General features: G+C 26.6%; 52 protein-coding genes and 5 tRNA genes (2 of these 57 cut by a window edge). 2 read left to right on the forward strand and 55 right to left on the reverse strand.

Features of this window, described 5'->3' with window-relative positions:
- The 22 genes from dnaG to rpmG all read right to left on the reverse strand — a co-directional run.
- Positions 1-651: the beginning of a DNA primase gene (gene dnaG / locus SCULI_RS05540; protein ID WP_025363299.1), read on the reverse strand. It extends 1,302 nt beyond the left edge of the window; the window shows 651 of its 1,953 coding nt (coding positions 1-651); the start codon lies at positions 649-651; its stop codon lies off the left edge, out of view.
- A 19-nt stretch (positions 652-670) separates the two neighbouring features.
- Positions 671-2,038 carry a glycine--tRNA ligase gene (locus SCULI_RS03695; RefSeq protein ID WP_025363300.1) on the reverse strand — a complete coding sequence of 456 codons (1,368 nt, stop codon included), beginning with the start codon at positions 2,036-2,038 and terminating at the stop codon, positions 671-673.
- A gap of 113 nt (positions 2,039-2,151) precedes the next feature.
- Positions 2,152-2,934, reverse strand: a complete 783-nt coding sequence (gene recO / locus SCULI_RS03700) for a DNA repair protein RecO (protein WP_025363301.1) — start codon at positions 2,932-2,934, stop codon at positions 2,152-2,154.
- Between the two features lie 11 nt (positions 2,935-2,945).
- Positions 2,946-3,848 (reverse strand): GTPase Era, encoded by a 903-nt coding sequence (gene era / locus SCULI_RS03705; RefSeq protein ID WP_025363302.1) that lies wholly within the window; start codon positions 3,846-3,848, stop codon positions 2,946-2,948.
- Positions 3,849-3,863: 15 nt separating this feature from the next.
- Positions 3,864-5,021, reverse strand: coding sequence for a hypothetical protein (locus tag SCULI_RS03710; RefSeq protein ID WP_025363303.1), 1,158 nt, complete (start codon positions 5,019-5,021; stop codon positions 3,864-3,866).
- A gap of 12 nt (positions 5,022-5,033) precedes the next feature.
- Positions 5,034-5,708: a hypothetical protein gene (locus tag SCULI_RS03715; protein ID WP_025363304.1), complete on the reverse strand. Its 675-nt coding sequence runs from the start codon at positions 5,706-5,708 to the stop codon at positions 5,034-5,036.
- A gap of 148 nt (positions 5,709-5,856) precedes the next feature.
- A complete protein-coding gene (locus tag SCULI_RS03720) occupies positions 5,857-6,549 on the reverse strand; it encodes a hypothetical protein (protein WP_025363305.1) in 693 nt (230 codons plus the stop codon).
- A 24-nt stretch (positions 6,550-6,573) separates the two neighbouring features.
- A complete protein-coding gene (locus SCULI_RS03725; RefSeq protein WP_025363306.1) occupies positions 6,574-7,296 on the reverse strand; it encodes a hypothetical protein in 723 nt (240 codons plus the stop codon).
- A gap of 23 nt (positions 7,297-7,319) precedes the next feature.
- Complete coding sequence (cdd, locus tag SCULI_RS03730; protein WP_025363307.1) at positions 7,320-7,727, reverse strand: cytidine deaminase; 408 nt, start codon at positions 7,725-7,727, stop codon at positions 7,320-7,322.
- Between the two features lie 12 nt (positions 7,728-7,739).
- Positions 7,740-8,147: a diacylglycerol kinase family protein gene (locus SCULI_RS03735; protein WP_025363308.1), complete on the reverse strand. Its 408-nt coding sequence runs from the start codon at positions 8,145-8,147 to the stop codon at positions 7,740-7,742.
- Between the two features lie 20 nt (positions 8,148-8,167).
- Positions 8,168-8,638 carry an rRNA maturation RNase YbeY gene (gene ybeY / locus SCULI_RS03740; protein ID WP_025363309.1) on the reverse strand — a complete coding sequence of 157 codons (471 nt, stop codon included), beginning with the start codon at positions 8,636-8,638 and terminating at the stop codon, positions 8,168-8,170.
- 24 nt (positions 8,639-8,662) lie between these two features.
- On the reverse strand, positions 8,663-9,040 hold the full coding sequence (locus SCULI_RS03745) for a hypothetical protein (RefSeq protein ID WP_025363310.1): 378 nt from the start codon (positions 9,038-9,040) through the stop codon (positions 8,663-8,665).
- Between the two features lie 2 nt (positions 9,041-9,042).
- Positions 9,043-11,064 (reverse strand): ATP-binding cassette domain-containing protein, encoded by a 2,022-nt coding sequence (locus SCULI_RS03750; protein WP_025363311.1) that lies wholly within the window; start codon positions 11,062-11,064, stop codon positions 9,043-9,045.
- Positions 11,065-11,135: 71 nt separating this feature from the next.
- Positions 11,136-12,002 (reverse strand): hypothetical protein, encoded by an 867-nt coding sequence (locus tag SCULI_RS03755; protein ID WP_025363312.1) that lies wholly within the window; start codon positions 12,000-12,002, stop codon positions 11,136-11,138.
- A 62-nt stretch (positions 12,003-12,064) separates the two neighbouring features.
- Positions 12,065-12,556: a ribosome assembly cofactor RimP gene (locus tag SCULI_RS03760; protein ID WP_025363313.1), complete on the reverse strand. Its 492-nt coding sequence runs from the start codon at positions 12,554-12,556 to the stop codon at positions 12,065-12,067.
- A 63-nt stretch (positions 12,557-12,619) separates the two neighbouring features.
- Entirely contained in the window at positions 12,620-17,062 is a 4,443-nt protein-coding gene (locus tag SCULI_RS03765) for a PolC-type DNA polymerase III (RefSeq protein ID WP_025363314.1), read from the reverse strand.
- Positions 17,063-17,078: 16 nt separating this feature from the next.
- Positions 17,079-18,296, reverse strand: a complete 1,218-nt coding sequence (gene rseP / locus SCULI_RS03770; protein WP_025363315.1) for an RIP metalloprotease RseP — start codon at positions 18,294-18,296, stop codon at positions 17,079-17,081.
- Positions 18,297-19,430, reverse strand: a complete 1,134-nt coding sequence (gene dxr / locus SCULI_RS03775; protein WP_025363316.1) for a 1-deoxy-D-xylulose-5-phosphate reductoisomerase — start codon at positions 19,428-19,430, stop codon at positions 18,297-18,299.
- Positions 19,431-19,434: 4 nt separating this feature from the next.
- Entirely contained in the window at positions 19,435-20,508 is a 1,074-nt protein-coding gene (locus SCULI_RS05545) for a phosphatidate cytidylyltransferase (RefSeq protein ID WP_053230332.1), read from the reverse strand.
- A gap of 4 nt (positions 20,509-20,512) precedes the next feature.
- Positions 20,513-21,220, reverse strand: a complete 708-nt coding sequence (gene uppS / locus SCULI_RS03785) for a polyprenyl diphosphate synthase (protein ID WP_025363317.1) — start codon at positions 21,218-21,220, stop codon at positions 20,513-20,515.
- Positions 21,221-21,231: 11 nt separating this feature from the next.
- Entirely contained in the window at positions 21,232-22,296 is a 1,065-nt protein-coding gene (locus tag SCULI_RS03790) for an aminopeptidase P family protein (protein ID WP_053230333.1), read from the reverse strand.
- Between the two features lie 65 nt (positions 22,297-22,361).
- A complete protein-coding gene (gene rpmG, locus SCULI_RS03795; protein ID WP_025363319.1) occupies positions 22,362-22,505 on the reverse strand; it encodes a 50S ribosomal protein L33 in 144 nt (47 codons plus the stop codon).
- A 165-nt stretch (positions 22,506-22,670) separates the two neighbouring features.
- On the opposite strand from rpmG, the gene SCULI_RS03800 reads away from it, so the two are divergent.
- Positions 22,671-23,471, forward strand: a complete 801-nt coding sequence (locus tag SCULI_RS03800) for a lipoprotein (protein WP_025363320.1) — start codon at positions 22,671-22,673, stop codon at positions 23,469-23,471.
- An 83-nt stretch (positions 23,472-23,554) separates the two neighbouring features.
- Here the strand turns inward: SCULI_RS03800 and SCULI_RS03805 are convergent.
- The 16 genes from SCULI_RS03805 to SCULI_RS03880 all read right to left on the reverse strand — a co-directional run bounded on the left by SCULI_RS03805 (position 23,555) and on the right by SCULI_RS03880 (position 35,084).
- A tRNA-Leu gene (locus SCULI_RS03805) sits at positions 23,555-23,643 on the reverse strand.
- A gap of 13 nt (positions 23,644-23,656) precedes the next feature.
- Positions 23,657-23,732: transfer RNA gene (locus SCULI_RS03810), tRNA-Lys, on the reverse strand.
- Positions 23,733-23,741: 9 nt separating this feature from the next.
- Positions 23,742-23,816: transfer RNA gene (locus tag SCULI_RS03815), tRNA-Gln, on the reverse strand.
- A gap of 7 nt (positions 23,817-23,823) precedes the next feature.
- A tRNA-Tyr gene (locus SCULI_RS03820) sits at positions 23,824-23,907 on the reverse strand.
- Between the two features lie 11 nt (positions 23,908-23,918).
- Positions 23,919-23,994, reverse strand: a tRNA-Thr gene (locus SCULI_RS03825).
- A gap of 110 nt (positions 23,995-24,104) precedes the next feature.
- On the reverse strand, positions 24,105-25,991 hold the full coding sequence (locus SCULI_RS03830; protein WP_025363321.1) for an ABC transporter ATP-binding protein: 1,887 nt from the start codon (positions 25,989-25,991) through the stop codon (positions 24,105-24,107).
- Between the two features lie 153 nt (positions 25,992-26,144).
- Complete coding sequence (locus tag SCULI_RS03835; RefSeq protein ID WP_025363322.1) at positions 26,145-26,357, reverse strand: hypothetical protein; 213 nt, start codon at positions 26,355-26,357, stop codon at positions 26,145-26,147.
- A gap of 511 nt (positions 26,358-26,868) precedes the next feature.
- Positions 26,869-27,960, reverse strand: coding sequence for a hypothetical protein (locus SCULI_RS03840; RefSeq protein ID WP_025363323.1), 1,092 nt, complete (start codon positions 27,958-27,960; stop codon positions 26,869-26,871).
- Between the two features lie 37 nt (positions 27,961-27,997).
- Complete coding sequence (locus SCULI_RS03845; protein ID WP_025363324.1) at positions 27,998-29,137, reverse strand: lipoprotein; 1,140 nt, start codon at positions 29,135-29,137, stop codon at positions 27,998-28,000.
- A gap of 129 nt (positions 29,138-29,266) precedes the next feature.
- Positions 29,267-29,539 (reverse strand): hypothetical protein, encoded by a 273-nt coding sequence (locus tag SCULI_RS03850; RefSeq protein ID WP_025363325.1) that lies wholly within the window; start codon positions 29,537-29,539, stop codon positions 29,267-29,269.
- A 94-nt stretch (positions 29,540-29,633) separates the two neighbouring features.
- Positions 29,634-30,935 (reverse strand): thymidine phosphorylase, encoded by a 1,302-nt coding sequence (locus SCULI_RS03855; RefSeq protein ID WP_025363326.1) that lies wholly within the window; start codon positions 30,933-30,935, stop codon positions 29,634-29,636.
- Between the two features lie 27 nt (positions 30,936-30,962).
- The gene (locus SCULI_RS03860; protein ID WP_053230334.1) at positions 30,963-31,847 is read right to left on the reverse strand and encodes a lysophospholipid acyltransferase family protein; all 885 of its coding nucleotides are present in this window, start codon (positions 31,845-31,847) and stop codon (positions 30,963-30,965) included.
- Positions 31,848-31,851: 4 nt separating this feature from the next.
- The gene (locus tag SCULI_RS03865; protein WP_025363328.1) at positions 31,852-32,322 is read right to left on the reverse strand and encodes a dihydrofolate reductase; all 471 of its coding nucleotides are present in this window, start codon (positions 32,320-32,322) and stop codon (positions 31,852-31,854) included.
- A complete protein-coding gene (locus SCULI_RS03870; RefSeq protein ID WP_025363329.1) occupies positions 32,322-33,191 on the reverse strand; it encodes a thymidylate synthase in 870 nt (289 codons plus the stop codon). The genes SCULI_RS03865 and SCULI_RS03870 overlap by 1 nt, the downstream gene beginning before the upstream one ends.
- Positions 33,192-33,202: 11 nt before the next feature.
- Complete coding sequence (locus SCULI_RS03875; RefSeq protein ID WP_025363330.1) at positions 33,203-33,529, reverse strand: holo-ACP synthase; 327 nt, start codon at positions 33,527-33,529, stop codon at positions 33,203-33,205.
- Between the two features lie 4 nt (positions 33,530-33,533).
- Positions 33,534-35,084 (reverse strand): hypothetical protein, encoded by a 1,551-nt coding sequence (locus SCULI_RS03880; protein WP_025363331.1) that lies wholly within the window; start codon positions 35,082-35,084, stop codon positions 33,534-33,536.
- Between the two features lie 105 nt (positions 35,085-35,189).
- Here SCULI_RS03880 and rnhC point away from each other — a divergent pair, with 105 nt between their 5' ends.
- The gene (gene rnhC, locus SCULI_RS03885; protein WP_025363332.1) at positions 35,190-36,128 is read left to right on the forward strand and encodes a ribonuclease HIII; all 939 of its coding nucleotides are present in this window, start codon (positions 35,190-35,192) and stop codon (positions 36,126-36,128) included.
- 248 nt (positions 36,129-36,376) lie between these two features.
- Here the strand turns inward: rnhC and SCULI_RS03890 are convergent, their stop codons facing one another.
- The 17 genes from SCULI_RS03890 to oppB all read right to left on the reverse strand — a co-directional run.
- A complete protein-coding gene (locus tag SCULI_RS03890; protein ID WP_025363333.1) occupies positions 36,377-36,850 on the reverse strand; it encodes a deoxycytidylate deaminase in 474 nt (157 codons plus the stop codon).
- A gap of 22 nt (positions 36,851-36,872) precedes the next feature.
- Entirely contained in the window at positions 36,873-38,165 is a 1,293-nt protein-coding gene (locus tag SCULI_RS03895) for a rhomboid family intramembrane serine protease (protein WP_025363334.1), read from the reverse strand.
- A gap of 8 nt (positions 38,166-38,173) precedes the next feature.
- Positions 38,174-39,088, reverse strand: a complete 915-nt coding sequence (locus SCULI_RS03900) for an RluA family pseudouridine synthase (RefSeq protein WP_025363335.1) — start codon at positions 39,086-39,088, stop codon at positions 38,174-38,176.
- Between the two features lie 3 nt (positions 39,089-39,091).
- On the reverse strand, positions 39,092-39,859 hold the full coding sequence (locus SCULI_RS03905; protein ID WP_053230335.1) for a signal peptidase II: 768 nt from the start codon (positions 39,857-39,859) through the stop codon (positions 39,092-39,094).
- A gap of 14 nt (positions 39,860-39,873) precedes the next feature.
- Entirely contained in the window at positions 39,874-42,582 is a 2,709-nt protein-coding gene (gene ileS / locus SCULI_RS03910; protein WP_025363337.1) for an isoleucine--tRNA ligase, read from the reverse strand.
- Positions 42,583-42,838: 256 nt separating this feature from the next.
- Positions 42,839-44,413, reverse strand: a complete 1,575-nt coding sequence (locus SCULI_RS03915) for a hypothetical protein (protein WP_025363338.1) — start codon at positions 44,411-44,413, stop codon at positions 42,839-42,841.
- 46 nt (positions 44,414-44,459) lie between these two features.
- Positions 44,460-44,789, reverse strand: a complete 330-nt coding sequence (locus SCULI_RS03920) for a hypothetical protein (protein WP_025363339.1) — start codon at positions 44,787-44,789, stop codon at positions 44,460-44,462.
- Positions 44,789-45,643, reverse strand: a complete 855-nt coding sequence (locus tag SCULI_RS03925; protein WP_025363340.1) for a MurR/RpiR family transcriptional regulator — start codon at positions 45,641-45,643, stop codon at positions 44,789-44,791. Before SCULI_RS03925 ends, SCULI_RS03920 begins: the two co-directional genes overlap by 1 nt.
- Before the next feature lie 3 nt (positions 45,644-45,646).
- Positions 45,647-46,657: a hypothetical protein gene (locus SCULI_RS03930; protein ID WP_025363341.1), complete on the reverse strand. Its 1,011-nt coding sequence runs from the start codon at positions 46,655-46,657 to the stop codon at positions 45,647-45,649.
- A 21-nt stretch (positions 46,658-46,678) separates the two neighbouring features.
- A complete protein-coding gene (locus SCULI_RS03935) occupies positions 46,679-47,659 on the reverse strand; it encodes an ABC transporter permease (RefSeq protein WP_025363342.1) in 981 nt (326 codons plus the stop codon).
- Between the two features lie 33 nt (positions 47,660-47,692).
- The gene (locus tag SCULI_RS03940; protein WP_025363343.1) at positions 47,693-49,006 is read right to left on the reverse strand and encodes an ATP-binding cassette domain-containing protein; all 1,314 of its coding nucleotides are present in this window, start codon (positions 49,004-49,006) and stop codon (positions 47,693-47,695) included.
- Between the two features lie 21 nt (positions 49,007-49,027).
- The gene (locus tag SCULI_RS03945) at positions 49,028-49,945 is read right to left on the reverse strand and encodes an alpha/beta hydrolase (RefSeq protein ID WP_025363344.1); all 918 of its coding nucleotides are present in this window, start codon (positions 49,943-49,945) and stop codon (positions 49,028-49,030) included.
- A 77-nt stretch (positions 49,946-50,022) separates the two neighbouring features.
- A complete protein-coding gene (locus SCULI_RS03950; RefSeq protein WP_025363345.1) occupies positions 50,023-52,269 on the reverse strand; it encodes an ABC transporter substrate-binding protein in 2,247 nt (748 codons plus the stop codon).
- Positions 52,270-52,301: 32 nt separating this feature from the next.
- Positions 52,302-54,452, reverse strand: a complete 2,151-nt coding sequence (gene oppF / locus SCULI_RS05800; RefSeq protein WP_025363346.1) for an oligopeptide ABC transporter ATP-binding protein OppF — start codon at positions 54,450-54,452, stop codon at positions 52,302-52,304.
- A gap of 7 nt (positions 54,453-54,459) precedes the next feature.
- Entirely contained in the window at positions 54,460-56,247 is a 1,788-nt protein-coding gene (gene oppD, locus SCULI_RS05805) for an oligopeptide ABC transporter ATP-binding protein OppD (RefSeq protein WP_025363347.1), read from the reverse strand.
- Positions 56,248-56,258: 11 nt separating this feature from the next.
- Positions 56,259-57,218 (reverse strand): oligopeptide ABC transporter permease OppC, encoded by a 960-nt coding sequence (gene oppC / locus SCULI_RS03965; RefSeq protein WP_025363348.1) that lies wholly within the window; start codon positions 57,216-57,218, stop codon positions 56,259-56,261.
- Positions 57,219-57,230: 12 nt separating this feature from the next.
- Positions 57,231-57,671: the final stretch of an oligopeptide ABC transporter permease OppB gene (oppB, locus tag SCULI_RS03970; protein ID WP_025363349.1), read on the reverse strand. It continues 780 nt past the right edge of the window; 441 of the gene's 1,221 nt are visible here — the last part of the coding sequence; its start codon lies beyond the right edge, outside the window — the gene reads right to left on this strand; its stop codon occupies positions 57,231-57,233.

A 57,671-nucleotide genomic window follows, 5' to 3' on the forward strand; every position in this document is an offset into this window, starting at 1 on the left:
TCTTCCAGAGAACCCAATTACATTATTTTCTTCATCACATATTGGAAATATAATACGTTTTTCAAAAAAACACTTATTTGAAACACCTTTTGAATAAATCAAACCAGATGCTGCAATTATTTTTTTATCATATCCCATTTTAATCAAATAATCATATAAACTAACTTCACTAGGACAATATCCAATGTCAAACTTTGACAGTTCATTTTTAACAATTTTTCTTGTATTTAAATAACTTCTTGCTCGTTTTGCATAATTGGAAATCATCATTCCAGTAAAGAAGTTTACAGCTTCTTTATTAATATTGAATAATTTAGCTTCTTCTGATGTAAATTTTGGTTTATCATCAAATTCTTTTAATCCATCAATTTTAATTTTGTATTCTTTTGCAATTAAACTAACTGCTTTAAAGAATGTTACATTGTTAAATTCTTGAACAAATGTGATTACATTTCCCCCAGTTCCACAAACAAAACATTTAAAAATGCGTTTGTCGGGAGAAATATGCATTGATGGGTCTGAATCATCATGGAATGGACAAACAGAAAGATAGTTTCGCCCTTTTTTTTGAATATCAATATATTTTCCAATGACATCAACTATACTGACTTTATTTAATAATCCATCAATTTGTGATTGATTAATTGCCATCCCGATTCACCCCCCATCACTAAGATAATTTATTGCCTAAATAAGTTTTTAATTCAGCAATACTTACTCGTTCTTGTTCCATTGTGTCACGATTTCTAACAGTAACACAATGATCATTTTCAGTATCAAAATCTACAGTAATACAATATGGTGTACCAATTGCATCTTGACGACGATATCTTTTTCCAATGTTTCCTGTTTCATCAAATGTTGCATCAAAATCTTCAAGAATTTCTTCAAATATTTTAAATGCTTCATCTTTTTGTTGTTTTTGAAGTGGCATAACAGCAACAGTGTATGGTGCAAGAGTGTAAGGCAATTTCATTACAATTCTTTCACCATTTTCAAGTTGTTCTTCTTCATAACTTTGACAAAAGATGGCCAACATCATTCTTTCAACTCCAACACTTGGTTCAATTACATGAGCTAAGTATTTTTCATTAGTATTTGGATCTAAATAAGTTAAATCTTGACCACTAACTTTTTGATGTTGACTTAAGTCAAAGTCAGAACGATGAGCGATTCCCCATAATTCACCTGTTCCAAATGGAAATTTATATTCTATATCAACAGTTCTTTTAGCGTAATGTGCCAATTCGTCTTTTTCGTGTTCTCTTAAAACAAAATTATCTTTATCAAATTTAACAACATTTTCTAAGAAATAAACGACTTTATCTAATCAATATTGAAATCAATCTTTTTCATCTTGCGGAGCAAAGAAAAATTCTAACTCCATTTGCTCAAATTCTCTTGTTCTAAAAATAAAGTTACCTGGAGTAATTTCATTTCTAAATGATTTACCAATTTGGCCAATTCCAAATGGTAGTTTTTTTCTTAAAGTTCTTTGACTATTTTTATATTGAACAAAAATCCCTTGAGCAGTTTCAGGACGTAAATAAACAACTGAACCCTCGTCTTCAACAACACCTTGATGAGTTTTAAACATTAAAGCAAATTGTCTAATTTGAGTAAAGTCATTTTTTTGACATTTAGGACAAATAATAGCGTTTTCTTGAATAAATTTTTCAAGTTGCTCATTACTTCATCCCCCAACATTTAGATCTGTAAATTTTTCTTCAATTAATTTATCTGCTCTTCAACGTGACTTACAGCTTTTACAATCAATTAAAGGGTCATTAAAGTTTCCTAAATGTCCACTAGCTTCTCAAACCTTTGGATTTAATATAATTGATGAATCTAATCCAATGTTATATGGATTTCTTTTGACAAAGAAATCTCATCATAATTTTTTAAGTTTATTTTTAACTTCGGCTCCTAAAGGACCATAATCTCATGAGTTAGCTAAACCCCCGTAGATTTCTGAACCTTGAAATACAAAACCTTGGCTTTTTAAATGTGCAATTAGTTTTTCCATTTCTAATTTCATTTTTGTACTCCTAACAAATAAAAACAATTCTATTAAGTGGTCTACACCAATAATAGAATTGATACTAATGAATTTTCTCTTTATATGCTTGTAAAGTCAACCCATTATAAGTGTTATTTATATTTTAACATTTTATTATCATTTAACTTCATTAAAGCTGATTTTTTTAAATAATCGAGGTTAACAATAAAAACTCCTAAATCATTGTTTAAATAATCAATTAAAAAAATATGTAAAGCAATTAAATCATCAAAGTGATAATTAAATTCAAGCATTTTTAAAAACCCTAATTTACTTTGTATGTAAAAAATATCTACAAAACTTTCAGTTTGAATAGTTTCTTCTGGTCACAAACATCGTTTACAAATCAATGTTTTATCACTATATTCAAATCGTACCATTTTTTGATCATTTTTTTTGCATCTAGAACAACGATCAAGACGCATTTTATATTCACTATTTTGAACATAATAAAGTAAAAACATTACATAATTGATAAATGCTTGATGATTATTATTGATATTAATAATAACAGTTTTAAAAGCATTATAAATTAAGTTCTTTTTTTGACCGTATTCTAAAAGTTGAGACAAAACATTAACTAAAACAGACATATAAATATAGTTTTGATAATTTTTTGAAATTTGACCAAAATTATTGATTAAATTGCCTGTTTTTAATTTACTAAATTTAGTCTCACTTCTAGCTTTAAAAATTTCAAATTCACTTAAAGAAAGTGTTTGAACAGAATATTTATTTTTAGATGCTTCTTTATTAACTCCAGGAGCGTAAATATTCAAAAGTCCATATTGTTTTGAAAATACTTGCAATAATTTTGCACTTTCTTCAAAGTCTTCACTTCTAAAAATAATTCCTTCAATTTTTAAAGCTCCCATAATTTCACCTTTTAATAACTATCTTTATCGTATCCTAGTTGTTTGATTAATGAAGCTGATTGTCTTCATTTTTCTTTAGTTTTTACAAATAACTCTAAATAAAATTGTTTTGAAAAAATAGCTTCTAATTTTTTTCTAGTTTCAATTCCAATTTGTTTAATTTTAGTACCTTTATTTCCAATAATGATTCCTTTTTGACTAGATCTTTCACAAACAATTGATGCAATAACACGAATTATATCTTTTTTTTCTTCAAATTTATCAATTAATATTGCAACACTATGAGGAACTTCTTGTTCTGTTTGTAATAAAATTTCTTCACGAATCACTTCACGAATTAAAAAACGTTCAGGTTGGTCTGTATATTGTTCATCTGGATAAAATTTAAACCCAGTTTCAGGTAATTGTTCTTTAATTTTTTCTAATAAAACATCTAAATTTAAGTTATGTGTTGATGAAATTGAAATAACATCTAAAAAATCATGTTCAAGTTGTTTTCATTCTCTGATTTTTTGATCTAATATTTCTGGTTTAACTGCATCACATTTTGTAATAATTAAAAATACAGGAACATCTCTTTCTTTTAATGAATTTAAAATGAAGCGATCATTGTCACCAATATATTCATCACTTGGAGCTAAAAATAAAATTACATCAACTCCTTTAGTTGCTTGTAAAGCAACTTTATTCATGTAGCGATCTAATTCATTTTGAGCTTTGTGAACTCCTGGAGTATCAACAAAAACATATTGACAATCTGGTTTTGTCAAAATTCCATTAATACGGTTTCTTGTAGTTTGGGCTTTGTTTGTCACTATTGCCACTTTTTTTTCTAATAAGGTATTTAATAAAGTTGATTTACCAACATTTGGTCTTCCAATTATGCCAATAAATCCAGATTTAATATTTTCCAATGTCATTTTCTCCCATTATATCGATGTCTCTGCATCTTTTTTGTTTTCATCTCTTTGTTCTAAATATTGTTCAAACTCGTCTTGACTTTCAAACATATTTAAGACAACAGCTTTAATTTCTTCTTTATCTTTTAAGGTTCACGTGTAGCGAATTGAGGCTTTTAAACTGATTGCTCATGGAATCAATAAAACCAAATAAGCATACATATAGAAGTTTGGCCAATATCATGCTTGATTTTGTACTAATACTAAACCATAAACTGTTAGGCCAAATAAAAAGGCATGATTAATTCAATAGAAAAAGAGACTGTATTTGTTGTAAGGCACAATATATGCACCTAAAAAAACAATATAGCCAAATATTAAAATTAAATATTTCATTACAGTAAATTCTGTATTAATAAAAACATCTAAAAGTTCAAAAACACTAGCTGTGATAATTGCAAATCATCCCGCAACAATCATTCCAGTTCTTGCTCTTGTTTCTCCTGGAGTAACTCAAGTTTTAAAAACAAACGCGTTTTCTTTATCTTCAGTTTTGCGATATCTATCAATACGAATTCATTCTCTATTTCAATTATTTACATTTTTAAAAATTGTAATTAAAGGTTTAAATGATCGATACGCAATAAAAATTGCCAAAATTCACAATCATTGTGTTCTTAGCATTTCAAAGAAATAACTTCAATCTTTAAATTTGTGCAAAATTCCAACTCAATCAAGAATAAAAATTAAACTTGCATATAATAGTGCTTCAGAAATAAATAAGAAATTAAAGAAAATCGTATAAATTGTGATTCCTTTACCCATTGTCATATTCAACATAACAATTAAAATTGTTGAAAGTAAAAAAACATGATAAATTTGAATTGCTAAAAAAACATTTAAAATAGTTATTTGATCTGATAGTAAGTAGTATTCATCTGGATTAATAATTGCGTTAGGATTATTTCTTTCAATTCCAACCATAATTCTTGCGTATAAATAAAAGGCAATTCATACTACTTGAAAAGGTATTAAATAAGTGGCAAAACAAAGTGAACGTACTCTTGTTAAAAAGTCTCCTTCTGAAACCATATTAACATGTTGAGATTTTAAAAATCTCTTAGTATACATATCTCCCATTTTTCCGTTAACAAGTTTATCTGTTAAACTGGGTCTTTTTCTTGCCATATTTTTCACCTCTTATCTAATAAAAATATTTATAAATATAAATAGAAATCCAATTCCAAACATTGAAATTGAACATCAAAAGATTATTTTATAATCTTTTCAAACTTTTTCTTTTTTTGCTAAATTGATTTGTCTAATTTCATCATTGACAACACCTTTAATTTTAAAGTATTCCATAAATTTATTTAAAGCAGTAAACAATGATGCAAAAATAAATAAAGTTCAAATTGAAACAATTCCTGAAGTTGATGTCATAGTTTGCATGTCAAATAATCAATGGAATATATCTAAATAGCTTCCCCCACCAATTACTAAAATAATTCCAATCCAAATTCATGTATGAATTCATGATTTTTTACGAATTGTATTATGAATAAATTTCTTTGCATATAATTCATTAAAATATCACAATAAATCACGTGAATTATATTCCATGGCTCCTTTAAAAATTGTTCTTGCATAGTGAACATCTCGATAAAGTCTTTTACGATCAACTCCAGTTAATTTTGACAATTTTAAATCATACTTTAATTTTTCAAATAGCTTGTCACCATCAACTCTAGTATGTAATCTTTGGTCTAAAACTTTTCTTTGAATTCTTGTAAAAAATAGTGGTGAAAAAATGATAATTAGCAAACCAACAGCAGATAATACATCACTAACAATTGTATTTATTTGAATTCACATACTTTTCACCTCTTAATCTTTTTGATTATATAAAAATATCACACAAAAATATAGATAATAAAAAAAGAACATCCACTAATAAAAATTGTAACAACAAAATTAATCGTTATTAACATCTTTTATAACGTGATATTCTTTTCTTTTATTATTAAGTTAATTCAGGATATGTTGCTCAAAAACTTTTAGAATCTTCAATTAAATATTCCTTTAATTTTTTATAAGAATCTAATGTCTGTCAATTACTTTTTAGTTCTTTGGCGCAATCTTGAATTGTATTCATTCTTAATTCAATAATTTTAGTCATTTTCTCAATTAAAGATAAAAACGGTCCAAAATTTTTAAAAACCATAATTGCAATTATAAAATAACCTAAAAAATATGTTGTCATATCTCCTAATGTATTTTCAATTGTATGTTCAAGTGAAAAACTAAGTGTTAAATCAACAACTTCCTCTAAATCCTCAACATTACGTAATTTAGAATTTAAATATTCCAATTGTTCTAATAGAGGTGTTCCACTATTTGGATCAAATAAATAATTATAACTACCAGTTTCATCAAGAATATTATAAATTTTTGCATATTCTTGAGGTTTAATATCCATAATAGTTCCATTTTGCTCATTTGTTTTTAAATATAAAATATAATATTTAATTTCTTCTCATGCTTTACACATTGAAATTATTCTTTTATTAAGTTTACAATCTTTTTGATTATATTGTTCAGTTTCTAAAGCTGTTAAAACTTCTTTTTCATCCAAAAAAATATTTTCTAATTGTAAAATACTTGATATAAATTTACTCCCATATACAGTTCAAAAATTTTTATTTTCATATAACATAACACGCCACCCATTTTCTAAGATTTATATTTCCATATAATCAAAACTTTTTTCAGTTTTACTGATTCATCGCTTTAAATATTCTTTAAAAAGATTTTGTTGACTTCATTCATTAACTTTCAAGTTTGCAATTATTTCAAGCAATTTCACATGTAATTCATAAGTTTCCCCACTATCTTGAATAATTTGTGAAAGAGTTATTGGAGTAATTCCTTTAAACATCAATATTCCTTGTACTATCATAAAAGCAAAAATTTCACTAAAATAACCAAAATATTGATTAAGTGATACATCCAAATAAAAAATTAGCAAATATTCTAAAATTGATTCTTTACTATCATTAGTTAGCACATAATTTCTAGTACTTTGAATCAATTCTAAAAATTTAATACTTTCAGGTGTTTTACCTGAAAAAGAACTCATATAAGTCAAATGAGGATCTAAATAAGAATAAACCTCAATAACTTTTCTTAATTTAAAATCAGAAATATTGCGATCTGATTGTTTATATTCAATCGCTTCATAGACAACTTGTTTAATATAAATTCAAGCTCTTGCCATATTGATTATATCTTCTTCAAAATAATCATATATTTCTTCTGTTTCAAATTCACCTTCTAAAAAACTTTCATATAGCTCTTGTGACGACACATTCATTCCCAAAGATTTCGAATATGTTTGAATTATTCGCGATCCTGTTTCATATCAAAGACTACTATCATCAATTACTGAATTTTGCTTTTCCATGAAATTCCCCATTCATCTAAATTTTACTTATTTGTTAAATTATTGTTTGTAAATCCATTTGGTAAGAAATACCCCACTGTATACTCACCAATAAACTCATGCTTATTAAAAATAAGCATTTTTTGTTCTGGATATAATAATTCAATTAATGTTTGTCTGCATGTACCACATGGAGAACCAAATCCCTCTGAATCTGTATACAAAGCAACAACATCAACATCATCTTTGTTATATCCTTGAGTAATCATTTGTGGTAAAGCAGCACGCTCCGCACAAATACCAGGATTATAGGCTGCATTTTCGACATTTACGCCCTTAATTTGTTTACCATTTTTTAAATAAATAATACATGAGACATTAAAATTTGAATATGGTGTGTATGCGTTTTCTTTTAAAATTTTTAATTCTTCATAAATTTTATTTAAATCCATAATAATTCTCCTCTAATTCCCCAATAATTGTTGAATTTTGTCTATAAAATTATCTAAATAAATAAGAAATCCTACAGCAACAGAAATAATAGCATTTAAAATACTTGCAGCTGCACAAATATCTTTAATTTTTTTAGCTTGAATATTATATTCAAAACTCAATAAATCAACGAAATTTTCAATTGAAGTATTTACAAATTCAAAACCAATTAAAATTCCAATTGTTAACATAACAATAGATCATTCAATTAAACTAATGTTTAATCAAATACCCATCCCAATACAAAAAACAATAGCAACTAAATAAACAATTAAAGTTGATTCTTCTTTGAAAGCAGTTACAATTCCACTTGCAGCATTTCCAAATTTATTTTTAACTCTAGTACCAACTTTAGTTTTTTTGTTTCTCTTTTCTGCCATAAACTTGTCTCCTAATTCTATTATACTATTTTATAAACAACATTTTGCTTATTTAATATATTATCTGTTAAACCAAACATAATTTGGGCATCATTTTCATTAGTTTCATGATCATATCCTAAAATATGCAATAAACCATGGACAAATAATCAACACATTTCTTCATATATTGTGTGTTGATATAACTTTGCTTTTTTTAAAGCTTCATCATAGGTAATAAAGATATCTCCAATTTCTTTAAAATCTAATTGTGCATAAATTCCTAATGGATCATCAATTGGAAATGAAAGAACATCTCCAACATAATCTTTATTACGATATTGCTTATTAATAGCAATTGATTCTTCAGGGTCAATAAAAGTAATTGACATACTTAAATTTTGTTCAATATTTAAAACTTCTTTTGTATGATTTAATAACTCACTAAAAGTTTTTTCATATTGCTTTAAGTTTTCATTGCTATCATTGTAAAAAAAATTTAATTCATCCATAATTTCACCAGTAATATTATACAACTAATATAAACTATTTAATAAATAGTTTAACAGTGATATTGATTGACCATAAACAATAACTTGAGGATTTGGATAAACAATATCATTAATGTTTATTATTTTGATTTCAATTAATCCATTTGTATAAGTTAGAATTTGATTGGTTAAATTCACAAACCCACTTTTATATTCAAGTTTTAAAGACAAAATTTGATCAATTGCAATATTTTTATCAGTAATTAGATAAACAACATAATTAATTTCACCAATTTCTGAAATTTTTTTATCAATAAAAATTGAACAATTATAGACAACTTGTTTTTTATAGGAAATTAGTATTATTAATACAATAAAAATTACAAAAAAACCAATTACTAAATATCTATAACATTTTTTCATTTTTATAATTCAATCCTTTCTTGAAAATATTGTTGATAGCCCAAGTTGTGATCAACAAGGATGATTAAAGAATTTACTTTATAACTAATAAACATTTGCATTAAAATATGTGCTGTATTTCAATCAACATTGCTTAAAGGTTCATCTAAAAAATAAGTATCTTTATTTGTAAAAAATAGTGCTATAAAATTAATAATTTGGCGCTGTCCTTTACTTAAATTTATACCGTTATCCATAATTTGTTTTTCTAATGCAATATTATGATTTGTCAAAATTTCTAAAAATTTAAATTGATTAAATAAATCTAAATCAATATCATTTTGAAACATTTGAATATTTTGTCATACTGTTCCATTAAATAAAAAATCATATTGGCCTAAATATTGAATTTTCTTTAAATAATCTTTGTTATTGATCTCTTTTAAATCAGATTCATTAATAAAAATTTGACCTTCATATTTACAAGTCAAGCCACTCATTAACTTTAATAATGTAGTTTTGCCCACTCCACTTTTGCCTGTTATGAAAGTATTCTTTTGTAAATTTAATTCTAAATTATTTAAAATAACTTTATCATTTTGATAAACAAATAATTTTTTGATTCTAACTGATTTAATAGTTTGTTTAAAATCTTGCTTAAATTGTTCTTGATTATTTTTAAATATAAATTTAATTTGTTTAAATGAAATATATATCTCATGTCGATTTAAAATAAAAGTTAAAATAGAAGTTGTAAAATTAGAAATATAATTTGAAATAGAAATATAAAATAATAATTGACCAAATTCTAGTTGTTTATTAAAAATTAAAGTTGCAGATGTATAAAAAATAATTACATAAAAAAGGCGACTTAAGATTTTTAGTAAAACATCAGCGTGTTCTTTAATCATCATCACTTGAATATCATTATTATTTAATTTATTAAATGATTGGAAAATATTTTTTTGAATATAGTGAGTTAAGTTTTTACTTTTAATTTCCTGGTGCCCTTCTAATAATTGACGAATATTACTAGTAAACTCTATAACATGATTTTCATTTTCAAATATTCTTTCTTTAATAAAATATTGAAATATATAAGAAACAAAAAATGAGATACAAGTTTCAATTAATAATAAAAATAATAAATGAAGAGCCATAAAACTAACTGTAATAATTGAAACAAAAAATAAAATAAATTTTGTAGGGATAGATAAAAAAATATCACAAACATAATTTGCTATTGTATTTAAATGTTTACTTTTATTCATTCACTCTTCTTTAGAAGTACTTAGAAATTTATCATTATCAATTTTTATTAATTGTTCAATATACATGTTAAATAATTTAGCCTTTAAATTTCGCGAAATTAAATTAATAACTCTATTAATAATAAAAGATAAAAATATTTGTAATAAAAAAATAATTAGATAACTTAAAAAAACATAATTAAGATTTTTTTGGTCATTAATTTGAATTGCAGAAGAATAACTTTTCAAAAATCCTGAAGAAATAATAATTGAAACATTGGCAAATATTGATAACATAAAAAATAAACTTATTAAATTTAAATTATCAAACATTAATTTAAAACTATTTAATGTTGAATTTTTTGTAAATACATGTTTTTTATTTTTTTTCGCTCATCCAAAATAACCTGTATAAATATTTTGAAATTCATTTAAAGTTATTCAACAAAGATCATTTTTATTTGGATCTGCAATTAACAATTTATTTTTAATTTTTTTATAAATCACTAAATAATGACTCATTTTAAATTCACTTTCAACATTAACAATTAAAGGAAAATTTAATTCTAAATGAATAAATTCACTAAATTCTGCCATGTATGATTTAAATTCAATTGAATATTTTTCCAATAAATTTTCAATATCATATATTGTCATTTCTCCATCATTAATGGCATTTTCAAATTTAATTTCTTCTAATAAAAAGTTTTTATTATGTAAAAAATTAATAACCATACAACTAACAGCTAAACCACAATCTTGTTTATTTTTTTGTTTTGTAAATTTGTATTCCATTTATCATCCCTCAATATAGTTATCGTTAAATAAAATAACATTTTGTACAAAAAGTTTAAAAAAGTGAAAGCCTAAGCTTTCACTTTTTTAATATATTCAAGCAAAACATCAACATAATTCATTGAATTTTTTAATTCAATCTTTTGTTCAATTTCTTTTGCTAATGCTCTAAATTCTTTAAATTCTGTTTCATATTTTTCTAATTTTAATCAAGTTTTATATTTATCTTCAATGTATTTTTCAAATTCTCCATTTGCCATTTTATAAATTATTGTTTTAAATGCCTGAGAATGATTTACCTTATTTTGGGCTAAATATTGATCTAAAACAAAATTTTCAATAATATCACCACTAATATGAGGACATTTATTTTGAATAATTATTTTTAATGAAATAATTATAATTTTAATATTGGCAATCGAAGAACGTGAACCCACTTTTTTTAATTTTAAATTAAATTCAGGTTCAGATTTAATATTTGTTTCTTCATCTAAAAATAATTTGCCTTTCAATTTAAACATTCTTCGAAAATTGCCTTTATGATCAAGAACAAATGGCATAAATGACATTGTAAAATGCTGCTCAATTGCAACTTCTATTGAAGATTTATCTTGATAACTTGAGACACTATAATTTTTAAAATATTCTTTAATTGTTTTTTCAAATCATTTAAAAATAAACATGTTATGTTCTACATCATCGGGTTTTGAAACTTTTTTTAATAAAATTCAAATATCAATATTTGTTGTAAAGTCACTATCTAAGTCGTGGGCAAATGAACCCCTAATTAAATATGGTTTGTTATTATCTCAATTTAAAAAAAATCTTGATTTTTCTTTTACAAATTTATCCAAAATACTAATTGTTTCATCAAATCTTTTGTTTCTTTTATTTTCATTGCTATTTATTAATTGTTTCAATGCTTTTAAATCTTGCATTTTTTCACCCCTATTTTCTTTCAACTCTCTAATTTAATTTTACTATAAATAAAAAAAGTTAATTAGAATTTGATAGCAAATCTAATAAAACTAATTTGCTCAAATTTTAAATTAACTTTTTTTGGTTTTCCTTTGATAAAAAATGAAAAGTTGAATTCTTGACTCTTATTGTCAAATGAATTTAAAGTTGCGTTAAATTCAGTAACTCCTTCAAAAGCAATTGTACTATTAATAAAAAAATATTGACCCACATTGTTGATTAACATTTCTTGAGTTTTAACTTGTCTTTCTGCACCAGCACTTGCAACTTCTAAAATATATGGTTCCTTAATTGCAGTGTCTTTATCTAATAGTTGTGAAATAGCTTCATTTGCACTAATTAATGCATCAAATTCAACATTGCGAATTGAAGTGTCTTTATTTTCAACTAATATTTGTAAAACATTTGATTCGTATTCAAAGTTTCAATTAAGTTCATACAAACTTAATTGATTTGTTTCAAGAATTGTTTGAATATCTTTTAAATAATTATTTTCAATAATTTGTTTTGACATATTTACCTCTTTTGTATTTTTATTTTATATGAAATAAAAATAAAAAATCAACTAAAGTTGATTTTAAAAGTCAAATGCTAATTGTTCATCATCTTTTAAATTGTCAATAATTTTTAACTTAGTAAAAATCTGAATTTGAGTTTGAGTAACTTGTGTTCTTTGCTTTAAATCATTGACACTTGTAATTTGGCGATCACTGCGAGCATTAACAATTGAATTGGCCACAGCTTCACCTAATGAATCAATAACATTGAATGGAGGATACAATACTTTTTTGCCCTCTTCTTCAATTACTCTAAAACGAACTGAATCTGAAATATTGAAATCAATATTTTTAATATTAATTCCTCTCTCAAACATTTCAATTAATACTTCATAAGTTGTAATTAATCCAATTTCTTTTGCAGATAATTTCATTTTATCATTTTGCATTTTTCTTAAATTTTCTAAAGCGCTTCTTACTCCACTAACTCCTTTAATAGTTGCTTCTAAATCAAAGAAGTCAGCTCTTGTTGAAAATCATGTTGCATAATATTCTTCTGGATAATATATTTTGTATCAAGCAACACGATATGCCATTAACACATAAGCAGTGGCATGTGCTTTGGGAAACATATATTTAATTTTTAAACAACTGTTGATATATCATTCTGGAACATTATGCTGTTTCATAATTTCAATTCAATCTTTATTTAATCCTTTTCCTTTTCTAACACTTTCCATAATATTAAAAGCAGTTGAAGGATCAATATCTTTTGTCATTAAATAAACCATAATATCATCACGACATCCAATAACTGAAGAAATATTGGCAATTCCATCTTGAATTAAAGTTTGAGCGTTACCAACATAAACATCAGTTCCATGACTTAATCCTGAGATTTGAACTAAGTCTGCAAAGGTTTGAGGTCGAGTTTCTTCCAACATTTTTCGCACAAATTGTGTTCCAAATTCAGGCAAGCCAATGGCTCCTGTTGTTTCACCATACAATTTATTTTCATCAATTTGTAAAGCACTTAGATTTGAAAATAATGAATAAACTGCTTTGTCATTTGTTGGAATTGAAATTGGATCAACTCCAGTTAAATCAAATAACATTCTTAAAGCTGTTGGGTCAACATGACCAAGAATATCCATTTTCAATAAGTTATCATGAATTGAGTGGAAATCAAAGTGAGTTGTTAATCATTCACTTGATGAATCATCTGCAGGAAAGTTTACTGGTGTAAAATCTTCAATATCAAATTCTTTTGGCAGAATAATAATTCCCCCTGGATGTTGTCCTGTTGTTCTTTTCACTCCAGTTGACAATTGGGCCAAACGTTCAATTTCAACTTTGCGAATACTTACATTTTGTTTTTCATAGTATCCCATGGCATAACCATAAGCTGTTTTATCAGCAACTGTTGAAATTGTTCCCGCTCTAAAAACATTGTGTTCTCCAAAAATTTCTTTTGTAAAGTTATGAGCAGTTGGTTGATATTCTCCTGAGAAGTTTAAATCAATATCGGGAACTTTATCTCCATCAAATCCTAAAAAAGTTTCAAATGGAATATCATGTCCATCTCCAATTAAGTTTTCTCCACATTGAGGACAATCTGCTTTTGGTAAATCATATCCACATTTAAATTCACTTGGTGTATTAAAGTCTGAATACTTACATTTTGCACAACGATAATGAGCACGTAATGGATTTACTTCAGTAATTTCTGAAGTTGTTGCTACAAATGATGAACCAACTGATCCACGACTTCCAACTAAATAACCATCATCATGACTTCTTTTTACAAGTAAATGACTAATTCAATAAACAACTGCAAATCCATGCTTAATAATTGATTTTAATTCTTTTTCAAGCCTTGCTTCAACAATTTCAGGTAAATTATCACCATACATTAATTTTGCATTTTTATAACATTCATCTGATAAAAGTTTATCAACATTTTCAATTTGAGGAGGATAAGAACCACTTCTAATTGGTTTAATATCGCTTTCAATCATGTTAGCAATTTTATTTGAATTTTCAATTACAAGTTTGTGAATTAATTCGCTATCTTCAAGTCATTTAAATTCTTCTAACATTTCATTTGTGGTTCTTAAATGTTGGTCTGGATTATCTTTCACTCTTTGTTTGAAATCATAAAGTGGATGATAGCTTCCGCCAAGTCCCTTTGTATTAATATAAATATCTCTAATGATTTTTTGTTTTTTATCAACATAGTGAGCATCGCTTGTTGCCACAATAATTTTGTCTTGTGCTAATGCTTCTTTAATAATTAAACGTAAATAATTTTTTAATTCTTCTTCTGTCACATCACCAGTTTGCATTAATTTTTTATAAACACTCAGTGGTTGAATTTCAACATAATCTAAAATAGAAATTGCTTCACGAATCATTTCTAAAGTTCCAGTTCTTACATAATCAAAAACTTCACCATTAACACATCCAGAACCAATAATAATATTATTATTAGCTTTTATTTCTAAAAGTTTAGATTTAAAAATCTTTGGACTACCTAAGAAATTTTTAGTATGTGAATAAGAAATTAATTTATATAAATCTTTTAAACCATCTTGATTTTTTGCAAGTACATTAATGTGATGTCCTCTTGAACGTTTAAAATTTTCATTTTTAAATTTATCAACATTAAATTTTAGTCAATCATCAATGTAATCAATTGGATAAACTTTTTTAGCTTCACTTCACATGTGTTCATAAACATTTGTTAAAACTTCAGCATCATAATCAGCACGGTGAGCAATTTTCTCATCATATAAAATTCCATATTCTTTAGCAACTGTACCAAGTCTGTGGTTTTTTAATTTAGGACGTAATAATCTTGCTAATGTCAAAGTATCAATAACTGTATTATTTAATTCACCATAACCAAATTTTTTGGCATTAACATTTAAAAAGTTAAAGTCGAAGTTGGCATTGTGAGCAATCAAGATTCCATCTTGAATAATTTCCATAATTTTTTTGAATTCAACTTCAATTGAATTTTTATCTTCTAACATTTCATTAGTAATATTTGTAAGATCAGTTGTAAATGCATTAACTGGTTTTTTGGGTTTGATTAAAATATCATATTTTTTTGAAGTTCCTTTTGCATAGTCATAAACATTGGCTCCAAATTCAATGATCTCATCAAATTCAGGAGAAAGACCTGTTGTTTCTAAGTCGAAAACTACAAATTTAGCTTCACGTAAATTTTGGTTTTGTGAATTTTTAATTGTTCAACTATCATCGGGAATCATAACAAGTTCACTTCCATAAATCAACTTAAGTTGATTTTCTGGTTCTACACCTTTATTGGCAGAAGAAATTGCATAAAATGCATCTGGATAACATTGAACATTTAAATGATCTGTAATTGCAATTGCATTTCATCCTCAACGTTTTGCTGTTTCAATATATTCTTTTACTGAACTAACCCCATCCATTGAACTCATTTTTGTGTGAGTATGTAATTCAACTCTTTTTTGAGGAGCATCATCTGAAGATAAAACCGATTTTGAATCAATCTTTTTATATTTATCAATGTAAAAAATATATGTTTTATCATAATCTGAATAATTATATTTACCATTAAATGAAACTCAATCACCTTTACGAATAATTTCATTTTCCATTCCACTTAATTGTTCTTTATTTTCTTCTGTAATTTCATCAAATAATGTAGCATCATTATTTCTTTGAAAGAAAACACACATTACTGATGATTGACCATCTGTAATAGCTAAATTATAAATGTATCTTCCCGCTTTTGAAACACGCACTTCTTTTAAAAAGACTTGTCCATGAATTGTTACATTTTGTGCATTTTCTTCTAAGTCTTCTAATTTGTCATAAGTTGGTGTTGCCAATACTTCATTGTTAGAACGATATTTAGCTTTAAAATTATTATTTGGTTTTGAAGTTGCTTGTAATTTTTCAACAACTTGAGTTTGAGCAACTTTTTTTGAAGCATTTGCATACATTTCTTGAACTTGTTCTAAAGAATTATTTTCGGCATCTTTATTTACTTTAATTTCTAAGTCTATGTTTTTAAATCCATACTTAAATAATTTGTTTTTATAATATTCTCTGTGTTCTTCTAATAAATTTTTTTGTAATTCATTATCAACAAAAAATCTTACTAAGCGATAGTTTTCAAAATATTCAACAGTTGAAGGTGATAAAACTTTAATTGTTCCAGTTTTCACTTCTGCTTTTAAATCTTTAATATATTCAATATGTTTTCAAATTAATTCATTATCATAAAGATCATTGTCCACAATTAAATTTAATTTTGTTGGCACATAAGTATTTGTAACTAAACTTGTTTCAAGTTTATGTAAAACATTAATTGGTAAAAAATCTTTTATACGAATAAAAACACGTAACATATTTATTGATTCAGAAAAATATGCATCCATAATTTGGCCATCTTCAAAATATTTTTCCTCTTCTTGATTAAAAAAGATATTTAGTTTTTCTAAAAACTCTCTTAAATTATCGTGCATTATTTTTTACCTCCCTTTAAAGTATAAAATCAAATATAGTAATTAAAACAAATAAACTTAAAAATAGAATTGCTCCAGCAGAATAAACAATGATTTTGTATTTTTGAGGTAACTCTTTTCTAATAATCATTTCAATAATAGTTTCAAGAACTTTATAGCCATCAAGTGGTGGAATAAAGATCATATTTAAAATAAATAAGTTAGCACTTAGCATTGCAACATACATAAAAAACTGTTGTCCATTAGCTAACATTGTTGCAGTTTGACCTGCAACTCCAACTGGTCCTTGTAGTTGTGTAATATTTCCAGTAAAGAGCATACCAAATGATTTAATAATTGTTAAAGATTGAGTAAAAGTTTCTTTTCATCCAGCTAAATATGCTTGTCCTGCATTTGCAAAATAGCGAGTTGGAGCAGCAATTCCGATTGATTCTCCACCTTTATAATCTGCTTGAGTTGATTGTTCAGTTATTTGAACTTCTTGATCAATTACTTTTCCAGTAAATCTATCTACTTGTCTAAAAGCAAATTTGATTGATACATTTTCTTTATCTTTTCCCAATTGTAAATGATCTAAAAAGTTATAAACTGTTTTTTCATAAGTAGCGGCTTGTTTATTATCAAGTTCATTTATTTTTGGACCACATTCAGAATTGTTTTGTTGACAAATATTATCAAATAAAATCTCTGTATTAGAATATAAGGTTCATCCCCAAATTACATAACTTTGATCAATCTCAATTTTGGCTTCACTATGTTTATTTACCTTTTGGTCAATTAATTTATAAGCAATCATATCCTTATTGTAAGTGGCACCATAAAAACTCATGTCATTAGGTTTAACTTGTGTAACTGCAAAAATAGTTGTAAATAAAAAGATAGCAATAAAAAGATTCATTAATGGACCAAATAAAATGAAAAGCAATTTCTTTCATCTTGCAATATAATCCATCATTCTTTCTTTAGGAACTATTTCATCTTCACGTTCAGCTGGGGGATCTACTTTATCAGATGCAATTGAGCAATATCCTCCAAGTGGAAATGCTCTAATTGATAATCAAGTTTCTTTTCCTTTAAAAACAAAGATTCTTGGACCAAAACCAATTGCAAATTCATAAACATAAGCTTTTGATAGTTTTGCAATGATAAAATGACCAAATTCATGTAATGTAATTAAAATTAAAAGAATAAGTATTCCTACAAAAAAACCTAAAGTTATCATTCCTGCACTCATCTACATTACCTCTTCAATCATTTTTCTTGTTTGATTTCTCACTTTTTGATCAAATTCAAACATTTGTTCATAATTATTGTAAGTTATTTCATCTGTTGAATTAAATATTTTTAAAACAATTTGTGTAATATCAAAATAACTTAGTTTTTCTTCTAAGAAATATTCAACAGCAATTTCATTAGCTGCATTTAAAGCAATTGCTTTTGAATTACCTTTATCAATACATTCATAAGCTAATTTAATGGGAATAAATCTTTCTTGATCAATTGCTTTAAATTCAAGATTAACCAATTGTTTAAAGTCCATCATTTTTAAAGCATTATACGATGTGCGTTTTGGATAATGTAAAAAATAATTAATAACTTGTTTCATATCTGGAATTGATATTTGTGCTTTAATTGAACCGTCTTTAAATTCAACCATAGAATGAACTAATGATTGAGGATGAATTAAAACATCAATGTTTTTACTTTTAAATAAGTGATATGCTTCTAAAATTTCAAAAGCTTTATTAAACATAGTTGAACTATCAATAGTAATTTTGGCCCCCATATTTCAATTTGGATGTTTTAAGGCTGTCTTTAAAGTGATTGATTTAGTATCTTCTAAAGTTAAATCTTTAAAATTGCCCCCACTTGCAGTTAACAAAATTCTTTCAATTGAATTATTTTCTTCTAAACATTGAAAAATAGCACAATGTTCTGAATCAATTGGATAAATTTGTGCTTTTTTTGCTTTTGCCAGCATTTGATTAATTAAATCCCCAGCAACTACAAATGATTCTTTATTAGCATTTAATAAAATATCTTCTTGTTCAATTGCTGCTAATGTAACTTTTAAACCAAAAAAACCGCTTAATGCATTAATAGTTAAATCATGTTTAACTGTAAATAGTTTTAAAATGTCATCATTGATAAAAGTTATGTTTTCATATTTTTCTTTTAAGTGAGCTAAATTATTTGTAGAATAAACCATTTCAATATTTTCAAATTCTTTTAAAAATGATTCAACAAGTGAATCATTTTTTCCTATACTTATTGCCTTTAAATTAAAGTTATCTTTATTTTCTTTTAAAATTTCAATTGTTTGAACTCCAATATTTCCTGAAGCTCCAAAGAGTATTATATTTTTCATTTTCTTATAAGAAGATAACAATAAAGAATAATATAAATCAAGAGAAAAGGATTGAATCAAGTCTATCTAAAACTCCACCATGTCCAGGAATTAAGTTTGAATAATCTTTAATTCCCACAATCCTTTTAACTCATGAAAAGATTAAATCTCCAAATAAACCAATTACTGGAAATGCAACTGCTAATAATAAATACATTAAGATTGGTAATATAGTCTCACCACGATCTCACATTAAAGTAATATCATAATTAAATGGTCTAAAGTCTTCTGCTACAAATAAGAAGATAATAGCATAGATTGATCCAAATAGAAAACCACAGCTTAATCCAATTGCAGCTCCTTCTCAAGTTTTTTTAGGACTAATTTTTGGAGCCAATTTTGTTTTGCCAAATGCCATTCCGCCAATATATGCAAATGAATCACTTAAGATAATCATTACTCAAATTCAAATGATTGTATTAAATGAAAAATCTGCCATTTTTGTTCCATTGTTAAATGTTACCAAATTTAAACACACGATTGTAAATCCTTTAAAGGCAAAAACAATCATAAATGAGATTAATAAATTTAAACCTAATTTTTGAGGACCAATATTTTTGTCTAAAAACCCAAATAAGAAGTAAATTAATAAAATTAAAGGAATAAAGATAAAAAATTGTCATAGTTCTAATCATTGTCCTAAATTAAGTTGCATATAAAATGAGAAATTATATAAATTTGCTTTTACTGGAAATAAATAGAATACCAAAATTACAATAAATGTAACTAAATGGTGATATCACTTATTAAAATTTGTTGCTCTATTTATTTCAAATAAACACATACAAATTAATAAACTACTTGCAATGATTGTAAAATATGAAGATATTTCAATATTTGGTCAATTAAAATATGTATAAAATGCTCCACTTGAAACATATCCAACTAACAAAATTAATAAAACAATTGCAGAAGCAAGTCTAACTTTAAAAGCACTTTTTCCTTCCTTTGTTTTAAAACGATTAATTGATACTTCTTGAGTATCTGTAATCTCTTGAGTATCTGTAATTTCATAATTATCAATATCATTTTTTCTCATAATTTTACTCCTCGATTCTACCAAATCTGCGATCTCGTTTATTATATGATTCTATTGCTAATTTAAATTGATCTTTATTAAAATCTGGTCAATAAGTTGGTGTGAAATAAAGTTCTGCATATGCAGCCTGTAGCAACATAAAGTTACTTAATCTTTGTTCTCCCCCAGTCCTAATTAATAAATCAATTTTTGGACTTTCTTTTGTATATAAATTATTATATATGTCATCGAAAGTAAGTTCATTAATATTTTTATTTTGATTATAGTATTTATTAAACACTATTTTAAAACTATTTTCCACCTCTTGATAACTACCATAATCTAGAGCAATATTGACATTAATTGTTGATAACTCTTTAGTATTATTTTCAATATCTTCTAACTGGTTTTTTGTTTTTAGAGGAACTTTACTTCTGCGACCAATTCAATTAACTTTAATTCCATTATCAATATATTTTTGTTGATTTTTTTTACCAAAAATATCTCCTGGAAACTTCATTAAATAATCAACTTCACCTTTAGGGCGGTTTCAATTCTCTGTTGAAAAGCAAAACAAAGTTAAAAACTTAACTTCATGTTCAATGGCTGTCAAAATTGTGTCAAAAATATTTTCCATACCAATTTTGTGGCCATAAGTTCTTGGTTTATGTCTTTGTTTTGCTCATCTACCATTTCCATCTAAAATGATAGCAACATGCTCTAACTTTTTCACAGATTATTTCCTTACTTTACAATTTGCAACTCTCTAAATGGAGTTGTTAAATATTGATATCCATCATTTGTAACTAAAATATCATCTTCAATTCTAACTCCCCCAATTGAAGGAATATAAATTCCTGGTTCAACTGTAACACACATTCCAGGTGCTAAAGTTTTATTTCCAGCAGCTGAATTATAAGGTTCTTCATGAATTTCAATTCCCAATCCATGTCCTGTCCCGTGTGTAAAATATTGACCATATCCTTTTGATTCAATATAGTCATAGCAAATTTTGTGGATTGTCAAACAATCAACTCCAGGTTTAATTGCTTCAATTCCTAAAGTTTGTGCTTCATAAACTATTTGATAAATTTCTTTTAATTTTTGATTATCATCATTTCCTAAAACAAATGTTCTTGTTTGATCTGAACAATACCCATTATAATAACATCCCATGTCAAGAGTAATAAAATCTCCCAATTGTACTTTTCTATCAGTAGGTACTGCATGAGGTTTACTTCCATTAGGACCTGAAGCAACAATTGTATCAAAACTTAATTTTGATGCTCCATTTTTTAAGAAACTATCTGAAACAAATCTTGCAATTTCAAGTTCACTCATTCCTGGTTTTGTAAATTCTAATACTTCTAAAAATACTTGATGAGTAATATCGCACGCTTTTTTAATTTGGGCAACCTCTCATTCATCTTTAATCATTCGAATTGCTTCAAAATTATAAGTAACCATTGTTGCTTCTAAGTTTTTTTCAAATGATTGTTGTTGAGCTACAAAGATTCAATCAGATTCAAAAACTACAGTTTTAATGTTTAATTGTTTAATTTTTTCATTAATTAATTTATAAACTGGACCAAATTCAATAATTTCATCAATATTTGTTAACATATCACTTTCACGTGCAGCAGTAATATATCTTCCATCAACAAATAAATAACTTTTTTCTTTAGTATATAAAACATAGCCTAAACTTGAGTTAAATCTTGAAAATCAATAACGATTTTGAGGTGAATACAATAAAATTGCATCAGCATTTAGTTCTTCTAAAACTTTATTTAATAATTCTTTTTTCATTTTCATTTCTTCTTTCTATATTAAAAAAATAAGGGATACAAAAAGTACCAAACTTCTTATATTCCTTATTTTTTTTGTTTATGTACTTGGTGTGCATTACATTTGAAGCAATGTTTTTTTACTTCAATTTTTTCTTTTCTTTTATCGTTTTTTGCAATGTAATTTTCTTCTTTACAAACAGAACAACGTAAGATAACTCCTTCACGCATAAGTTGTGAACCTCCTCTTAAGATATTTTTATAATTAACTTTTCTATGATATAAGCAAAATAATAATATCAAAAAAAACTATCATTTTGTTAGTTTTTTTACAATTAAAATAAAAAAACACCATACTTTTGTGTAAAATTATATTGATTATTTAGGAGTGATGACATGAAGAAGTTACTAAGTATATTAGGCTCAACAGCTCTAATAACTACTTCAACAACATCTGTATTAGCATGTTCAAGCAATGCAAATTATAAAGAATTTTTAAAATGAATTGATCGCCAAGATACTTTCTTGTTATATTATGGAGCAGATAACTGTCCATATTGTAATCAATATCAAGATGCTTTAGATATGGTTAAAGGAACAGAAAATTCATTAGAAAATAAATTAAATGGCTTAAATGAAAAATATAATGCGGCTTTAGCTGCTGAGCAAGATGCCACAAATCCAATCAACGATTATGGAAAAGATTTAGTTAATGGAAACATTGATTACCATGAATTTAAAATTGAAGACCTATCAGATAAATGAAGCGAAAAATGAAGCGAAAATTTATATGATTGACTTGTTGATAGTTTAGTTGAGATTTATATAGAAGTTGTTTTAAAAGATAGTAATATTACTCATCAACAAAAAATCAATTTAGCAAAACCTCTTGTTAAAACATATATAGGTGATTTAGGAGTTCCATTCTTTTTATTAATTAGAAATGGAAAATTAGTAAATTGAACTACTGGTTTTGGTCGAAGCGAAGTTATTCCAGGTGAAGAACAAATAGTGGATTTTGAAAATTGATTTAATACTATTGAAACTGATTTTATGAATATTCAAATGCCCGAAGAATTAGTTAAAAAAATTCAAGAAGCAAACAATGGTTCTGGTGGTGAAGGTGAAACAACTGATCCTGCAACTTATAATTATGATCAAATTAATGTAAATAACTACTCAGCATACTTTGAATAAAAGTATGTTTTTTTATGTTTAAAATCTCAATTGAAATAAAAAAAATACACAATAAATTGTGTATTTTTAATCAAGTCCTAAAATGGTCCCCAGGGCCGGACTTGAACCGGCACGACCGATAAAAGTCGCTGGATTTTAAGTCCAGTGCGTCTACCACTTCCGCCACCTGGGGTTATTAATATAAATGGTGTCCCGTATAAGACTCGAACTTATGACCCACTGGTTAAAAGCCAGTTGCTCTACCGACTGAGCTAACGAGACGAAAATAAATGGCTGGGCTAGCAGGATTCGAACCGGCGCATGAGGGAGTCAAAGTCCCTTGCCTTACCGCTTGGCTATAGCCCAATTAAAATGGTGGGGAGTGACGGATTCGAACCGCCGAACCGTAAGGAGATGGTTTACAGCCACCCGCGTTTAGCCACTTCGCTAACTCCCCATTAAAAAAAGTGGTGCTGACTAAAGGACTCGAACCTTCGACCTATTGATTACTAGTCAATTGCTCTACCAACTGAGCTAAGTCAGCATTGGTGTCCTTATTTAAGAACCTTTTCAATTATACAAAAAAACTTAATACAAAGTCAATCAAAAATTAAAAAAAACTACAAATTTTTGTAGTTTTTTTGGGAATAATTTTTAGTTTGCAGCATCATGTAAATCTTTAAAATGACCTGGAATTTTAATTAATTGTTCATATGTTCCTGATTGAACAATTCCTTCTCCTGGAGATAATACAAAGATTTGATCAACGTTTTTAATAGTTGATAAACGATGGGCAATAATTACTGAAGTTTTGTCTTCCATTAAAGCATTTAATTGTGCTTGAATTTCTTTTTCAACAATATTATCAAGTGCACTTGTAGCTTCATCTAAAACAATTAATTCAGGGTTTTTTAACAATATTCTTGCAATTACTAAACGTTGTTTTTGTCCCCCACTCAATAATAAACCACGTTCTCCAAGAACTGTTTTATATCCTTGAGGTCAAGAATTAATAATATTATCAATTTGGGCCTTACGACAAGCTTCGTGAACTTCTTCATCAGTTGCTTGGAAGTGTCCATATTTTACATTGTCATAAACATCTCCAAAAATAATTTGGGGATCTTGTTCAACATAACCTACATGTGCTAAAAAACTACGTAAATTAAAGTCTTTTAGATTTTTATCATTTATTAAAACTGCTCCTCGAGTGGGATCATAAAATCTCAATAATAATTTTGAAATTGTAGATTTTCCACTACCTGTTGCTCCCACAAAAGCATAACTCTTTCCTTTTTCAAGTTTTAAATTTAAATTTGGTACAATATTTACTTCTGGTTTTTCTGGATAGTTAAAACTTACATCTCTAAATTCAATTTTGGCAATATTTTCATCAAATAAAACACCACTATTTTCATTATCATCTAAAATTGGGTCTTTGTATACAACTTCATAAATTTTTTGTGAAGATGCACTTGCTCTTGAAAGACCAGGAATAATTCCAGCAATTTGTCATAATGGTCTTGTTAATGTTAAAGTAGCTGTTGTGATAGGAATTATTTTTGATAAAAATTCAGTTGTATTATTTCCATAAAATAACACACTAGCTCCAATAACTGCTAAATTAATAAAAACATCAGAAGAAATTAGTAATGCTAATAAATGTCCATCAATATGTGAAATTGGTTTAAAAGCTTTTAAGTATGGTTTGTGAATTTCTTCTAAACGTGACTCTTCATAAGTTCTTGTAGCACTTGATTTTACAAGTTTGATTGCTCCAATTCTGTCAATTACATCACCATTAATATCTGAAATTACATCTCTTACAACAACAACTTTTTTTTGATATGTCATTGAAAAAGCAATAATAACAATTGCAAACAAGTAAACTAAACTAATTGAAACAGCTGCTAGTTTTAAATCAATTAACAACAACATAATTGAACCAAATACGATAATAAATGGTGCTTGAATTACTCAAGCAATTAATCCAGAAATCTCATTTCCGATTACATTTGTATCTCCTACTAATTTAGTCATTAGTTTTCCAATTTTTTTATCTGAATAATATGAAATGTCTTGTTCAAGTAATCTTTTAATTGTTAAATTTCTTAATTCAACTTCTACTCTGACAGCCATTTTAATTGACAAAGCATTTCTTAGATAAGTTGTAAAATAAAGAATTAACATACTTGAAAAAGTAATCAGCATTCATTTTCACCAAACTAATCCATAATCATGACCCTGAGTAAGATCATTACTATAATCAAAAATTGCTTGTTTTAAAGTAATATTTATTAGCAATGAATTGATTGTCATACAAAATGAAGTAATAATAATAGCTGTTAGTAATGTTATAAATAAAGCTTTATATTTTTTTCCATAAACCAAAACGATTCACAAAAACTTTAACTTTTGTCGTTTCTTAATTAGAAAATAAATTCGTTCATTTGCGTCATAAACCTTTTTGTTCTTAAGTTTAGGTTCTTTAATATTTGCATCATAAAACGGATTATTTCCTCCCTGATACTCTGGTAACATTCTTCTCTCTCCTTTTAATTATTTATTAGATTATACCCATTTGTTTTTAAATATGTCGATAAAGTAAAAAATTTTATTTTGATTTAAGCAAAAGAAAACTATTGTTTAAATTAAAACAATAGTCTTTAGAATTAAAAAGCTTATTTTTTAATCCTAGTCTACATCTAAATCTTCATTATGTTCATCGATATTATCAACGATTTCATCAAAACCTGATTCTAAATCGTATAAAAGGTTATCTAAATCTTCAAAATCAATATCAAGTTCAATGTTTTTTGATTCTAATTCAGCTATCAATTTATTTTTAAAATCTGTGATTTCATTAATAACACCTGGAATGAAAAATGTATCTATCTCTATTCTCAAAGCGGTTTTCCTTTCATTTTTTAAAATTAGATCAATATTTTATAGCGGTTTATCTACAAAATATTTTAATAGGTTTATTTAGTTCAAATTGAAGCACAAACCTGCAAATATTTTACATAATAAAAGAAAAAATATAATAAATTTTAAAAAATGTTTTTGAATAATTAAACTAATTTTATTGGATTTAAAGTATAAAAAAAGCACTCTGGGCGGAGTACTTCGATTTGTAAAATCCAGGAACAAGCATATTATAATTAATTAAAAAATATAAAAACATGTTCATTTGATAGGGCTAAACAAACATTATGGGCTAATGATTTTTTGGCCTGTCCTAGACTTTTTAATTATAGATTAATTGACTTATTTTTTCAATTACTTTTTAAGGGTTTTTAAAATTTTTATGTAAGATTTAAGTTGTATCTACAAAATATAAAACTTTTCAATTAAATAGCGTATATGAAAACTTAAAACACGATTATATCGTGTTTTAAAAACATAAATATTAGTTTCACTATCTAAAAGTAATATCTTCAACTTTTAAATAACCTTCAGCATTAGATCATCAAGTATTTCAACCTGATGCATAAGCTTTAACATGAACAAAAAAGTCAAATCTTACAGTTCATTCATCAAGTTGACTAACTAGTACTGTTGCATAAGAATAGTTTCAATTAACAGAACCATAGTAATCTCTGTCTCAAAAATAATCCTCTTTAGTTTCAAAAAGTTTTAAACCTAAATATTTATCCTGATAAGTGATTTTATTTTCACCATCAAAATCTTTAACCATTGAATGTCCACTATATTTTATACTTACATTTGGTAATTGACTCATTAAGTTACTTGCTCCAAATTCAGCATGAACATCAACTGTACCCTTAGAACTATCTTCTTGTGTTGAACCATATGCTTCAACTCTTAATGATTTTGAAGTTCATTTATAATTTGAACTAGTTATTGAAGAAGTAAATTGCACAAACGTAGAGCCTACATATTGTCCTCCAACTTTTGATTGAATATATGCTTTATTATAATTAGTATTTGATAGATCAAGTATAATATCTTCTATATTAATATTAGTATTAACATTCTTTAAAGCATTTAAAATATTTCTTTCATTGGGATTTACAATATGTCCTATATTTTTTTCTTTAATTACATTTTCCAAATTATTAGAATTTCCTTCATTAATATTGCTCAATGTAATATTAACACTTAAAAATCCTTCATATTTATCAGTTTTTTTAGAAACAAATTTTGGTTTATAATTTTTTGTTTCTCCTAATTTAGGAATTTCAAAATCAATTCCCAATACACGTCAGTCATTTTCATTCATTAAAATATCAAATACAATGTCTTCAAGTTCTTCAACTTGAGGATTTTGTTCAACAATTTCTAGCATAATATATCATTTTATATCTTCTTCTGATGTTTCTGGCTTTAGTGAATTTAAATTTACTTTAGAATCTTTCAATTTAATATCACTTAAATTCAATGAATACATCGCATTACTATAACTATTATTTTCAACAATTGGTAGTGCATTTATATCCAAAATTGGTGAAATAGTTAAAGCAGATAATAGTGTAATAACTTTAAACATTTTCTTTCTTTCCTCCTTATTACACTTATAGTTTATATTATATTTTGGAAATTAAAATTTTGTTTTCAAGTTGACCTTTAAATAAATAATTCCTATCCGATCTATCAAAATCTAAAATCATTAATAACTCTTCTTTTGTTCCTGCTTGCATATTATTCCAGTATTTAGGAAGGTTATCTATTAGTTCTTTATGTTCACTGTCATCATAAAAGTAAACTGTTTTATAAAAAGAATTTGATACTAGGTCAATACCTACTTTTTGTGATACTTGTTTATATATTTCTATTTGTGATTCTAAGTTTCCTTCTCCAAGATTTTTAACTTCTTCGAAATTTGAAACTGAAATATCAGGAAAACTAATATCTTTTTGTAAATTACTTACATTAAATCGATAATTCATTAATAATTCATTTTTTAAACTTATATTTATATATTGTTCAAATGATGGTTCATCATTTTTTGAAGAGATAAATAAAATCTCAATTGTTTTTCCATATTCACTATATTTTATAGAATTATTAAAATCATTATTATAGAATAAATTGTTTAAATCATCAACAAATAAAATATTGTACATATCCTTAAAATTATCAAAATTCAAACTTATATTATCTAGTTTATAAAATGTTTTTATCAAAAGTGACGATAACTGATCTCAAATAAATTCTTGATAGTCTTTATTATTGTTAAAATCATTATTTTCTAAAGTAAAATTTGCAATACTATCTAATTCTTGATTATTAAATGCCCATTTAATTTTAATGAAAGAATCTCTATAGCTATTACCATTATCAATATTAAAACTACCACTATCTTTAGTCCTATAACCTGTAACTGAATAATTAATTACAAAAGGATTAGTTATATTATTCAATTCAATTAAAACTAGTACATCATTACTGTGACGAGGAATTATATTATTAATATTATCACCAAAAGTTAATTGGTAATTAGAATCTTCATTTGTAAATATTAAATATTTTTGCATTTCTTCAAGAATGATTTCATTTGTAATTGCACCATTACTATTAAAATTTCATTCAAAATTTTCTGGTAATAACTGTGGAACATACACTTTTGGAGGAATTTTACCAGGATGTTTTGTACAAGCAATAACAGTAGTTGCCATAGAAGCAGATAATCCAATACTGCTTAAAATACTTAGTATTTTTTTCATTTTTAACATCTCTCTTTTCTTAAACTAATTATAACACTTATATGCTTAATGTTATTTTAGTTATTTACAAGGTATCAAAAAAAAAAAAAAAAGTGTGCAATATTTTTTGGACACTCTAATTTTATAACTTTATTCTTCGCTATCATCTTCTACTAAAATTAGATATTCACCTTCTTCTGTCTTAGTAAAAATATTTATCAAATTACTTTTAATATCAATACTTTTATTTAATTTAATATTCATATAAAATTGGTTTCTTAAGACTATACAAATTGCTCCAATTAATGGACTTCCAAATAAAAATCCTAATACAATTCCAGAAGTTAATCCTTTTGTAGATAATCAAATTGCTAATAGTGAAAAACTAAATGCAAATAGAAGAACTACTATTATTGCTGTCATATTTAACTCTCCTTTCTTAAATTCTCTTAAATTATACAAAAAAAAAAAAAAAAACTGTTTTCTGAAATATTTATCTAAAAACAGTAATCAATAATTATTGAGTAATTAATTTTAAAATTACAGGTTCTTGTTCAATTTGATCTGTAATTAGAATTTGTTCATTGGCTTCATTAATAAAACGAGTTTTGTCATCAATATTTGTATATAAAGTCATAATAACTTGACCCGCTTCAACTTTTTCACCATTTACCTTGTTTAAATAAATTCCTGCACTAAAGTCAATATTATCTTCTTTAGTCTCTCTTCCAGCACCTAAATGCATTGAAAGATAACCTAAACCATCTGCTGATTTAAATTTAACATAACCCTCTTTTGGAGCAACAATTTCATGTTGATACTTTGTTGTAAAATATTTTTCATAATTTTCAATCATTGAAAAATCTCCATTTTGAGCAATTACAAAATCTTTTAAGTAATGGGCAGCTGATCCATCTGCTAAAGTTTTATATAATTCTTTTTTAGCAGTTTCTAATGAATTAAAGATTTTTGTTTGAGTTAATGTTAATGCCGCTGCAGTAACACATAATTCATTTAAATCGTCTGGACCTTTTCCATGAAGTGTATCTCATGCTTCTTTTACTTCAATTGCATTTCCAATTGCTCTACCAAGTGGTTTGTCCATATTTGTTAACATAACACTTACATTTCTGTTATATGATTTCCCTAAACCAATCATAGTTGAAGCTAATTTTTCAGCAGAGCTAATATCTTTCATAAATGCACCACTTCCAACTTTAACATCTAATATGATGCTATCAGCAGGTACAACTAGTTTTTTTGACATAATGCTTGATGCAATCAATTCGATTGAATCAACTGTGCCTGTAACATCACGTAAGGCATATAATTTCTTATCAGCAGGTACAACTTCTTTAGATTGACCCATAATTGATAAACCAACTGTATTTAAAATTTCTTTAAAACGAGTTTCTGAAATTTCTCCCGTTCACCCTGTACAACTTTCTAATTTATCAATTGTTCCCCCAGTTTGACCAAGTCCTCTTCCAGACAATTTTGAAACTTTAACTCCAAATTTAGCAACAAGAGGTGCAAAGATTAAACTAGTTTTATCTCCAACTCCCCCAGTTGAATGCTTATCTGCAAATGGTCCTGTAACTCCGTCCAAATTATAGGTAATTCCTGAATTAATCATCGCTTTTGTAAAAGCTGCCAATTCAGTATTTGTCATTCCGTTAAAGCAAACAGCCATATTAAAAGCAGCCATTTGATAATCTTTTAATTTTTCAGAAACATAACTTTCTACAAGTCAGTTAATTTCTTGTTCTGTTAATTCAATGTTATTCTTTTTTTTACTTATAACGTTTGAAAAATTCATGTATTCTTGCTTCTTTCTAACCAATTTCTAATAAAAGAATGTACGATCCTTTTTAACAATTTTTTTTGGTTTTAATTTTGGATCTTTTAAGTCAACATTAATATATTTGTCCATATTTTTTTGAACTTCTTTTTTGACATTTTGAGTTAGAATATCTGTTTTAATTGAGATAAATTTCTCTGGCATTAAAGGTTTACCAAAAATCACTTTAATGTTTAATCTTCCTTTTGGTCTTTTTTCATATAATTTATATGAGTCAATAATTGTAACTGGCACAATTGGTGCATATGACATTTGTGCCAATTTCATACTTGCTCCCAAGAATTCTTGTAATTCTTGTTGACGACTTCTTGTTCCCTCTGGGAAAACTACAACACTTCTTTTATATTCATTGATTAATTCTTTTCCTTCTTTCATGGCATTTAAAGCACTTCTTGGGCTTTTTCTGTCTAAAGGAATATTATCTGTTAGATTCATAAAGTGTTTAAAAATAGTGGCACTTCATAATTCTTCTTTGGCAATAAATGCAACTGGTTGTTGTAATGCAAAATCATTAATTGCCATTAATAAAATGGGATCCATATTTGATTGATGGTTTGGTGCTAAAATAATTCCACGATCTAATCAATTTTCAATTCCAAAAACATGAATATTTACATTTCCAATTTTTAGAACCTTACGAATTTTTTTCTTAACTCAGTTATAGCGATATTCTTCTGAATATGCATTTGGATCATTTTTAATTCTTTTTGTAATTTTTTTAGCTTTAACAACAGTTCTTCAAATACTTCAAGCACTAAAAAATAATCTTGCTTTACTAATTTGATACTTAGATTTTTTTTCACCAGCATTTATTGATTCTTGAGTTGTGTTATTGCTATTTGTAACAATAACTTCTTTTTTAGTAGACATTTTCTTAATACCTCTCATAAATTCTAACTATAAATTCATCAAATTCACTTGTTTGTGTAACTTTTCATAAATTTAGGTCAACAAAAGGAGCGTAGACATCTCCTTTATAGTCTTCTTTAATGTAACTTACCACTAGTTTATTAGCATACTCTAGTGTTAATTCAAAAATTTGCTTTCCACCAATAATTATAAGTTCTTCTTGACTATTTTTAAAGTCTTTTAAGACATTTTCTAATTTATTTGTAAATTTAATGTCTTTATGATCAAAAACCAAATTTTGATTTGTAATAACAATGTTTTGGCGATTTGGTAAAGGTTTAACATAAAGTGAATCTCATGTTTTGCGTCCCATTAAAACTGTTTTATTTTTAGTATATTTGATAAAATGTTGCATTTCTTCTTTGATATTTCAAGGTAATTTCTCGTTTTGACCAATTACTCCCTCATTTGTTTGTGCTCATAATAAAGTAATCATTAAACAGCAACTGCTCCTTTAATTAAAGGATGGGGATCATAATCTTTTAAGACAATATCGCTATATTTAATATCGAAAATAGTTTTATTTTCAAAATTAATTTCAAGTGTTGGTAAGTGCTTTGGTTCACGAGTTAATTGTAAATTCAATTGTTCAATATGGTTCGAATAAATATGAGCATCTCCAATTGTATGAACAAAATATCTTGGTTTTAAACCACATTCAAGTGCAACCAACATTAAAAGTAATGAATAACTTGCAATATTAAAAGGAACTCCTAAAAAAACGTCTCCACTTCTTTGATATAACTGTAAATCTAAAAAACCATCTTTTGAAACATAAAATTGAAATAAACTGTGACATGGAGGTAAAGCCATTTTATCAACTTCAGCTGGATTTCATGCACTAATAATATGTCTTCTTGAATAAGGATTTACTTTAAGATCATTTATTAAATCTTTTAACTGATCTTTTCCATTAAAATCTCTTCATTGTTTTCCATAAACTGGTCCCAATTCTCCATATTTTTGGGCAAATTGATCATCAGTTTTAATTTTTAAAACAAATTCCTCAAGAGTTTCGCCATGATAATCTTGTGATTTTTTAAAGATTTCATAAGGCCATTCATTTCAAATTTTGACATCATTGTCCACTAAATACTTAATGTTTGTATCTCCCTTAATAAATCACAAAATCTCATGTACAACTGCTTTAAAAAAAACTTTTTTAGTAGTTAATAAGGGAAATCCTTCACGTAAATCATAACGAGTTTGAGTTCCAAATTTTGAGATTGTACCTGTATTTGTGCGATCATCTCTACTTTCACCATTTTTTAATATATCTTTTACTAAATCTAAATATTGTTTCATTGCCTATCTCCTTAATTTACTAAATTTAAAGCTACACTAACAGCATAATCTTTTTCATGTGAAATTGAAATTTCGATATGGCTTAAATTATCTGTTAAAACTACTGGTTTATTATCTTTATAACCAATTGATATACTTTTTGGAGCAATATTTAAGTCAATTACTTTAAATATTGCTTCTTTGGCAGCTCATCGACCAGCCAAAAATTGTTTTTTTGCTTCAACTAATGTTAATGCTTCAAAAAACTGATATTCATCTGGATGTAAAATCTGAGCTACATATTTTTCTTCTAATTTAATTCTATCAATTTGAACGATATCTATTCCAATCTTGCTCATTTAATTACACATCCAATCTTGCAAAGTCAAAGTAGTAACCCATTCAATAACCATTATAGTCTTTTGAATTATTTGGATTTCCATTTGTAATTCTTTCACGCACATTTTCATCTAAAAGGTTTCAATGCTCCAATGTGTATTGATTAAAGATTGGTGAAAGTACTGAACCAGTTGGTGAAATTTCAAGACCATCTAAAATGTATTTAGTAGTGTAAAATGATGGAATAAAAGTTGGAATATCAGGATTATTTGTTGCAATTGAATTTACAAAATGTAAATTTCTCAAATAACTGTATGTTCTTTCTGCTTCACGTAAAATTAACTCTAATTCCCTATCTGCTTCACCTTCAGCAACTAATCCAATTTGTACTGATTGATCTCATAAAGGATTTTTATAACTATTAGTTGATGATACTCAATTTCATCAATTTACAAATTCTTTTTGATTGTAATATTCAAAGCCATTTCCTTGTGCTGCTCTTTCATCCATATATGCTTGTAATGAATTCATTAATTCAACACTATTATTAGTATCTTTATTTGTTTCTCCAATTGGATTATTTTTAATTAATTTTGGAGCAACTAACATTGCTTCTGCCATTAGTCTAAATACAGATCTTGAATCTTCGGGCATTAATTCAATACAAGTGGCAACTGGTGCTTTAAAAGGATTATTTGTTGAATAACCTTTTAACATTGTTGTTGAAAATGCATCATAAACAGAGTAAGGAATATTTTGCAATCCTCCACCCTCTTCATTACTATTGTTCATAGCTTGGTTTGCAATTGTAATTACAGGATCTAACAAGTAAGTTTGAACACAAGCATTTGTATACATATATTTGACAACTGGTAAAACTGGTATATCAGTTGTAACTTTACGTGAAATTGCATATCGTTTAAATGAGTTTCCATTTTTGGCTCATTCAACTTGTTCTTCTTCACTTAAACGTGAAAAATCAAGAACACCAATTCTTTGATGTTCAAATCCCAAAACAGGTAAACTAAAAACTGTACTTAAAATCATTGCAAAAGTCATTCCTAAAGCAAAACCATTAAAAGCACCTAACATCATATCTGCAGAACCAACAATACGCATTCTTCGCATTTTTGCTCTCAATCCACGATAAAGTATAAAACCAACTAAATTAACAATGACAAATATTAAAAAACAAAAAATTATATATAATCCCAAAGCTACTAATACCTTTAAAAATTCACTTCCAATATTTCCTCAACTAATTTCACCAAGTTCTTCTTGAGAAACACCAAACAAATTAGTTAAAATCGAGGTAAAAAGATCTCCGATACCCTTCCCAACTTCATCAAATACATCACTTATTCCGATTTTATTCATTAATTTCATAACCGGAGCACTTGTTGCATTTGTTAATAAAGTTGGAATAAACATCATTAAAATAACTGCTACTAGTTCTAAAGCTAAAATATAAAAAGTCATGAAAAATCCACGTCTTAAACCAAACATTACACTACCAATAATTACTGATACTGCAATGATGTCATATAACCATCAAGGTCCAATATTTATGATCATGGTTTTTCACTCCTAACTATATTTGATTATAACAATATTTTATTATTTGTTTACAATAAGATAAACCAATAGTATTATTATAATAATGATGGGATGGGAAAAATAATGGCTTCTTTAAGTTTTAAAAAAGTTGATAAAGAAATTATTGAAAATATTTTAAAAGAAAATAAACCATATTTTCAAGAAATTAAAAATCCTACCCTAAGTGCTTTAATAAAAACAACAAATAATGAAACAATTAGTATTTTTAAAAATAAAACAGTTCTAATACAAGCAGATAATCCAACTGATTTTGCATTACGTTATAAATTAATATTTAAAAATAACAGCCAAGCAGTTCAAGCAAAACAATTACCAACAGTTGTCAAATTAATAAGTCCTGAAATTATTAATAAAGAAGAAACAATTTTAGGATGTGATGAAGTAGGAGTTGGTGATTTTTTTGGTCCTTTAGTAACTTGTTGTGCCTATGTTGCTAGTAGTTTTAAAGATGAATATCCAAAAATATATTCTAAAATTAAAGATTCAAAAAAACTAACTAATTCTCAAATTTATGAGTTATATGAAGATTTACAAGGTAAAATTGGCTTTTCAGTCTTTATTATGGACAATACCCTTTACAATCATTTATATGATTTGTTTAAAAATACCCATAAATTAAAAGCCCTAGCTCATAATCAAGCTTTGTTAAATTGATTTGAAGCAAATAGTCAAGATATGTATTATAGCAAAATAGTTATGGATAAATTTGTAGAGGCAAAGCATTACTTTTCATATTTAAGCGATCGCAAAGAAGTGATTCACGATAAAATGGAATTTCACACTAAGGCAGAAGATAAATATATTGCAGTTGCATGCGCAAGTATTATTGCACGCTATCATTTTTTAGAAAAAATTAAAATGTTAGAACTTGAGTTTAAAGTTGAATTACCACTTGGAGCAAATAATAGTGTTAAATTAAAGGTACAAAAATACAAAAAAAATAATTGAGATGTAGTTCATCATTTTACAAAAATGCATTTTAATAGCAAGATTACAAATTAAAAAGCGACTTAGATATCTAAGTCGCTTTTTTAAATGCTAGTCTAAATGATACTTAATTATTTAAATAATAATCTAAGTATTGTATGTTATCCATACAACATTAGTTGGTATCTAAATACCAACTAATTCCACCGATGGACGCAGTGGTAAAATGTATTAAATTACTAGCGAACATTTGCATACATTTTATTTGTGTGTTAAGAATAACACATATAAATTTTAAAACATTTTTTAAAAAAATGTTATTTTTATTCAAAAATTTTTATTGAAACTGGTTTTTTCAATTCCAAAATAATTCCAGCTTCTGTCAGCATTTTTTTTGATATATTATTTTCAACACTACCCTCATATTTATCTGATGAATATATTATTTTTTTTATTCCTGATTGAATAATACTTTTTGAACACTCATTACATGGAAATAATGAAGTATACATGATTGTGCCACGTAAATTTTTACCAGCAGATAAAATTGCATTTAGTTCAGCATGAACAATATAGGGATATTTAGTATCTTCTCATTGGCCTTCACGTCCTCAAGGATATAAATCATCGTTTAATCCTCTAGGAAGTCCATTATAACCTGTTGAAACAATTTGTTTTAAATCATTGACTATCACAGCTCCAACTTGAGTATTTGGATCTTTACTACGCATCGCATTTAATTGAACCATTGCTAAAAAATATGTATCTCAGTCAATATAATCTTTTCTTTTTTGCATAATTTAATTTCCTTTATTTGTACTAAATAGAATGCAAGTTAAGAGTTTCATCAATTCAATAATGCCAACCATTATCTTTTAAGAGAATTTCATTTACTTTATCAACTGATAAAATTCCATGTCTTGCATACTCAATTAATGCATAAATTGTTGTTCCTTCTGGTGCAAGAGAATAGGTTGGAATAAAAATACAAATTATAGGCATTAAAATTAATCCCACTAGCATGATAATTGGAAATGCAAGATAAAAGTCTGGTTTTGAATAATCATATGTAAATAACATAGTCATTGATCCAGCAATTCCAGCTGCTGCAACAATTAAGATTAAATCATATCCACTTTTAAAGAATAGTGCATATAAAATCATAATAATTATAGGCATTAATAGTCTATTTTTTGAAAATAATGTAATTGGATCATTTTTTTTGACTCAAGTTGTTACTCCTAAAGAAGCAATAACAGATGCCATAAACCCTAAAATTCCACTAAAGACAACTCCAGGTACCATCACAGAAACAAATAAACCTGTCATTGGATAAGTAATAAACATTATTAAAGCAAATTTTCATGAACCAATGATTCCTTCAGTATATTTTGAAAGTTTTAAAACCATTGCACCCATAATAATTGTTTCAAATAAAAATCCAATTATTCCTAAAGACATTGTATTAAATCCATAAGTAAATATTCTTCAATATTGGCCAGCATAAATTGTTAATGCTTTGTTTGTTCCTCCAAAGAATAATGAAGAAACATCAGAGTATTGTAATCAGCTTCCCCCAGCTATAAAGAATCAAAAAGCAAAACATACAATTGGAATTACAAAGAAAATTAAAGTCAGTCCCATAGATACAAAACTATTTGATTGCATTCTTGAAACTAAATTTTTAAGTTTAATATTTGAAGATTTACTTGGATTTTGTAATGTTTCAAGCATTTCTTCTTCACTCATTTGTTCTTCATCTTTTTCTGGTTCTTTTAAATTAACAATTTTGGGATAATATTTTCCCAATTGAGTAACAATATTATCAAAAGAAGAAATACAAATTGAATTTTCAATTATTTGATCAGTAATAATAATGTTTAATACTTCAATATGTTCTCTTTTAGCAGTTTTTAAACTTTCTTTCAATTGCTTAAGTTCTTTTTCATTATCTGCTTGACCAATAGAAATCACAATAATTTGATTTCTATTTTTTGGATTAATTAAATAGGAAATATAATTATTACTAAATTCATTATTTGCTTTGTATTTTTCAACTTTAATAAAGTAGTGGACTAAAGATAACTTAATATCATTATTTGAAATAGCCATTTTAACACCTAGTTTTCTAACTCTTTTATTTTAACATTAATTTCTTCTGGTAATTCACAACTAAAAACTTTTTTTTCTTGACTAATTGGGTGAATAAATTCTAAACGTGCTGCATGTAAGTATTGACCAAATTCAAGCTTCATATCTTCTCTAAATGCATATAAAGGATCTCCTACAACTGGGTGTTTAATAAAAGCCATATGAACTCTAATTTGGTGTGTTCTTCCAGTTTCAATAATACATTTTACAAGTGTATGATTTTCAAAACGCTGCATCACTTCAAAATGAGTTTTGGCATATTTTGAATTAATGTCTGTCACTGTCATTTTTTTGCGATCACCCTTGCTTCTTCCAATTGGTGCATCAATTAAACCCTTGTTTGGTTCAATCACTCCATGAACTAAAGCAATATATTCTTTGTGAATTTCATTATTTGCCAACATTTGAGTTAAAGCTTTATGAGTTTTATCATTTTTTGCAACCAACATTAATCCTGTAGTCATTTTATCTAAACGATGAACGATACCTGGGCGCAATACTCCCCCAATTGAAGATAAATCTTTGATATGATACAACAATCCATTAACTAAAGTATTATCTGGATTTCCAGCAGCTGGGTGTACTACTAAACCATTGGGTTTATTAACTACTAATAAATCTTTATCTTGATAAACAATTTCAAAAGCAACATCTTGTGCAATTGCATCAATTATGTCAGGAGTTTTTGGTTCAATTGAAATTTCATCATTTGCTAATAAATTATATTTATTTGAAACAATATTTTGATTTACAAGAATATAACCTTCTTCAATTAATTTTTGAACATAACTTCTTGAAAAATCATATTCTTCTTTTAAATAATCGGTTACAAACTTATCTAATCTAATTGAACCTTGTTCGACTGTAATTGTGATTTTATCCATAAACTATTTCTCCTGCTTTATATTATTATTTTGACGATACTCTTTTTTAAATGCTTTTCAATTTTGTTTTAATTGTTTGCGATCATGTAAATATACTTTATATATGTTTCATTGTTGATTAATTTTTTGTTTTTTAACATCATTTAAATAGTTATTTTCTAAAACTTCCAAACTTGTTAAATGGTTTTCATAACTTGCAAAGAATACTTCTTCTTTTGAAATAATTCAACGATAAATTTCAACAACGATAAATCAAATTAAAAATAAAATTAATAATCCTACAGCAATATTAACAAATAAATCTGCAATATTAAAAATATAAGTATTTGAACCTCATAAATTAAAGTCTCATTGTAAAAAGTCAACAACTCCGCCCTTTTCTCCACCAGGTATTTTAATTGGAGCTCAAGCACGTGCTATTAAATTACCAAGACTTCCAGCAAGCATTACATTTACTGCATTTAATCATTTTTTGTCTTGAAGAAAAAATCATGCCCCAATCAAAAGAAGTGTCACTCCAGTTGCTAATAATATTGCCAATGTAGGATTACCTGCATTCATTCCAAGAGCAGCTCCTGGATTAATAGTATAACTAAATTTTAATAAACCTGGTATAAATTCAATTTCTTGACCTTGTTGCATATTTGCAGCAACTATTCATTTTGAAATTCAATCAAATAATACTAAAGTTATTAAAATTGGTGTCATTCACAATAATTTATAGCGAAATTTATAATTATAATTCTTTAAAAACAATTTTAAATTGTTCATAGTATTTCACAACCTTAATTAATTACATCATAACATCTTTGACAGATGTCTTCTACTAGTTGGTCAAAAATTGCTCAACAACGTTGACATTTTTGCCCTTCTTTTAATTGAACATTTACATCTCCAATTGTGCCATTTACTTGATCTGAATCAGAATTAAATTCAATTGAATTAACAATTAAGATTTGACTTAAATCTTGAATATCTTTTAAAGCACTAAATTGGGGTTTTAAAGTAATATTAATTTTTGCTTCAAATCCTTTTTTAATAATTTTTTCATTTCTTGCTTTTTCTAAAGCTTCATTGACATCATCTCTCAATTTTAAAACATTATTTCATATTTCAATAAATTCTTGAGATTGTTTAAAATCTTGAATTTTAACGTCTAATAAATGAACTGATTGTTCGTGATCAATATTTGTAATATTTTGATAAACTTCTTCAATTGTGTGAGGAATAATTGCTCTTAACATATCAATTAACATTCACAATTGTTCATACATTACAGTTTGCACTTGTCTTCTTCTTAATGAATCTTGTGCTTCAACATAGATAATATCTTTAATAAAGTCTAAGTAAAATGAAGATAAATCATTAATCACATAGTTATTTATTAATTTAAAAGCATTATTAAAATTGTAATTATCAAAAGTTTCAATAAATTTTTCTTTTGTAACTGTTAAATTATGCAATGCAAATTTATCAACATCGCTTAATTGAGTTTGATAATTTTTAATTGGATCAAAATCAACAAGATTTGAAAGAATAAAACGAATTGTATTTCTAATTTTTCGATATGATTCAGCAATTTGTTTTAAAATTTCTTTTCCAATTCTTTGATCATCAGTAAAGTCTGTTGAACAAACTCATAATCTTAAAATATCACTTCCCAAATCATTGGCAATTTCTAATGGATCAATTGTATTTCCAATTGATTTAGACATTTTTTTACCTTTTTCATCATTTGTCATTCCATGAGTTAAAAGTTGTTTATAAGCTGGTTTACCATCATAAATAACAGAGTTAATCATTGATGAGTTAAATCATCCACGATATTGGTCATTTCCTTCTAAGTAAACATCAAATGGTCTTTGTAAACCAAAATTTTCTTGCATTGCAATATTTGAACTTCCAGAATCAAATCATACATCTAAAATATCTTTTTCTTTTTCAATATTTTGGTTTTTATATTTTTCTGGCAAGAATGTGTCTGTTGGCATTTCAAATCATGCATTTGTCCCTAATTTTTCAATTTGTTCAATTGCATAATTAATAGCTTCCATATCCATAATTGGTTGTTTTTTTGCATCATAAAAAGCAATGATAGGAACTCCTCATAGTCTTTGACGACTAATTGTTCAGTCATTTCTATCTTTAATAATATTTCTTAATCTTTCTTTTGATCAACTTGGATTTGTTGTCACATTTGCAACAATAGTTTTGTCAATTTCTTCCTTAACAGGTTCTAAACTTACAAATCATTGATGAGTTGCTCTATAAATTACTGGTTTTTTAGTTCTTCAATCATGAGGATATGAATGTTTTACAAATTTAAGTTTTAATAATAATCCTTTATTATCTAATTCAACTCCAATAATTTTATTGGCATCTTCATAAAAAACTCCTTCAAGACGTGAATCCTCAATTGTAACATCAAATTTTCCTTGATCATCAATTGGAGCAAATGCTTTAATTCCATTTGCATTAACAATTGCAAAGTCGTCTTCTCCAAATCCCCCTGCTGTATGAACTAAACCAGTTCCAGCCTCATCAGTTACGTGATGACCAATTACTACAAATCCTGTTTTATTTTCAAATCAAGGATGTTGATATTTTAAGTTTAGTAACTCTGAAGAAGATAAAGTTCTAACAACACTATAATCTTGTCACCCAATTGTTTCCATTGCATTTGCTAATAAATTAGTTGCAAAAATATATTTTTTATTAGTTTCATTATTGATAATTTCACTATATTCAATGTCTTGTCCCACTGCAATTAATTGGTTTGAAGGAATTGTTCATGGAGTTGTTGTTCAAATTACTAAGTGAGAATCAACAAAATCATTATTTTCAATAATAGGACAAGCCACAAAGATTGTTGGTGATTTTACTTCTGCATATTCAATTTCAGCTTCTGCTAATGCAGATTCACTAGAAGGCGATCAATAAATTGGTTTTAAATCACGATAAACTAATTTTTTTTCAACCATTTTTGCAAATAATCTCAATTGACTAATTTCATAATCATGGGTTAAAGTAATATATTTTTTATCATAATCTGTAAAAATACCAAGTCTTTTAAATTGGTTGCATTGGTTTTCAACTTGTTCTAGTGCATAAGCTTCACATAATTTTCTAAATTCGGCTGCTGGCATTGATTTGCGATCAACTCCAGTTTTTGTAACAGCTGTCTCAATTGGTAACCCATGAGTATCTCACCCCATAATATATTGTGAGTTAAATCCCGTTGAGTTTTTTCATCTTACAATAAAGTCTTTTAAAATTTTATTTAATGCATGACCAACATGAATATTTCCATTTGCATATGGGGGACCATCATGTAAAGTAAATGATGATTTTTTTGAATTTAAAGCAATTTTTTGATTATAAATATCTTGCTCTAATCAAGTTTTTTCAATATTTGGTTCCTTTGTTTTTAAATCTGCCTTCATATCAAAATTTGTTTGCTGAATTAATAATGTTTCTTTATAATTTTTTTCCATAATTATTTTCCTTCCTTAAATTAAAAAAACGCTCCCTATATAAAGGAGCGTATGATCGCGGTGCCATCCTTAGTTATGCATATTAAAAAATAATGCACATCTTTTTTGTTCTATAACGCGAACACCGCAAGAGTTCTACTAAGATTAATTTAAATCTGTTCTTCTCCTAATTAAAATAAGTGATAATTTTATATTCGTCTTGTTAGTTCACACCACCCACTAACTCTCTGAAAAAACGAAACTATAAAACCTTGTCTTATTCGTTTTCTGAATTTTGTCATTTTTTATCTATAAAGGCTTCTTCATATTTTTTATATAGTCAACCTTGTTTTTCTTCATCTGCAAATTCATTATCATTTACAAACATACCACTAAATCCAATAAATTTTTCCTGTTCTTCAGGTAATAAATTTTTAAATGCTTCAATAAAATTTGCATAATGGAAATTGGTTTTAAATAAACCAGTTTCATCCTCTCCAGGTTCACCAGAAATATTAATGTTTACTTGAAGTGAAGCTTGATCACCTAAATATTTAATCCCATTAGCATTTGATCAAAGTGAATTTGTCAATGATTTCATATATGCATACATAAAACCAGATTTTTGACTAATAATTGTTCTTGATATTTTATCTCCACGTTTATATGCAACTTCTTCTCTTTTTCATGTATCTTCACCAGTTTTAACAACTTCTTTTAATTTTATATCTTCTAGCATAGTAAAACTAAAACCTTCAAATATATTAAATGTAGAAGGTGCAATAGTATCAGAATAACCATTAAAGCTATCAATTAAATCCCAATAAGTCATTCCTTTAATATCATAATTTGATTTTTTTAATCCATCAAATGTAGTAGTTAGTGAAATTAAGAATTCTTCTCCCTTAATTCAATGTTCTAATTTGATCTCACGTAAAACTTGAGAAAATACTGCTTTTGTAGTTTTATCATGGATTGCTTTACCAGCAAGGTTTAAATCAATACCATTTAATTGATATCTTTCAATTAAATTAGTCTCAATACTTTGTTTAACTTCATCTTTTTGATTTCATTTGAAAATCATACGATCTGCACTTGAACCTCCAATTGAGGCAGTATATTTAATATCCTGGTTTCCTGATTCTCTTGCAGTTAGAAGACTTTGACCTGCGTATTCTTTTTTACATGTTGTATCTTTTCATTGTCCTTCTGATTCAACAGCAATTAAAGATTCAGGATTTAATGTACAAATATTTTCATTACCATTAACTCATAAATCAAATGCTGGATTATATTCGGCAGCAACAGCATAGGCTAAATTAATAATGTCATATTTATGATAGTCTTCTTCATACTTACGATCGCTTCCAACAACTGTTGCTTCCTCTGCTCAATTAGAATTTAAATTTTGTAATTGTGCTGTAGTACCACCATTACCTCAGCCGTATCAAAAACCAGTTAACATATTTTTTGTTTCTTCAGTTTCATATGTTAACAGTGATTCATCTACTCTAAATTGAATTGTTACTGCTCCAGTTGTTATATTAGAAAGAGCTGCCCCTTTCATTCTCGCAGTTCATTTATCATTTGAATTTTCTTGTTTTTGAAAATTCTCAAAAGTTATACTTGCAAACATTTCTAGTTCTTTATCAGATAAATTATTGATATCTGCATTTTTTTCTATTAATGCTAAAATTAAAGCTCTTTGTGTTGGTTCACCTACAACAATGTCTTTAACATTAAAACCATATGAAGTAATTGATTTTGCACTATTTCCAAAACAAGAAACAGTTAATGTTGTTGTACTAGCACTTAAACTTAGAACAGCCATTAAATTAAGTAACTTTTTCATATGATTTTCTCCTTTTTAAACAATTATATTATAAACAAAAATTAGCCTATTTAATAGAATCTACTATCTTTTTACTAATTTCTTTGATTTCTTCTTTATTATACAAAATAGTATTAATTTCTTTAATATGTTGTTTTATATTTTCACTTGAAGAAGTTTCAAGTGTTAAATCCTTTAATATCTCTTCTAATTTTTGCTTTAAACCATAAGCAATATCAATAGTTTTAATAATAATTCTTTCTGAATTGTGACGAGCAACTTCATAAATTTCTTTAGTTTTTAAGACTCCATTATTAATGTAGTTTTCTTTTTGATGAAATGATTCTAATTTCAATTCTAATTGCTCAATTTTTTCTAATAATTCTTTTTCTGACATTATAAATGACCCTCAAAATTTCAATTTAGAGAAATTTCACTTGTCTTTTCAAATTTCTCTCTAAACTCTTCATTTAAACCAACAATAATATTAAATAAAACGTCAAAGATGATCATCTCACCTGGAACAGAAGAAATTGAAGGATATTTAATTTTATCCATATTCAATGTTTGAGTTTCAATGATATATGCAGCTTTGGCACATTCTTCACCAATTAAATCTCTTGTAGTATCTGTATCTGTTGTCAAGATTAATAAAGGAATTCCTTTATTGTGAGTTCATTTAATTGACTCAATAATTTCTTTAGTTCACCCTGTTCTTGTAATAAAAACACAAAAATCTGTTTTATTAAAGAAAACAGCACGCTGTGCAAATGTATGAATATTTGAAACACGAGTTGCGTCAATATTAATTCTTGCCAAATTTAAAACAAATGAATTTGCAGAAGTTTGTTGTTGTTCAAGACCAAATACAATTACTCTTTTTGAAGAATAAATTCTTTTAGCAATTTCTTCAACCAATACTGGATCTAAAGCAGTTAAAGTTTCATTAATTGTAAATAAAGCTCCTCCTCTAACATTATGAATGATTTGTTGAACAGTTTTATTTTCTCCCAATTTATAATATTCAGATTGCATTCTTGATTTTTCATATACAAACATTTGAGTTGATTTAAAACTTTTAAAACCTAACTTTTGACAAACTCTTGTCATTGTACTTGGACTGACATTACTTGCTTTTGAAACTTCTTGAATAGAATGACTGCAAAAATAGTCTGGATTGCTATTAATTTGATTTACAATGGCCTCTTCTGTTGCATTTAATTTTGCAGAATCTAAGTTAATTATTTTCATAAACTACCCCTTTATCTTTTTCTTTTTAAAATCAATTTTTAAGTCATCTTCATTATCTAAACGATATCCCATTTCTTCAAGATGATTTTTTCTTAGTTCTTTGATTTCTTCAAAACTAGTACATCTTTTAATATCTCTAATATACTTAGTTGATAATTTTAAAACAATATTTGAACCATAATTGTCCTTTTTATTGTTATTGACCTTTATTATTATAACTACTATTAACAATATTAGAAATATTAAAATAAATGTAAGTGTAATTAAGTAAGGAATAGCTAGATTTTGCCCTAAATGTCAATCAACTTCATATTCAGGATTACCAGTATAAACAAGATTTGTAGCATTTACTCATCCAGCTTGCATAACGTTCATCATGTAGCGTAAAGGAAAAAAATATAAAATAGTATTTAACCAAGAATAATTAGCAATAATATGATAAGGATAAGCACAACCCAATAGGTTATAGGCTAAAACATAAATTAAATTAACAATAATCATTCCTTTTGTTGAATCTTCAACAAAGCGATATGTTGTATAACTGATCAAAACAGTTAAAAATCATAATAAAAATGTAGCTGTTAGAAACATATTTCAATTGACATTTCCAATAATTGCTTTTTGACTTGGATAAATTAATAAAGTTGAACCAATCATTACAATAATTAAAACTAAATTAATAGTAAAATTTGCAACAATATTAGCTATTGGTCTAATTAGGGGATGAGCAGGTGTATATCTAATCATCATTGCAAATCCACTACTTTTATGTGCAGTTAGACCACGATAAAATAAGTGCATTGAATTTCTAACAACCATTGCTCCAACTGCAGAAGCAAGAATAAATGGATCATTTTCTCGATACATTAATCACATAAATAAAATAAAGTGCATTAAAATTATTCCCAAGAAAATATTTATTGGTGAACTAAAAAAAGTAATTAAAGATAATTTATAAAAACTAAAAAACATCTTTGACTGTTTTTTAACAAAAACTTTTGTTTCTTTTTTCATTTCTTTCACCTCTTTTAATTACTATTCTTTATGCTGCTTTTTGCGCAATTCTTTATATTGATTTTGTAATTCTTTATAACTTTTGTTGACTGAATCTTTTACTTTTACAAGTTCATTTAATTCATCAATACTTGTAGTTCGTTTAATAGAATAAATAATTCCCAGATGCTTATTTTTATTAATATATTGCTTATATCTGCGATTTTCAAATTCAAAAGCATGTTTAAAAATAAAATACAAAATCATAAAAGAAATTGCAATAATTACTAATGCTACTAAATATGGGATTCACAATTGGTCGTGATATCCAAAATCAACTTCTTGCATTTTTGGATCATTAATCCATCCACTTGCCATAATATTTAAAACATACCTTTGTGGAAAAATGTAACTTATATAAATAATGGCATCAATTTTTTGTAACTCATTATATGGAATTCCCAGTCCCAATAAATAAACTGATCCAAAATAGTAAACGTTTCCTATAACATGTGCTCATTCTAATTTTTTAGTTAAAAATGAAATAATAAATGCAAAGGCATTAGACATAATTAGTAATAATAAATATCCAGATAAAAATAATCATCAATTAACATCAACAACTGCTGCTCTTTGGTCTGAATACAACATTGCTATTAAAAATAGCACCATAGTTACAATAATATTTGCTACTTGATTAAATAAAATCATTGTAAAAAAGACAAAGCTTTTAGAAATATTACTTGAAAACACTTTGTCAAAAAATTGAGTGTTTTTATATTCGTAAATCGTACGAATAAAATTAAATAAACAGTTTCTAATTCCACAAACTCCAAGGGCACTTGCTAAAACGAATTTATCATAATTTAAACCCTGATCACTGCCAGTTTCTTTAAATGTTAATCAAACAAGCAAAGTAATTAATGTAATAATTCAACCAGAAAATAAATTAAAAATATCTTTTTTATAGTTTTCGAATTGTAAAACTCAGATTTGTTTAAATAAACTTCATTTATTTCTCACATCATTACTCCCTTCTCTTATTTAAATTAACAATTAATCAATTACTTTATTTTTTTCATCTATTTGACGAATTCTTTCTTGGCGTTTTAAAATTCTTGCCTCTAATTTCATAATTCTGATTTCTTCTTGAATATATTTTTTCTTTAAGAAACGCAATTGAGTCATCTCTTTTTTAGATAATTCAGCTGTAATTTCATTTCCATAAACTATAACTTTATTATTTTTAAAAGTATCATGAATATCAACTCTTAAATATTTTGTAAAACTTTCAATCCCTTTTAAAAATTGGTTTACTGGTTTTTTTAAAGTATATTCTTCACTTTTGTGATTTTTTTTATTAAGACGAACTAACTTTTTAATAAGTTTTAATAGTAATTTATTTTCAATCTTTACATTATCAATATTTGTTTTACTCAAAGCACTTGAAGCTAAAATATTCATTCGACTTAATAATTCTTGCACGTGAAAATTAATGTTTTTAATTTTAATTACTATGCTATCTTCTTCAATAAGTGCACTGACTTGTTCATTATTAATAAATTTGTCATAAACTTCATTAAACTTAGACAGTTTATTTTCAAATTTTCTTAAAATTGGTTTAAAAACTGGATCTGGTTTTAATTGTGTTTGTTGTTCTTCAATTGCGTTCATTAACTTTGTAGTATAAATTTCAAAGTTTTCTCCTTCGCTTCATTGATCAACATAGTCATCAGATAAAACTAAACCAGATTCCATAACAATAATTCTTGAACATAGTGCTTCAAATAATGAGTTGTCAGGTGACATAATTACAAAAGTTGCATTATGTTCTTCTTTATATTTTTTTAAAAAGTTAATTACTTTAGTTTTCATATCAAGACCAATTGTATTTGACACTTCATCTAAAACAATTAATTCAGGTTTATGTAAAAAAGCTAAATACAAAGCAAATAATTGCAATCATGAGCGATTACATGAATTTAGAGTTTTATCAAGACGAGGAGCAACTTGAAAAACATTTGATAGTTCGTCTAATCATCCTTCATCTTGAATATCATAAATATTTTTATATAATTCAACAACTTCTTTTACTTTAAAACCTTCTGGTCATGTTGTTTGTCTAAACTGAAAACCAATTGAGCTAAAAGCATCACCACGATTAAAATTATATTCAATGATACCCCCAGTTTGTTTAATTTGATTAGCAATTAACCTTCCCAAAACAGTCTTTCCTGATTGATTTGGACCAATTACTGCAATTCCTTCACCACGATAAATTTTTAAATTAATTTTTTTAATTGCTCATACTTTTTGATTGAAAATTTTTGAGACATTTTCTAATTCTACTAATAAATCTTTTGGGTTCATATAAAAATGTCTCTCCTTTCCTTATTTGTCATTAATAAATGATTTTACTTTATCTAAATACTCTTCTGTATGTTCAATTTGAGTTTGAACATGAGCTCCTGTTTCAAAAATTAAAATGTCATCATTTGATGAAATTGTTTTTCTTAAATCAAAAAACTTTTGTGAATCTTTATAACTTGTAACTAAATCTTTTTTAGAATGAATATACAAGATTGGAAAAGTTGAAGTTTTTTGTTCAATTAAATTATTAATATCATATCTATCAATATCAATATTATAATCTTTTTTATATTGAATTATTAAATTTGAAACAATTTTTTTAAACCCTACTTTTAAATAAGGAACATTTGCTTCTAAAAGAATTGCAAAAACATCATGAACATCAAAATAAGTTGAATCTGAAATAGCAAAGCTAATTTTATCTTTGTATTTACTTTCAGTTAATGCAAATAAATTTAGAGTATGAGCACCCATACTAAATCCAATCAAACCAATTTGATCTGGATTAAACTTATTGATAACTTCTTCAACAATTGTTTTCAAACTTTCTAATTCATTGACTCCAAGGGTCACAATCCCTTCACGAGATTGACCATGATTTAAAAAATCAAAAGCCAAAATATTGTAGCCTAAGTCATCAAACATTCATGCAGATAGAGCACTAGATTCTTTTGAAGAGCGATATCCATGGAGAGAAATAATTCATTTATTAGTTTTTTTATTATTTAAATGATAGATATATTTTAAACCATTAATCTCTCCATTTTGTCATTGTGATGTTTGATTACAAATAATTTTCTTATTATTTGTAAGTGTTAAAAGTGATTCAGTAAATAAATTTAAAATTTGTTCAATTTTATATCGAGCATATAAAAACTTACTATCGATATTTGTTGAATTAATTACTTTAATTAGACCCTTCATTATTTTTTCATTCATGTTTTTCTCTCCTTTTACTATTTATTTTAATATAAAAAAACATATTCTGTTTTAAGAGAATATGTTTTCATGTTTTATTAATTATAATTTTTATTTATATCTCAGAAAATATTATCGTCTTTTCCTTTATTTTCATCTTCTTCAATAAATTTTAGATAATTTTGTCAATATTCAGTAGCTTCTTTAAGTTGCTCTGCTGTAGGAAGAGTTTTAGATATTTTTTTTGTAAACTCTTTATAAGCAGATACTCCATACATATTATCATATGATGCAGTATAAGGCATCACGTGAGAAACTTGGTAGTTTTTTGGAGCAGCTCTAGTATAGAAAGGAATCATTAAGAAATCTTCATACAAGAATTTTACTTCTTCCTGTGCAAATTCAGTAAGTCTTTGATTCATATCTGAAGTAACATTTACATCTGTTTCTTTAAAGTTATCTGTATAGTTTTGATATGCTTCAACAAACTCTGCTGATTCAGAAGTTTCTAATTTATCAATTATTTCATTTGAAGTTCCATTTGAAACAATTGATTTCATTGTTCCTGTATAACTATCTAAATCTCCTCCAATTGTTGTTGTTGCCAAGAATGTACTTGGGTCTGCAAAATCGGGACCTCATCCACCATTAAATAAATCAAATTTACCAGCAGTTTTTAAAGCATTATAGTCTGATTCAGAAGTTGCTTCTGTTACTACAATTTGAATTGGATTATTTGCAATACTATTAAATTTAGTAAACATTCTACCAATTGCTGGATTTAATGTACTGTTATGTTCTGGGTTAGTTAAATATTCTAATTGAACTTTACCCCCAGTTGTTTTAAGATTATTTTCTTTTATAAAATCTTGAATTTCTTTAATTAGAGTTTCGTTTGTATCACCAGTATATCACTCTGATTTTCCTAAAAGCATCTCATTACCATCTGCTAAATTCAAATCATCTTCTGTTAATGTTCCTTGATTTGTTTTTGCAAGATCTAAAAGTGCCTCTTCTGCATAATCATAATATTCTTTTGTACCAACAGCTGCCATTCCTGGAGCTGTGAAAAGGTTTCTAATCATTTTTGAAGTTTCAGAACCACCATCAAATTTTTCTGAATAATATTTAACAAATTGACTTCTATCTAAGTTCGTTGCAATGAATTGTCTTGCAGCTTTTGATTGAAGTAATTTACTTGCTGATTGATATTTACTATCAGCTCCTGGTTCATCCATTCTTGAATTATATGAGTTGAAATACATAACAAATGTTGAAGTTGCATCTAAACTTGGTACATCATACATTTGATTAAATGCAGGATTATCTAAATCATCTCCAATATATCTTTTTCACCCAGCTGCATCAGCACTACTTACTGTAAATCCAGTTGTATCTCCAGATTCAAATAAAGTTCTTGCAGCTCCAGCTCCAGCTTTTGATAAGAATTTATAATTAATTTTATCAATTGTAGCTTTTTCTTTAAAATGATAATTTTCATTTTTTTCTAAAGTCATCATTGAAATACCATTAACTTTAGTTGGAATATATGCTCCTGAATACCATGTATCTTTGAAATTTGGAACATGATTTTTTCTTGCAGTTTCGTGAATTGGAGAAAAAACTGAATAACATAATAATGATTCAAAATATGGAGCAGGTTTAATTAAAGTAAATGTTACTTTATCTGAATTCATATCTCTAGCATTTTGTGATCCACTTGATAGACCAAAAACAAAATTACTATTAGTTTCACGAATTTTTTCAATTGCTTCTTCTAAAGAATAATGCCCGTTTAAATTATTACCATTTTCATCTTTTTGATCATAAAAACTAGCAATTTCTTCAGCTCCAACAATAAAACTTTTTCATAAACTTGATGTTTGTGAACCTGTAATTGATGATTTTAAAACAAATTCTGCAGCATTTCAAAAATCTCCAAATTTAATGTTTTCCTTTTCTGCAGTATTTTCAGGATTTGTTCAAACTGCATTTTTACGAATTGTGTAATTTCAAGTAATTGAATCATTTGTTTGTCCTACTAAATCACTACTTAAATCTTCATTTGATTCAAAAATATCTCCATATGTTCTTTGATATTCATCACGCGCTAATGGTGTTGCAAATACATTTGCTAACACCTTTTGATCTTCTGCTTGCATTGTATAAGCTGTATTTCAGCTTGTTACAGAGTAAGCAAAAGTATTATTTAAAACGTTTGTTCTTTGTTCTCTTTCAATAATTCTGTCTAGTGTAAATCCACAAGCAACAACATTGGCAGCAGTCATTGATACCATTGATGCAAGTGCTAAACTAGACAATAATTTTTTGCTTGTAAAAGCCATAGTTTTTACCTCTTTCTTATTTTTTGAGCAAGCTATTTTTTAATTAATTTCTTAATTTCTTTTAACTCTCTTGAGTTTGCATGAACAAAATGTCCTGGTTTAACCTCAACAAACTCTGGAATATCAAATATATAATCAGCATGTTCTGCTTCTGGATTATATACTTCCAATTCTTTTTGACGAGCCATTTCTGGTTCTGGAATTGGTATTGCGCTTAGTAATGATTTTGTATATGGATGTAGTGGATTTGTAAACAATTCTTCTGCATCTGCAAGTTCAACGATTTGTCCATGATAAATAACTGCAATTCTATCTGCAATAAATCTAACAACTGACAAGTCGTGAGTAATAAATAGATAAGTTAAATCATATTCTTCTTTAAATTTTTGAAATAAGTTTAATACTTGAGCTCTAATTGAAACGTCTAATGCAGAAATTGGTTCATCTCCAACAATAATTTTTGGTCTCATTGCTAAACTTCTTGCAATTCCCACCCTTTGACGTTGTCCTCCTGAAAATTCATGAGGATATCTTGATAAATGCTCTGGTAATAAACCTACAGATTTAATTAATTTTAAAATAATATGTTTTTTAACATCTGCTGGTTTAACATTTTCAGTTGTAATTTTTTCATCTGGAAATTCAGCATTACGTTCTTGAACATAACGTTCAATTGCTTCAGGTGATTTATATAACTCTGTAAAGTTTTCTAAACCTTCAGCAATGATCTCTTCAATTGCCATTCTGTCATTTAATGAACTACCTGGATCTTGGAAAATCATTTGAACATCTCTTCTGTTCTTACGTTTTTGTTGTTTTGTTTGTGAATCAAATAAATATGAATTTCTTACAATTTCATCAATTGAAGGTAAATCTAAGAATTCAGTCAATTCAATAATATCTGCTCTGACTAATGGATCCATTTCATCAACAATTTCTTTTCATTCATTGTATTGTTGAATTGATTCTTCGTCTTTCATGATATTTTTCTTAACAATTTTATTAATATGTTTTAATTCAACACTCAATTCGTTAATTTGTACTTCACTAAGTTGTTGATTATTTTCAATTATAGATTTCAATTTATTTTCAAAGTTAGTATTTTTTAAAGTGCTAACAACTTTATCAATATTTTCAATTTTATTTGATAAATGGCTTATGATTTGTTCACAAGCTTTTAAGTTAATATTATCTTTTGATCAAAAATCTGCCAATTGTGATTCTACAATTTTTAATTTCTTTTGATCTGGATTTTCTTGTTCACTTAAAAGTTGTTTTTGTCTTTTTGCTTCATCTAAAAATGCTTGACGATCTACATAAACTTGTTGATTATAGTAATCTCTAAATTTTTCTCTTTTTGCATATGGTGCAGAAAGAGCTAAGTTTTGATGTTCTAATTCAATTACATATTTAATTTTTGATAAAATTTCTTTATGTTCTTTTACCATAATTGTCAATTCTTTAAAAATTTCAGTTAATAAACTTTCAAGATCAACACTTTCTTTTTTATTAAATGTTTTAATTCTTGAATTAATTTTTAAAATTGATTTATAAATTACACCAAATAATTCTTTAATTTCAAATACAGCTTCTTTAGTACTTGTGTTTTTAATAATAATTGATTTTTCAAGTTTTGGTGAAATTTCAGGAATAAAATTATGAATTCCATCAGTAAATTGATTAATTCTGTCAAAGTATTTAATAATTCTGTTGACATATTTCAAGTTTTCTAAGAACATATTGTCAATAAAAGCAATTTTACTACTTTTAAAAACCTTTGCAATATGTTCACTTGTAAATTTATCTGGATTCAACTTGTAATTTTCATAAGTTGCTTTTAAGTTTTTAATAAAATTATTTAAATAAACTGTTGAAAGTGAAAGTTTAGTATCAATATTTTTTAATCTTTTATAAATTTCTTTATTTAAAACATATAAACTTGTAGGTTTTCCAGCAATAGTTTGATTTTCTAAGTAAACTGTTCCATCTTTTAAAGGTTGAACTCCAACCAATGCACGTCCAATTGTAGTCTTTCCACTACCAGACTCTCCTACTAAACCAAAGATTTCACCTTTGTAGATATCGAATGTTGCACCTTTAACTGCTTGAAACTTTTTACCTTTATTTCTAAATTCAACCACAAGATCTCGTATATTTATGAATTGTTCTTTTTGTTGTGACATTATAAATCTACTCCTTTGTTGTTTTTTTGGCAGAATCTTGAATAATTTGTTTCAAGTTATTTAATTGCTCAGGTCTTTTAACCTTTGGTGCTCTTTTATCTAACAATCATGTTTTTGCATAGTGAGTTTCAGATACTTTGAACATTGGAGGTTCATGAATATAATCTAACTCAAGTGCATAATCATTTCTTGGTGCAAAAGCGTCTCCTTCAATACCGTTAAATAATGAGGGTGGTGTTCCAGCGATTGAATATAAGTCTGTTCCCTTTGTTCCCAATTGTGGTAGAGAAGAAAGTAATGCTCATGTATATGGATGTTTTGCATCTTCAAAAATATCTTTTGAAGTTCCAATTTCAATAACTTGACCTGCATACATAACAGCAATTCTATCAGAAATTGAAGCAACAACTCCTAAGTCGTGAGTAATAAAAATTACAGAGAAGTTATATTCTTTTTGTAAATCCTTAATTAATTTTAAGATTTGTGCTTGGATAGTAACATCCAATGCAGTTGTTGGTTCATCACAAATTAAGACTTTTGGTCTACATGCTAATGCAATTGCAATAACAACTCTTTGTCTCATCCCTCCAGAATATCTTCCTGGAATATCGTTATAACGTTTTTCAGGATTTGGAATTCCCACTTTTCTTAATAATTCAATTGCTTCTGCTTTTGCTTCTTTTTTGCTCATTCCCAATTGTTTTCTCAATACTTCAGAAATTTGGAACCCTACTGTTAATAGTGGGTTAAGTGAAGTCATTGGATCTTGGAAAATTGTGGCAATTGTTTTACCACGCAATTGTCTAATTTCTTTGGCTGCTCTAAGTTTATTTACTAAACTTGAATGTTCAATTTTCTTTCAGTCTAATAAAATATTGTTAAAATGTTCTTCATTAATACTATTATTTTCAATAATTTCATTTACAAGATCTTTTAATTCGCTTTCAAATCTTGTTAATGTATATCTTTTCTTGAAATACTGTTTAATCATTAACTTTGTTTCTTCATCAAAAGCAACTTTTGTTTCGATAAAAGTTTCTACATGTTTAATGATTTTTTTCACTTTCATTCTTTCAGACATGCTTAAAGGTCTTACCTTTGCAGTGTCTTGATTAATAAGATTAATTTCTTCAAAAACATTTGCAATTGCTTGATTTCTTACTTCTTTTGAGTCAATAATTGTTCTTACAAATTCTAATTCTTTGATTTCGTTTTCCAATAAAGCAATCTTTTTAAATACTCTATTGTTTCCAGCAAATTCAATTTTTTCTTTTCAAATAGCTAATTTATTTTTAGCATCTTGTAATTTTTGCTCATTAGTTGCAATATTTTTTGCAATTGTTTCAGTGTATAACCCTTCAGTAATTCCTTTATCTTCGCTTTCATCTAAAGTAATTGGATTATATGTTTTATACTCTTTAATTTTGTTTAATAATTTTTTGACTACTTTATTATTTCTTTTTGATACAAATTTAACCACATCATCTGAAATAAGTGGTTTTTGTAAGTTTACTAAATCTACTGCGCTTTTAAAATATGCTTTTGGATCTTCAATTGCTTCTTGAGTTGGTCTATAAACAATTGATCCTTGGCTAATTCAACCATTTGCTTCTAACATTCCTGTAAATGTTTTTGTAACAACTGACTTACCACTCCCAGATTCACCAACAATAGCAAGAATTTCACCATCATAAACGTCGAAGCTAACTTTTCTTATAGCTGTAAGGATATTACTTCTAACTTGGAATTTTACTTCCAAATCACGAACTGATAATACTCTATTTTCCTTGTTCATAATTTCTTGTCCTATCTATGTGTTTTTGGGTCCAATGAATCGGCAAATACTTTTCCTGCAAGGAAGAATATTAGTGAGATTCCTGCAATAAATGCAACTGGAACTATAATTAAGTGTGGTGCAATTTGTCACCCTGTACCTGCAAATACGTTATTTAAAATTGATCCCAATGATGCTTTTGTACTATCTGTTGCTGGAATAAATCCAAATCCATAGTAAGTAAGTAATGAGTCAATTGCAATTGCATTTGGTATTGCAAATGTTGAAGTTTGAATAACAATTGGCAAGATTTTTGGCATAATGTTTTTTCTAATAATTTTAGGACCACTTGTTCCTAAAACTTTTGAAGCAATATTGTATTCTGTATTTTTTGTTAAAAGAATTTGAACCCTAATAACTGATGCTAAAGCAATTCAACTTGTTAGAGAGATTCCAATTACAAGGACTGTAATTGATTTTTCATTAAATAAAAAGATAACTGTCAATCATAGTACCAATGAAGGAATTAATGATAAGAATCTTGTAAATTCAATGAACATAATATCTAATTTAGAATAAAATCCCCAAATTGATCCAATTAGTATTCCTAAGAAGATTTGAATTGATGCAATTAAAACCGTAAAGATTAAAGTTGTTTTTGTTCCAACTCAGATTTTAATTCATAAATCATCTCCATATTCATCAGTTCCAAATCAATGATTTGCTGATGGTCCTTCAAGGATTGCACCTGGATTAACTCCCGCTGCTGGATTTGCAATTCCAATAATACATGCCATTGCAACAACAATAACTAATAAAATTGCAGATATTACAAATGTTGGGCTTTTGCTCATTCTTTTAAATACAGATTTTCAATAACTATATGGTTTAGAAGTAATTCTTTCTGAAATTTCATGGCTTGAACCAACTACTCTAAATAGAGAAGGATCAATTGCCATAATTTCTTGTTCTGTTAAATATGAATGTGTCATAACAATCTCCTTCTATTTTGTTAGTTTTATTCTTGGGTCAAGTACAGCTAATAGTAAATCTCCAATTAAACTTGAAAATACTCCTGCTGAAGCTGATACGAAGATATATCCTAAAATCAAGAATGTATCTCTATCTGCTATTCCATAAAGAATAAATTTACTCATCCCTGGAACAACTCAATGTTGCTCTACCAAGATACTTGATCCAAATAAAGTTACAATGAAAATTTCTGGTACAGTTTTGATCATTCTGATTCCAGCATTTCTAAAGATATGTACATAAAACACATATCTACTGCTTAAACCTTTTGACATTGCAAATTTTGTATAATCTGAAGTCATTTCATCAATTACAAATCTACGTGTGTTAACAATGATCATTGGCATAATCAATAACATTACTCCAATTAATGGGAACATTTTTGTAAATACTGTTGAGTCCTCTCAACGTGC

Origin of the sequence: Spiroplasma culicicola AES-1 (assembly GCF_000565175.1) — a bacterium.
GTDB lineage: Bacteria > Bacillota_I > Bacilli_A > Mycoplasmatales > Mycoplasmataceae > Spiroplasma_A > Spiroplasma_A culicicola.